The sequence below is a fragment of the Candidatus Dormiibacterota bacterium genome (assembly GCA_035532835.1).
Lineage (GTDB): Bacteria > Vulcanimicrobiota > Vulcanimicrobiia > Vulcanimicrobiales > Vulcanimicrobiaceae > DAHUXY01.
Map to the genome: position 1 here is coordinate 1 of DATKQG010000061.1, position 57,671 is coordinate 57,671.

The following is a 57,671-nucleotide window of genomic DNA, read 5'->3' on the forward strand; positions in this document are numbered from 1 at the left end:
TAAGGGGCGCGCCGTGCCGCCGTTTGGCCGTGCGTGGCTGGTCTGCAAGCTCGGGCGCTGGTACGCCCAGTTTGAGTGCGAGCGCGCGGTCGAGCCTTTGCCGGAAACCGGGCACGCGATTGGGCTCGATCGCGGCGTGAATATGTTGCTCGCCACCAGCGACGGCGAGTTAATTGCCAACCCGAAGCATGTCGCGAAGGCACGGCTGCGCGTTGAGCGGGTGCAGCGGGTGGTTGCCAAGCGTAAGCGGCGCGGGAAGAACCGGCGCAAGGCGATTGATACGCTCGCGCGCCTGCACGAGAAGGTTGCGCGGCAGCGCCGTGACTACGCGCACAAGGTCTCACGTGGGCTGATCGATGCGAACGATGTCATCGTGCTGGAAGACTTGCGCTTGCGCAATATGACGCGCAGCGCAAAGGGGAGTATCGAAGAACCAGGCCGCAACGTTGCGGCCAAGGCCGGGCTCAATCGGGCGTTGCTCGATGCGGGTTTTGGCATGATCGCGCAGTTGATTGCGGAGAAGGCTGAAAGCGCCGCCCGCAGCGTCATCTACGTCGATCCGAAGTACACCTCGCAAACGTGCGCCGCGTGCGGGCACATTGCAAAAGAGAATCGCTCGGGGCTACAGTTTGCCTGTGTCGCGTGTTCGCACGTCGATCATGCCGACGTGAATGCGGCGCGGGTGATTCTTCAGCGGGCTCAGAAGGGGCCCTTGGCGAGCCGCGCCGCAGCGGCGGACGGCACCGACCCAAGAACCGCGCTATCGTCGAGTGGACCTCGGCTCACGCTGCACGATGCAGCGTGAGGGCGCAGACTTCGAAGAACAAGAACTAGCCCCCATGGGCTCGAACGGGTGTTCGAGCCCATGGATAGCCCCTTTGTCGCCCTCCACCCCGACGTCGCCCGCTGGTGCGTCGATCGCCTAGGCGAGCCGACGCTCCCGCAACGCGATGCGTTGCCGCCGGGCATCGAGCGACGCAATCTGCTGATCTGCTCGCCGACCGGCACGGGTAAGACGCTCGCCGCGTTTCTTCCGATCGTTTCGAGGCTCGCACATCGGCGCGATGCCGACGAGTTGTACCCTAAGACGTACGCGCTGTACGTTTCACCGCTGCGGGCTCTGGGTTACGACGTGGAGCACAACGTGCGGCGACCGCTGCGCGAAATGGGGTTGCTCGAACGTCCCAATTCCGAGCGCGCGACCTTACGGCGCGGCCGCGTTCGCGAGCATTTCGTGCGCACCGGCGTGCGCACCGGCGATACGCCGGTGGAGGAACGGCGGCTCATGCTGGCTCGCCCGCCGCACCTGCTGATTACCACCCCCGAGTCGCTGGCCCTGATGCTGGCGATGAAGAGTTATCGCAGCGCGCTGCGCAGCCTCGAAACCGTCATCGTCGACGAAGTGCACGCGCTCGCCGGAAATAAACGCGGCACGCAACTCTCGCTTGCCCTGGAGTCGCTCGAAGACGTCGCGGGCGGATTCAATCGCATCGGCCTCTCGGCCACGGTCTCTCCGCTCGACCGCATGGCTGCGTTTCTCGTGGGGCCGCAGCGCGCGTGCGAGATCGTCGATCACCGCGCGTTGCGCTCGCTGCAGCTCCGAGTCGTCGCGCCGTTTACGGGCGCGATGGCGCCCATGACCACCGTTGCCGCTACGGCGAGCGCCCTGTGCGAGGATACGGGAACGTCGCTGGTCTTCACCAACGTCCGCAGCCAAGCCGAACGCCTCGCGCACGAAATGCTGCAAACGCAGACGGGGCTCGAGGAAATCGGCGAGGAGCCCGCGCCGCGGCGCTACGATTCGCGCATCGGCGTGCACCACAGCGCCCTCGAACGCAGCGTGCGCCATCGCGTCGAAGCGGCGTTACGCGCCGGCACGCTGCGCACGGTCGTCTGCAGCTCCAGCCTCGAACTCGGCGTCGATATCGGCTACATCGATCGCGTGCTGATCGTCGGCGGTGCGCGGGGAATGACTTCGACGCTGCAGCGGGTCGGCCGGGCCGGGCATCGGCCCGACGCGATCGCGCGCGGTATCGTGATCGCGCAGGATCGCGACGATATCATCGAGGCCGCCGCGACCAAACGCTGCATCGCCGACGGCGTTCTCGACGAACTACAGATTCCACACGAGCCGTTGGACGTGCTCGCGCAGTGGATGGTCGCAAATGTCTGTTACGACCGCCGGGTAACGCTCGACGCATTGCTCGCGATCGCGCGGCGCAGTTATCCGTATCGAGATCTCGAGCGCGAGGAACTCGTTCGCTGCGCGCGCTATCTCAGCGGCGGCGGTGCGGGTGGTGACGAGGCGCACGTGCGGCGCCTCGGCTTCGACGAGGAAGCCGTCTACGGCCTTGGCCGCGAGGTTTGTGCCGCATTCTTTGACAACGCCGGCACGATCCCGGACGAGCAACACGTGATGGTGCGCGCCAACGGCGGCGAGGTCGGGCGCGTCGAGGAGGGGTTCGCGAACGAATTGCGCGAGGGCGACGTGTTCGTGCTCGCGGGGCGAAGCATGCGGGTCAAGGAGATCGGGCGCAGCGGCGTCGTTGCCGAACCGCATCGCGGGCGCCCAACCGTACCGCAGTGGAGTTCGCATATGAAAGGCGTCTCGCCGGCGCTCGCGGCCGAGATCACGACCTTACGCACGACGGTTGCGCAGCATCTGCGCGCGCGGAATCCGCGGCGTGCGTTGGCCTATCTGCGCGCTCGATACGCGCTGCGGGGTGCCGAGGCGGCGCTCGCGGTACGATACGTCGCGCAACAGCTCGCGCTCTCGGACGTGCCGACGCAGCGTCGCCCGATTCTGGAAGTCTATCGAATGGATCGCAGCCAAACCGTTGCGTTTCATACCTGCGCGGGACGCCGCGTCAACGAGACCCTGGCTCGCGTCGTCGGAGCCCGCATTCACGCGAGCGCCCGTTTGAATACGACGCTGACCACCGACGACAACGGTTTTCTCGTGACGCTGCCGCCGGGGAAGACGCTTCCGGACGTGCTCTGGGCATCGCTGCTGGGGACCGGCGATTTCGAACGAGATCTGGTGCAAGGGCTGCGGAGCTCGCATCTGCTGCAGAATTATTTTCGTTACGTTGCCAACACCGGATTGCTCGTGTTGCGGCGCGCGGGCGGACGCACGCAGCGCCGCGGCACGCAGCGCTGGAATAGCACGCGCATTTTCGAGCGCTTGTGGAAGGCCGATCCACAGTTCCCGCTTTTGCGCGAAACGTTGCGCACGGTCACGCGCGATCTGCTCGACGCGCCGGCGGCGCTGGCGTACCTCGCCGCGATCGAAGGAAGCCCTCGCGTGCTGCATCCTCCCGCGGCGACGCCGTTCACGTTCGGGATTATCACGTCGTCGTTCGGCGATAGCGTGGTGCTGGACGATCGGGCCGAGATGGTCGAGGCCTTGCACGATCGCGTGTTGGCCGTCTTGGGCGAGCGAGCCAAACTCCCGGCCGGCTCGCTCGACGAGCCCACGCTCGAACTGACGTACGGATGAACGCGCCGACGCCCGCCGTTCCAACGGCAGTGTTGCAACTCGGCGCCGTCGCGCTGCCGAACGGCTTGCTCTGGCTGGAGCGTTCTCGCGCGCTTGTCGTTGCCGACGCGCACCTGGCGTATGAAGAAGCGATCGGCGGCGCGCTACCGCTCTGGAGTACGGGAGAAGCGCTGGCCACGCTCGAGCGGGCGGTCGCGCGTAGCGGCGCCCGCGAGGTTATCTTTCTCGGCGATATCATCCACGGCAGCCGGATGAGCCAGGGCGCGGCGGAGATCGTCCGCGACGCGCTTGCGGCCTTGCGCCGTGCGTGCGAGGTAACGCTGGTGGCCGGAAATCACGAGGGACGGACGCGCGGGGTTGCAGTTCTCGGCGAGACCGTCCTCTTCGCCGAGCGCGACGGATGGCTGTTGGTGCACGGCGACGATGTCGCGCAGGGAGGCACGCGCCGCATCGTGGGGCACCTTCATCCCACGATTCCGCTCGGCGGCGGCAAGAGCGCACCGGCGTTTCTCGCATCGGCGCGCTTGATCGTCGTGCCCGCCCTCACCCCGTATTCGACCGGCTTGAACGTGCTTTCGCGTGCATGCACGCAGGCGCTCCGCGCGTTCGGCTGCTCGGCCGCCGAGTTCGCGGTCGTTGCATCCGGCGATAGCCGCGTCTATCCGTTTGGTTCGTTGACAGCCCTGCGTGCTGCGACCGCGGGCGCGAGCGCCGGCGGCCGGTACGCGCGCAAGCGTCTCTCGCCGGATTAGAGCGACGCGAGTCGCTCCAGCGCGGCGTACGACGCGGCGATGCAGGCGACTGAATCGATGGCGCCCTCGCGCAGGGCGCGCGTAAACGCGGCGAGCGGCAGAACTTCGACCTCGATGTATTCGCTGGGGTCGAGATGTTGCTCGTGGGTACGCTCTGCGTCGTATGCGATGTAGGCCGTCATCGTCGACGTCGATCGCACCGGTTCCGCCGCCGCGTGAAGGAACATCTCCCAGCGCGGCGCGGTGTAGCCGGTCTCTTCCGTCAGTTCGCGCTGGGCGCACGCAAGCGGGTCCTCCCCGCGTTCGCGCGACCCGGCCGGGAGTTCGAGCGAGATGCTGTCGTTGCCGTAGCGATACTGGCGAACGAGCACGATCTCGCGCTGCTTCGTCAGCGCGAAGACCATCACGAAGCCCTCCGACTCCCGTACGTAGTACTCCGAGAGCAAGGTACCGTTCGGGAGCTCAATCGCATCGCGGCGCAGCCTCAGGTATGGGGAGTCGACCACGAGGGCGGACGAGCGCACGTGCCAGAGCGGTTTTTCCATGCGGATGGTATCGCACGAAGCGTTTGCCTCTCCTGTCGCGAACTGCAAGCCTTCGTGGAAGATTCTGTCATCGTCGTCGGCGCCGGAACCATGGGCGCCGGTATAGCCTTCGTCGCGGCGCGCGGCGGCTTTCCGGTGGAAGTCGTGGAGCCGGACGCGTCCGCGCGCGAGCGGGGCCGGGCCCGCATCGAGGCCGATGCGTTGCGAGCGGGCGATGCGTCCGCCGTATCACGCATCCGCTGGATCGAACAGATCCCGGAGCGCAGCGCGGCCACGATTGCGATCGAGGCGGTTCCCGAAGACCCTTCGCTCAAAATACGCATCTTAACGGAGCTCGAGCGCGCGTTAGCCTCGGATGCGTTGCTCGCAACCAACACGTCGTCGCTCAGCATCACCGAGCTGTTTAGCGGTTTGGATCGCCCCGAACGAGCGATCGGCCTGCATTTCTTCAATCCGCCGGCGGCGATGAAGCTGGTGGAAATCGTCCGGACTGCGAGCACGGACGATCGCGCGATCGAGCGAGCGCGAGCGTTCGTGGAACGCAGCCGCAAGAGTGCCGTGCTGGCCGCCGACACGCCCGGGTTCATCGTCAATCGCGTCGCCCGCCCGTTCTATCTTCAGGCGCTGCGTGCCCTCGATAGAGGCGCAGCGCCGATCGAGACGATCGATGCGCTGGCGCGTGCGGCCGGTTTTCGGATGGGACCGTTCGAGCTGATCGATTTGATTGGGATGGACGTCAATCTCGCGGTCAGCGAGTCGATCTACGAACGCACGGACCAAGCGCGTTTGATTCCGCTCGAGTTGCAGCGCGCGATGGTTGCGCAAGGCCGCCTCGGGAGAAAGAGCGGGCTCGGATTCTACGACTATCGTAACGGCGTGCCCGAACGTCTCGACTTGCGCGTCGATCCTCCCGGCGGGGAACCGATCGAGGACGAGGTCGTTGCGATCATCGGTTTCGGCGGAATCGCCGACGAACTCGCGGAGCTCCTCGAACAGCGGTACGTGCACGTGCAACGGATCGAAAACGACGACTTGATCGATGAGTTGCGGCTCGATACGACGATGGTGATCGATACGGGAGACGGCACCAGCGATCGCGGCGAGCTGGTGGCATCGATGGATTCTTTTCTCGGCCCCGAAACGGTGGTGTTCGTCGATGCGTATGCTACCGACACTCAAGCGGCGGCAAAGCGCATGCGTCATCCCGAGCGGCTGATCGGCTACGGCGTGCTTGGCAGTTTCGAATCGCAACGGGCCGTCGAAATCGCCGATTCGCCGGGGGCGAGCGACGATGCGTTAGCGCTGGCGCAAGAGCTTTTCGAACAGCTCGGGAAAGGCGTCGCGCTGGTTGCCGACGAGCCGGGCCTCGTGCTCGGACGCATCGTCGGCTCGATCGTCAATGAGGCCGTGATCGGCGTACACGAAGACGTTGCGACCGCCGACGACATCGATCTTGCGATGCGTCTGGGAACGAACTATCCGATCGGCCCGATTGCGTGGGGACGCGAAATCGGCGGCGCTCGGGTCGCGCGCATTCTCAACCGGCTTGCACAGGCTGAAGGCGACGCGTTCGCACCGCACCGTTCGCTGTGGGTTCTCGATGCGCTCGACGAGCCGGAAGAGGGGCTCGAACCACCCGAACCGCAGGGCATCGGCGGAGGCATCTTTTAGTGCTGGGCCGCGAAGTGTGGGTGATCGACGCGGTGCGCACGCCGATCGGGCGTTTGGGCGGAGCGCTCGCGCAGGTGCGTCCCGACGACCTTGCGGCGAGCGTCGTGCGCGCCGTCGTCGACCGCGCGGTCGTTCCGTACGACCGCATCGACGACGTGTTTTTCGGCGCCGCCAATCAAAGCGGTGAGGATAATCGGAACGTCGGACGCATGGCTGCGTTGTTGGCCGGGCTTCCCGTCGAGGTCGCGGGCGCGACGTTCAATCGCCTATGCGGTTCGAGCCTCGAAGCGATCAACGCCGCGGCGCACGCGATCGCATGCGGTGACGCCGACGTGATCGTAGCGGGAGGCGTGGAATCGATGACGCGCGCTCCGTACGTGCTGACCAAAACCGATCGCGCGTTCGGCCGCGACCAGTCGCTGGTCGATACGGTGCTCGGGTGGCGGATGGTGAACCCCGGCATGCCCGCGGAGTGGACGGTCTCGTTGGGTGAGACGGCCGAGCGCGTAGCCGACGAGTACGGCATCGGCCGCGCCGAACAAGACCGATTTGCGCTGGAATCGCAACAACGCTACGCGCGTGCGCTCGCATCCGGCGTCTTCGATGACGAAATCGTTGCCGTCGGGGAGGTGAGCCGCGACGAGCATCCGCGCCCGGCAACGACGCTCGAAGCCCTAGCCAAACTCAAGCCCGCGTTCCGCCCGGGCGGAACGGTGACGGCGGGCAACGCTTCGGGTATGAACGACGGGGCCGCGGCGGTGATCCTCGCCGGCGCGGAGATCGCGGCGGAGCTTGGCCTGCTCCCCATGGCTCGCGTGCGCGCCAGCGCATCGGTCGGCGTGCGGCCGGACATCATGGGCATCGGCCCGATCCCCGCCACGCGAAAGGCCCTTTCGCGAGCCGGCCTGACGATCGCGGATATCGACCTGATCGAGATCAACGAAGCCTTCGCCGCGCAATCGATCGCCTGCATGCGCGACCTGGAGTTGCCGCCCGAAAGGACGAACGTCAACGGCGGCGCTATCGCGCTAGGCCATCCGCTCGGGGCGAGCGGTGCGCGCATCGTCACCACCTTGCTGCACGAGTTGCGGCGACGCAAAGGACGCTATGGATTGGCCACGATGTGCATCGGGGTCGGCCAAGGTATTGCAACGATTTTCGAAAGAGTGGAGTAACGACTACATCATCATGACGACGCTTACGGTTCCGGCTACGACGCAACTCTTGATCGGTGGAGCGTGGCGTGACGCCGGCGACGGTGCCACGTACGAAGACCGCAATCCCGCGAGCGGCGCGATGCTGGCGCGGGTGGCGGAAGCGACGCGCGATGACGTCGACGCAGCGGTGGCAGCCGCTCGCGCGGCGTTCGATGCGGGAAAGTGGTCCGGTATGACGGCCGCGCGCCGCGCGAAAATCCTCTACAAAATGGCGCAGCTCATCGGCGAGCGCAGTAAAGAACTCGCGCTACTGGAAGTGCGCGATAACGGGAAGACGATCGGCACCGCCAAGGGCGAGATGGGCGCCATCGTCGATTGTTTCGAATTCTATGCCGGTGCCGTGAGCAAACACTACGGCCAAACGTTGCCGCCTCCGATGTCGACGTATCTTGCCAACACCGTTCGCGAACCCGTCGGCGTCGTCGGCGCGATCGTGCCGTGGAATTTTCCACTCTTGCTCGCATCCTGGAAAGTGGCGCCGGCGCTTGCGGCGGGTTGTACCGTCGTTCTCAAGCCGGCGCCGGCGACGCCGCTCACAGCGATAGAGCTGGGAAAGATCGCTTTGGAAGCGGGCGTGCCGGAAGGCGTCCTCAACATCGTTACGGGGTCGAGCCGCGAACTCGGACAGTGGATCGTCGAGCACCCCGCGATCGATAAGATCGCCTTTACCGGCAGCACGGCTACCGGTAAATTGGTCGCTCGAACCGCCGCGCAGACGCTCAAGCGCGTCACGCTCGAACTCGGCGGCAAATCGCCTTCCGTCGTCTTCGACGACGCCGATCTCGACGGCGCGGTCGCCGGCGCGTTGTACGGGATTTACTATAATGCCGGCCAGACGTGCGAGGCGCGCTCGCGCATCCTCCTTCAGCGCGGGATCTACGATCGCTTCATCGCCGCGTTCGCTCAGAAAGCCGCGCTCATTCGCGTCGGCGACCCGGAAGATCCGCAGACGCACGTAGGCGCGATCACGATGCGAGAGCAGTTCGACAAAATCGCCTCCTATTGCCGAATCGGGGCCGAAGAGGGTGCGCGCGCGATTGTGGGCGGCGGCGCCGCATCGCTCCCGGGCGATCTCGCCGGCGGTATGTTCTGGAACGTCACCGCGTACGAAGCCAAGGCGTCCGACCGCATCGCGCGCGAGGAGATTTTCGGCCCGGTCGTCTCGTTCGTTCCCTTCGAAACCGAAGCGCAGGCAATCGCTCTTGCGAACGACTCCGAGTATGGCCTCTCAGCCAGCGTCTGGTCGCAGAATATCGGCCGTGCCAACCGAACGGCACGCGCGATTCGCAGCGGCACGGTCGCTATCAATACGCCGTACGCGGTCTTTCCGGGAGTACCGTTCGGTGGGTACAAACAATCGGGATACGGACGCGAGCTTGGCCTGGAAACCATGAATCTGTACAGCGAGACCAAGAGTGTTCTTACCTACATCGGAGAAAAACCACTCAACCCGTTTGGGGTTTAGCGAGGACCATCCACATCGAACCGCTGAAAATCGGCCACCAGTACGATACGACCTACGGCACCCTGTGGAAGGATGGAACGTTCTTTGCGCGCGGCACGAGCGTGACCGTCGTCGGCGTCCATCTCGACCAGGGGTTCTGCGTGCGCTTTCCCGCCGACGTCGACGGGGAACCGCTGGAGACGTGGGAGGACTGGAGCGAAGTCGACTTCCTCGCTGCCCAAGGAAGCATCGAGCCGCCGGACGTGCCGATCTCGCACGCCGTGCTGGCCGAGGCCCGGGACGTCCTCTCCGACGCCGAGGACGGCTGTCATCTCCACCTACACGAAGACGACTAAAAGTTCATATTGGTGACGTAGGTCGCCTCAATATCCCTAGATAATCTTCCCCGTGCTGGGGGTAGCTCGCGGCCGCTAACGGCTCCGAGCGATCATCCATTCCTCTATCACCCGAAAGGACCGAGAATGCATTCTCGCTTCACTCTGGTGCTGGTCGCAATGCTGTTTGCGATTCCGATGGCCGCTCGTTCGGACGAGGCCGCCGCGACGCTGAACGGCACGGTGAAAAGCACGTCGGGCGCGCCTATTTCCGATGCGCGCGTTCTTATTTCAGGCCCGGCCAGCAAAAGCACCACGACCGACGCTGCCGGACACTTCACGATTTCCACGGTCGCCGGCTACTATCGGCTCGACGTCACCAAGGGCGGCTACGGCCGTGCGACCTTGAGCAACCTCGCACTCTTTGCCGGCGAAACGCTGCCGATCACGGTAACGCTACAAGAAGCGAGCCTGAGCACGCTGCGCACGATCGCTACGGTCTCCGTTAACGGAGCCAGTTCGATCAATACCGGAGCCGCCGTTTCGACGATCACCTCGCGCGAAGCGTTTACCAATCTCGCGAACCCGCAGATCAATAACGTGATCGCGCGTATCCCCGGCGCCGGTATCGAGCGCGGCTCGACATCGCCGAACACCTCGATCTCTCTGGGCGGCGCGCAGCCGTACGAAACCCAGGTCCTCATCGACGGCCATCCCGTTTCCGGCGGGCGATACGGCGTCTGGTTCTCGCAGTTCTTCAACTCGTTTTTGCTGCAGGACGTAGAGACGCAGACGGGCCCGGGGAACACCACGCCGTTCGCTTCAACGACCATCGGCGGTACGGCGAACCTCGTCACGCCGGACTTTACGGGGAAACCCACGGCCGAGTTCGTGACGGGGCTCGACAACTTCGGCGCGCAGTACTCCAGTTTTCTTGCAACCGACCGGTTCGGCAAGCTTTCGACCGTCATCGGCGGTGCGGTGAGCGGCGTCAAGGGACCGTACTATGAAACCAGCGGTTGCGTGGTCAAACTCGCCAACAATACGATCTCGCAGGTGCCCGGGCAAATCGGTATCGAGCAATTCTGCGGCGATCTCTCCGGCTCGCTGGTCAGCAAGGGAGAGATCCTCAAATTCCGCTACGATCTCTCGCCCTCAACCTCGCTATCGGCGGGCTTCGTTGGTTCGCAAGCGGGCTACGTGCCGCAAGGAACGGCCTACGGGCAGGATGCCGGCCAGACGACGATCGTGCAGTGTATCCCGACAGGATCGGTATCGTACTCCGGGCAGTGCGGAATCCCGGGCAAGGATATCGGCAAGACCGTGAACGGATACATTTTCTTCCCGGGTTCCAAGGTGTATAACAATCAGCCGATCTTCACCGGCGAATTTCGCACGTCGCTCGGTGAGAATACGCTCCTGGTTCGCCCGTACGTCGGCAACATCTCGCGTATCATCGATGGATCGGGCGAAGCCAATTATGCCGACCATTATTCGCCGACGCAAAGCGCGAGCTGCCCGACGGCAGCCGGCGGCGGCTTGTATTATTGCCCGCAGGGCGCGTTCAATCTGCTCGAATCGGACAAACTGCACGGAACCACCGTGTCGTTCATTCATCCGTTCGGAGAGAACCTCCTGAACTTTACCTACGACTATCACAGCGACGATACGTTCGCGTACTACGGCAGCCCGTCGGCCGTCAACACGCCCGACACGCTGGAGAAGTACAACATCTTTTCGCTCACCGGCGATTTTGCGCTGGCGCGTCACTTGAGCCTGCGGGGCGGTCTCTACGAGACCAATTGGAATCTCAACGGCATCCAAGAAATTCCGACGACGGTCGGCGGAAAAATCGTCCTGGTACCGGCGTCGCTGACGCGTAGCGTTAGCCGCTTCGATCCGCATATCGCGCTGACGCTTTCGCCGAAGGCGGGGCTTTCGTATCGCGCGTCGTTCGGAACGTCCGCGGTCTATCCGTACGCCTCCGAGGTCAGCGGATCGGCGTTCTTTACGCAGCCGAACGTAGTCGCTCCGAACGGTTCGATCACGCAGAAGAATCCGTTCCTGGATCCGGAAACGGCGACGGCGTTCGACATCGGCATGGACAAGCGTTTCGGTCGCGATAGCGTGCTGAGCCTCGATTTGCAAAATACCCAGATTCACAACGTCGTAGAACAGTTCACGACGGTCATTCCGGGTTCGCCCTCGATCAATCAACCGGTGAACGTCGCCGGTCTTTCGGCCCAGTTGCTCACCATGAAGTATAGTCACGAGCCCGGTATCGGGCTTGGCTACTATGCGACGGCGACGCTGAGCCGCTCGATCATCAACGGCGTCCCGGCGGCATTCTACAGTGCGAATGCCGTTTCGCAGCCGGCGAACGGCCAGCAACAGTGCAGCAACGGCGGGAGCCAGATCTGCATTCCGTATCTCAAGGCGTACGCGGCGGGAAGCTACACGCTGCGCGACAAGACGTACTTCGAACTCGGCGCCGATTTCGAAGGCAAGAACAATACCTACAATCAACCGCCCTTCACGATCTGGGATCTGGTCGTGAAACGCCCGGTAGCCAAGACGCTGACGGTCGGGCTCTCGGTGGAGAATCTGTTCAACACCAACAACTTCAACAATCTGCCGCAGCCCGGAACGGGCGTCGCACAGGTCGGCCAAAACGCGAATGGTTTGGCGTCGATCCTAGCGCCGCTCATCCCCGCGCCGCCGCGCACGATCCGGTTACAACTCGACTACCACATCAACCGCTAAAGCCCCAAGGCTGAACGAAAAGAGCCGCACTCGAATGAGTGCGGCTCTTTTATGACCGAGAGATGGCAGGTAACGGGGGCTTCCTAAAGTGGAAGATCGCGTTGGAAGCAGCTTCGATAGATCAACTGCGGATTGAGAAAGAGCGGAAGATTCGACGCATCGATTCGCTCGAAAGGTAGACCGATGAGATCCTCAAACCAGAATCGATGCGCGTTATCCCTGATGAGATAGCCGACGACTTGCCCGTGCCGACCACTGTCACTAATGGCCCAAATATTCACGACGGTTGATGCCTTCCCGCTACCCATCGTGTTCGACGTTCCCAGAGCCGAAGTCGACGATGCACAGCGAGCGCCGACACTAGGAGCGTACGGCCCGGATTCTAGGCGGAGTTGCATTCCCGGTAGAATGCCGATTACTGCTAATGCAATTGATTGGGCGATCATTAGGCGACTGTCAAGGGCTGACTGAAACAATCATGCACGACTGGGCCCTTTCCATTTGAAGCTTGGTTCTTGGCGTCTATGCTTTGCATTCTTTTGGATTTGCCGCGGTGTTCACAAGATCAGTGATCGTGCTCGTTTAGCGCCGGGCCCGCGAAGGGTGCTCCGCCCAGCCAGTTTGCTGCCGCGGAGCCGCCGACCGATGGGTTGTTCTCCACCCGTGACGCGAGAATTTCCTTCATGCGTGTTTCCTCGGAGCCGTCGCAAGGACGGAGGAAGTTACCGCATTACCGTGTCGGCTGGTACGCTTGAAGCTACCGCCAGCAACAGCGGAAGCCAGATCTGTATTCCGTATCTCAAGACGTACTTCGAACGCTTAGCCCAAGGCTGAACGAAAAGAGCCGCACTCGATGAGCGCGGCTCTTTTCTTTAGACGGAACGTCAGACGGAGTGCTAGTTGCCGAGGTAAACGATGTTTCCTTGCCAGTATTTGGTGCAATTCGAGGACTGCACCGTCGGCGAGAAGTTGTACCACCAGCAATAGACTTGGCCGGGCGTTAGGCTCGAGAACGTGACCTGCCCGTTCGGTCCGGTCGTCGCTTGTGCGATCGGCGCGGCGGTGCTGAGGTTCCCATTCGGGTCCGGCGTAGCTTCCGAAACCAGAGCGCCGGCGGCCGGCTGCGAGGAGACGGTGACTTCGACGACGGCCGAGGTAATGTTGGGGTTCGGCGAATACGTCGTCGCCGTGGGTGACGGGATCGGCGTGACCGTTCCGTAGGGATTGTAATTGCTGTTGCACGCGGCCAAGGCCAGTGCTGCGAGCGCGAGAGCGAATGCGAAGCGTTTGGGCATGGCGGGCGAGGTTCGACCGCTGTGGGCGCGATTCATGCGCTCGCCGAGCCCAGGTTCGCGGCCGAGCGGAAGAAGCGCAGCGACTTCGCGTCGATGGCGGCGTAGTATTCGCGAAAAAGGGCGGCGGCTCGCGTGCCCGCCCAATGCGCCGGCAGCAGCGCGCTGGGCAAACCGGGATCGATGTACGTGAACTTGCGGTAGTCGTGGACGAGCCACAGGCGCTCGACGAAAGCCTCGCGCTCCGAGAACCCGGCGGTCGTTCGCTCGTCCTGCAACCGGGGAGTGTACCGGTCGATGAAAGAGTCGTAGGCAGCGCCGATCGCCTTCAGGTCCCAGCATTTTTCGAGCAAGGCGCGGTCGGTGAGCGGCCCGTGGTATTCGCCTGAAAACAGGTCGATGTCGCCGAGCACGTCCGCGGCTTGGGCTACGTCGCGGGCCTGTTCGATGGTGTCGGAGGGCGAAATCCACGTCGAGGCCGAGAGCGGCGCCCAGCCCAAGACGGCCAAGTCCTTACGCAGGCGGTCCCGCCGGTCGCGCTGGGCTTCGCTCACGCCGTACGTTAGCATCCGCCACCGGCCGTCCCATTCCACGATAGGCCCGTAGATGCGGGGGCTGAGCCCTTCGATCCGCCGCCGGCCACGCTCGGTCACGGCGTAAAAGGCACGGTTTCCATGCTTGCTTGCGACGAGCCAGCCCTGGCGCGACATCCGCGAGACGGCCTGGCGTACCGCCGCGTCCGAGAGTCCGAAGGTCGCCATGAGCCGCACCAGCCCACCGATCCAGAGCGAACCGTCGGGGGTGTGGCGGTGGACCATGTCGCCGTATAAGGTAAAAATGAACGAGTTGGGGCGAGTAACCGGCCGCGTTTCCAGCTTGACACCTCTTGGTTGGATGAGTAGTATGACGGTATTCTCACGAATTAGCAAAAAACCGTCATATACCTGGTTGGACGGTTTCTCAGGAGAGCAACCATGGCGCGTATTTCCACCTTCGACGACTGGATTGACCTGCTCAAAGACTGGCAGCACGATATTGGCCTGGATCAGGATCTCATCGAGCGCTATATGCCGGGGTACGCCTTCGAGGCGAAGTACGGCGAGTTGCCCACCTCCGAAATCTATTTCGGCGATTTTCGCGGCGAGCGCCGCTGGGAGAAGATCGGCGAAATTCCCGACCAGCGTATGCGGGACGCGGTGCTGAACATGATCGTCTATCAGGGCGATACCGAGTTCGCCTCCAACGAGCAGCAGCGTTTTCTGGTGAACAACGCGCCGAGCGAGTATGACCTCGGTGCGCTGGTGCGGATTATGGTCGAAGAGACGCGCCACGGCTATCAAATGTGCCATCTCCTCGTGAACCATTTCGGCAGCGAGGGCAAGATCGAGGCGCAGAAAATGCTCGAGCGTCGCGCTTTCGGCAAAAAGAATCGCCTGCTCAACGCCTTTAACGAAGACGTGACGCATTGGCTGGATTTCTTCGCGTACACCAACTTTATGGACCGCGACGGGAAGTTTCAGCTTTCGATGCTCTCGCATTCGAGCTTCGCGCCGCTGGCGGCATCGATGGGGCCGATGCTGCGCGAGGAGGCGTTCCACATGGGCACCGGAATCACGGGCCTGCGCCGTATCGCCAAGGCCGCCGTTATTCCGGTCGAGATGCAGCAGAAGTACTACAACAAGTGGATTTCCGGCTCGCTCGATCTTTTTGGAACCGATCACTCCGGCTCGGCCCAGTGGGCGTACACGTGGGGCATCAAAGGCCGCGTCGACGAGGACAAAACCGGCGAAGCCGTCGATAAAGAGATGCTCAACGAGCGCGCGCGCGGCCAGTTTTACGACGAGATCGGGAAAACGATCGACCGCGTCAACGAAGTCAACCAGAGCGAGACGAAGTTTTACCTCCCGGACCTGCGCTTCAATCGCAAGATCGGCCAGTTCTCGGGCGAGCGCTATAGCGTGGACGGCCGCCGCCTAACGGAAGCGGAGTGGGAATCCTACGCACCAAGCGTCCTTCCTACCGGCGCCGACGACGCGGTGCTCGCATCGTATTTCAAGAATCCCGGTTGGATCGCGCCCAAGGGCAGCAACAGCATTTCTCAAAACTAGCGCCATCGCTAGTTCGCACTCTCCACACGACACGTTTGTACGAGAAAGAATCACCATGAGCGGTAACGGAAGCACAACCACGACCCAGCAGACTCCGTTCGGTCGAGAGGCGCGAGCGTTCGACGGAAAGCGCGTCATCAATTATTGGAAAGACGGACACATCGGGTTCATCGAGATGGACGATCCGCCGGCCAACACCTACACGCACGAAATGATGCGTCAGCTCGACGAAGCGATTCTCGATGCACGCTTCGACGAAGACGTTGAGGTGATCGTCCTCACCGGCAAAGGCGAGAAATTTTTCTCGGCCGGCGCGAACATCGCGATGCTCAATTCGGTCACGCCGGAATTCAAATACATGTTCTGCCTGCATGCCAACGAGACGCTCTCGCGTTTGGAGCAGACGCCCAAGCTCGTGATCGCGGCGCTCAACGGACACTGCGTCGGCGGCGGCATGGAGATCGCGATGGCGTGCGACATTCGCATCGCGCGCAAGGACGGCGGAAAGATCGGCCTGCCGGAGGTCTCGCTCGGCGTGCTCCCGGGTACCGGCGGTACGCAGCGCCTCGCGCGATTGGTCGGAAAGCCGCGCGCCATCGAATTGATGGTAACGGGCAAGACCTTCAGCTACGAACAAGCCCAGGACTGGGGCGTGATCACCGATGTCATCGAGGGCTCGGCGGACGAATTCCGCGCGCAAATCGTGCAGTATGCCCGGCAGTTCTGCACTCCGAACAAGGCCCCGATGGCGGTCGGACACATCAAGCGCGCCGTTCAGACGGGTGCGGAAATTCCGCTCCAAGATGCGCTAGCGCTCGAACGCGAATTGCAGTCGTTGCTCTTCAAGAGCGAGGACGCGAAAGAAGGCATTGCGGCGTACAACGAAAAGCGCGTCGCCAAGTTCAAAAATAAGTAGCGCGGTAGCGAGACGATGATCGTTTGGCTGAGCCGAATACCGAGCGTCGTCTCGTTTCTACTGGTCGTGGGCTTCACCGACGGGCTTGCGTTGGCGGCGATGTTTGCTGCAAGGCGTTGGGCGAATCGTCGGCGGCTCCCAATGGGGCCGCCGATCGTGAGTGCTTGGGCAACGGTAGCAGGCGGCTTATGCGGCCTGCTTTTTGCTTTTGCCATCGCGACGTTATGGTCGCAACTCCGCGCGAGCGAAACGAACCTCGATGCGGAGGCGACGGCGGTTCGCCTCGCAGCACGCGATGTCTCGAGCGCGCAAGTTCCCCTTCTACGCGCGTACGTCGAAGCGTCGGTGCGCGAATGGCCCAGTCTGTGCGGCGGCGGGTCGTTCGCCGCCTCGCGGAGCGCGCTCGTTCGCTTCGAACGCGAGGCGAGTCCGCGCAGTCCCGAATACGCTGCCGACCTGTCCGCGCAAATCGATGCGCTGGAGCGGACGCGTTTTCGCCGATTGAGATCGTCGCAGCCGACGGTTCCCGACGAAGTATGGGTCGCGCTCGTGGTGTTGGCGCTCGCCGCGATCGTCGTGTTGTCGATCGCGAACCCGGAACGTCTAGCGTTGCACGTCGCGCTCATGCTGGTCGTCGGCACCGAACTAGGTGCCCTGTTTTGGGTGTTGACGGTACTAGAACTACCGTTTTGCGGTTCGACCGGTATCGGCTTGAGCGCGCTCGCGAACGCACTTCAAGCGATCGGTCTATAGGCTGCGAATGCGCCGTTGGGAGACGCTGGCCGCGCTGCTGGCCGTGATCGTTGCGAGCCTGGCGGCACTCCACGTTCCGTATCGATTGGCGTTTGCGCTGATCGCAATCGCCCTGATCCTCGTGGTTGGGGCCTCGCGCATCCGTACCGGTATGCTCCGGCGCCCGAAGACGCGTCGTTTTGACGCGACCGAGCGCGCCGAGCGCATTCGGGAAGAGCGCGATCGCCGCTTCGGACGCTAGCGCGGCCCTTCCGGGAGTCATTCCCACCGGCGGCGCCGAAGTTGCACGCATGGTTACCGCGTTCATCCTCATGAATGTCGAGCGTCCGAGACTCAAGTCCATCGCCGACGACCTCCTCGCCATAGACGGCGTTGCCGAGGTGTACTCGGTGGCCGGCCCGTTCGATCTGGTCGTGATCGCGCGCGTCAAAGAGCACGAGCAACTGAACGATTTAGTGACCGAGCACATCGGATCGCTCGAAGGCATCGAGAGCACCGAGACGTTAATCTCGTTTCGCGCGTTTGCGAAAAAAGACTTAGGGCTGCTCTGGGACATCGGTGTGGACTAACATGAGCGTTCGATCTGCCGGCAGCCCGCTCCAGCGCCATGCCGTTTTCGGCTTAGGCGGCGTGGGCGGCCTGATCGCCACGTTGCTCTCGGCGGGAGGCCATAGCGTCACGGCGATCGTTCGCAGCGATCCGAACGAGCGCATGGACGTCTCCTTGGAGCGGCCCGACGGCGCGATCGTGCGGGGCACCATTCGGTCGGTCACCGCGCTAGACGGTGAGGTCGACGTCCTGTGGATCGCCCCGAAAGCGACCCAGCTACGCGATGCGCTCCACGCCGTCGCTTCCTTGCGGCCGAGCTTGGTGGTGCCGCTGCTCAACGGGATCGACCACATGTCGGTGCTTCGCGACGCGTTTGGCAACGACGTGCTCGTACCGGCGACGATCTCGGTCGAAACCGAGAAGCTTGCGCCCGGGCGCTTCCGTCAGAGCAGCCCCTTCATCAATCTCACGCTCGCCGAGAACGCTAAGGCGGTACTTGCCCCGGCAACGCAGACGCTCGCCGGATTCGGCGTCGACGTTCGATATATCGACGACGAACAGACGTTATTGTGGTCGAAGCTGGTGTTTTTGGCACCCTTAGCATTAGCGACGTCGGCGGCGGGAGAGCCGCTCGGCTTCGTGCGGGATACGCCCGAGTGGCGCGAGCGCTTAGAAGCCGCCGTTCGCGAGGTCGCCGCCGTTGCGCTCGCGTGCGGCGCATCGGTTGAAGCCCACGGTGCTCTCGAATTGATCGGGCGCGCCAATCCCGGTATGCGGAGTTCCATGCAGAAGGATGTCGAAGCCGGCCGCGAGCCCGAACTCGATGCCATCGGCGGAACGATACTACGCGCTGCCCAAGCGCACGGCATACCCGTCCCGACGATCGAGGATCTCATCGAACGCACGCGAGCGCGGGTTGCCGCGCGGGCGGCATCCTCGTCTTGACCGAATTGTTCCAACCCGCGGAGCGGAGCGAGCGACTCGTTCGGCCGCTGGATTACGTGCTGTCCATCGGCATCGCGCTTGCGTCGTTCGTCACGCTGTTCGTCAACTATTGGCTGCCTGCCGGGAAGATCTTCGACGAAGTCTATTTCGCGAGAGCGGCAGAAGATTACCTGACGCGGCAATACATCTACGAAAATACCCATCCGCCGATCACCAAGCTGCTGATCACGCTCTCGACGATGATGTTCGGCGGCATGCACGGCGGCGATAACGCGCACGGTTGGCGTTTTCTCGATGTCGTGTTCGGAGCGGCCTCGGTATGGCTGCTCTACATCCTCGCAAAACGCGTGACGAAATCGTCGCTGTTTGCGTCGTATGCCTCGATCCTGTTCGCCGTGGACGGCATGCACTTCGTGCAATCGCGGATCGCAACGCCGGAGAGCTTCGTCTGTTTCTTTTCGATCGCGTCGCTCTACACGTTTCTGCGCTATTGGCAAGCGGTGCAGGCGGACACGCCGTTTGCGCTGGTTGGCCGCGAGTGGCTGGTGCGCGGCATCGGCGCCCTTGCCTGCGTCGTGCTCGCCATCGCCGGGACGCTCGTACGCTTTCCGCACGAGTCGCGCCCGGCCATCGTGCTGTGCATCGTGTGGGCTTGCGCGGGGCTCTATCTCGCCTACCGATTGTTGCTCGAACCGCGCTGGCTCGCTCCGCGCGCGCCGGCTGCAACTCCCCGTGAACGGTCCGGGCTTTGGCTCGCGCTCTTCGCGACCTCGATCGCGCTGCTGGTCACGAGCAAGTGGTACGGCATCATGTCGTACGGCGTCGCGTTCGTGGTCGTACTCGGCGTGTGGTTTCAACGCAAGCGCCCGGCCCGCTGGGGGAATCCACGCGCGTTTCCGCTCGACGTGATCTTCTGCGTCGTCGTGTTCGTGACCGGGAGCATCTACGCGGCGGCTTATACGCCGCAGTTCATCGGCCTCTCCGATCAACCGACCTCGGCCCCCCGCGCGTACACGTTTACCGACGTCGTCACGATGCAATACAACGCCTTTGAATACCACGAGCACCTGAACGACGGCGGCCGCAACCAGCACCCGTACGCCTCAAAATGGTGGCAGTGGCCGCTCGATCTACGCCCGATTCTTTACGCCGCCGAATACGGCGGCAGCGGCCCCACCGCAACCGCGGCGATGGTGTACACGCTCCCCAACCCGCTCATTCTCTGGCTAGGGTTGCTCACGGTCCCCTGGATCGGATTTCTTGGGTTGCGCGAGCGCAACAAGGGATACGCGCTGATCGTTCTTGCGTACCTACTGCAGTGGCTCCCATGGATGGCCTCGCCGAGAATTGCGTTCGCGTACCACTTTTACGTCGACATTCCGCTGATCTGTCTCTGCAACGCGATTGCCGCACAACGCTTCTGGCTGATGATGCGCGAATACGGGCGCGACGGCATAGCCGCGCGCGCCGTCGTCGTGGGATATCTGTTAGCGGTCGTCATATCGTTCGTCTACTTCTACCCGATCCTCGCCGGCGTCACCATCCCCACCCACGCCTGGATGCAACGCATGTGGCTGCACTCGTGGATTTGAGATTGAACTACAGTTTTACAAGAAATGCCGCGACCGTAGGATGAAAAGCGTGCCATGCCCGCTGATGCGGCGCTTGTTTTACCTTTTCTACGATCGACGAACGCTTGGATTTGTCTTATTTCTCGCTGGAACCAGCGAAGTATTTCGGCAAGCGCGCGAAGGGGCTCTTGAGGCGTTTTGTGTATTCTTGGGTCTGACCGCTATGTATTTGCTTGATGTCGCTTTTTTCGTGGTGCGCCGTAAGGGAGCGCTCTCCGCGCGCACCATCGCGGTGGCGACGGCAACAGCCGTTACCTACGAAGTCACACTTACCATGCCAACATTTCGCCTTGAAGAACAAATCGTCGGTTTGATCGTCTTGGTTCCTACGTTTGCGTATCTCTATGGTGTTTTTGTTTGGGGTGATGGGAAGCCGAGCGGATAGAAGGCGCTGCTGTAGGCTCTCCTCGATGTGATGGCCCCTCACATCTTAGCTCGGGGGCTCATCGCAGGGGATCCAGAAAGCAACGGTGGCCTTTTTTGATGCGCTGATTATTTTACGGCCTCTACGATCGGCGATCCGCCGGGTTCGCATTATTTCTTGGTGCGACGTACGACGTATTTCTTCAGGCACGCGGAAACAATCTTGAGGCTATGTTGCTTTTTGTTGGTTTGTCTGCCGTGTTCTTGTTGGACGTTGCGTTTTTCGTAGTGCTTCGTAAGGGGGCATTTAACGCCCGAGTACTTGCTGTAATAGCAGGGGCTGGTATTACTTACGAGTTCATGCTCGTGACGCAAAGGGTATCTTTGGAGGGCCAAATTATCGGTGTAGCGATGTTGGTGCCGATGTTCGCATACCTCTACGGTATGTTTATCTGGGGCGACGCAAAGCCAAGCGCGTAGTCTCAGCTAGGTGCCATCTACGGGAGATCGATGCGGTAGAGGTCGCCGCCGTCGATCCAGAGACGTTGCATTTGCCCGGCGGCCGGCGTATCAAAGCGAACGCGCGAGGTGCCGGAGAGAAACGAGCCGTCCTTCTGCGGACGAAGCGGGCTTATGCCGTCGAAGGTGAGCCGGTCTCCAACGATGATCGTACGCACGATAATGGGCTGCCCCCAGATAACCGCTTCGTAGCGCCCGACGAGCGCATTCCACGATGCCGGGTGAGAGAAGCTGCGCGGACCCGCGTATCCCGCCTTGTAATAGAGTTTCGAACCGTTGTTAAATCCGTACACCTGCCGCTGTTTGTCGCGATGGAAAGCGGTGTAGAACATGCGCAGGCGCGGATCGTGCGTGGCGAACGTATCGTCGCTTTGCGGGAAGACCGGATACGTGGCACCGTGCAGGCTCGTCGTCAACTCGCGGCCGTCGGCTGCAAACGCGATCGTGGATCCGTCGGTCGCGGTATAGGTTCCGGCGTACTGCGCGGGGTCGGGCACGATGTTCGGGGATGGCGGCGGCGCTGGCGCCGCGGGTAGCGCCTGCCCGAGTTGTTGCGCGCGCAATACGGCCATCGCGTACTTCACGATCGCGCACGGATGCAATGGCGATTCGACGAGGTTCGCCATCGCGATCGCCCCGAAACCGCGGGTGAGGTTGGCTTGCATGCAGGCGGTGTAGCCGGAGACCCCGCCGGTGTGCCCGATGAGATGGTCGCCGTCTTTGTGAAAGATCGAGAGCCCGTAGCCGTACTGCTTGTAAAAGCTCGGCCACTCCGCCATCTCGATGCCCGCGGCACCGGCCGGCTTGCCGTTGGCAAGATGGTCGGCGTTCGTCATCGCCAAGAACGATGCGTGTGAGATCAACGTATGGCCGTCGGCGGTTTTACCGCCGTTTAAATACAACCGCATGTACGCCGCCATGTCGGCGGGAGTGGAGATCACCGAGCCGGCCGGGTCGACGAAATCGTAGTTCTGCGCGGCGATCAGCGCCGGATGGTCGAGTTGCGGGCGGTCGATGTCGCGAACCTCATACCCCGTTGCGGTATCTTCCATATCGCGGGGCGTGAAGTATGCCGACGAGTGCGCCATGCCGATCGGCGCGAAGACGCCGGAGGCAAGCTGCTCCTGCCACGGCGCCTTGCCGACGGCTGCGACGACCGCGCCGATCGTCGCGAAGCCGTCGTTCGAATACGCCCATGCCGTTCCGGGTTGGAAGATCTCATGCGCGTCGCGTAACGCGGCGACCGCGAACCCGTACGACGAGACGAACGTGTAATCGTCGGGAATACCGGCCGTATGCGAAAGTAATTGATGGATCAGAATCGGTTTGCGGGCGCCTTGGATGCGCCACCACGGCAGATAGGTCGTGACCGGCGCCTGCAAATCGATCAACCCTCGATCGTGCATCTGCAGCAGCAGCAGCGTCGTCATCGATTTTGAGATCGAGCCGATCGGAAAGCGCGTGTCGGGCGTAACCGGCGCCTTCGTATCGAGGTTCGCGTATCCGGCGGTGATGATGCGCAGCGTATGCGTGCGGTCGGTGATCGCCACCGACATGCCCGGTGCCCCTTGCTCGGCTAGCGCGCGCGGAGCGTAGGCCGCGATGGCTGCGAGCGCTTCATCCATCGTCGGCGCCGCGCTCTGGGCCCGCGACGAGATCGGCGCGAGCGTCGTGAGAACGAAAGCCGCCGCGAGGAGACCGCTAGAAAAGCGAGAGTTGCGCATGGTCCTCCAAATACTCCGCATCGATGCCGAGCCTACGCAAACGATGCACGAAATCGCGCCAGCCATGATTGAGCAGCACCTTACGCGGTGCCGCTAGCTCGATGTAGCGCAGGAGCGACGGATAATCCGCATGGTCCGAAAGCGCGAATGCCCGTTCGACCCCGTAGCGGTAGTGTGCGCCGCGATCGAGCGCCCATCCCGTCAAGACCGCACTGCGCAACGGCTTTTTGTGGATGCGAGCCGGAAGCTCTTTGCCGGACGGCGGCCACACCAGCACGCGATCGCCCGCAAACGTCGCCTCGTCGTACGCCTCATAGGCGGGAAGCTGGATGCCGCGCTCGCGATAGACGCGCGACATCGCGTCGATGCTGTGATGCACCGTGAGCGCGAGCCCGGCCTCGCCGAGAATCGCCATCGCCTCCTGCGCCTTACCGAGGGAGTATGCGTAGAAAACCGGGACCGTGCCGGCCTCCAGCGCGGCACGAGCAAACGCCGCCATCTCGCCCGCAATCTCTTCGCGCGGCGGAAAGACGTACTGCGGCCGCCCGAACGTGCACTCCATCAGCACCACGTCGCACGGCTTGACTTCGGTCGGCTCCGTCGTGAGCGAGGGCGCGAGCTTGAAGTCGCCGGTATAGACGAAGCGCCCCGTCTCGCCTTCAACCAAGAGCTGCGCGCTGCCCAGGACGTGCCCGGCCGAGAAGAGCGTGAAGCGGTGCCCGCCTTCCTCCCAGGGCTCGTTGAAAGCGTGCTCCTCGAAGACCACGGGTGCGCGATCGGGGCGCTTGGCCCGGCGCGGAAAGCGCACGCGGCAGATGGCCGCCGTATTGGGCGAGGTGACCACGGTGCGGTGCTCGCGAGCGTGGTCGGCGTGCCCGTGCGAGACGTAGCAGCGCTCGCGCGAGCGCATGCTATCGACCCACAGATCGGGGCCCTCGAGGTAGAGCGATTTTTCACGGAGGCGGAACACGGTACGAACGAGTGTTCGCCGCGGCCGCCCCGAAAACTTCGCCGTACGCGTGCGGTCTAAAGAAACACTATGGCACGCATTTACGACAATCTTGCCGATACGTTCGGCAATACTCCGCTCGTGAAACTCCCGAGGCTCGGGAAAGGCCTTCCCGGCACAGTGCTGGTCAAGATGGAGTCGTTCAACCCGGCCGGCTCGGTGAAGGATCGCATCGGCGTCGCGATGATCGAAGCCGCCGAGCGCGACGGCCGCCTGCTTCCAGGCATGACGATTCTCGAGCCGACCAGCGGCAACACCGGCATCGCGCTCGCCTTCGTGGCGGCCGCCAAAGGCTACTCGTGCATCTTAGTGATGCCCGACACGATGACGATCGAACGGCGCAGCCTTCTCAAAGCCTACGGCGCGCAAGTCGTCCTAACGCCCGGCGCAGACGGCATGAAAGGCGCGATTGCCAAAGCCGAAAGCATCCGCGCGACCGCGCCGGCCCGCTACTTCGTCCCGCAGCAATTCGAGAACCCCGCAAACCCGGAGATCCATCGCCGCACGACAGCCGAGGAAATCTGGCGCGATACCGACGGAGCCGTCGACGTCTTCGTCGCCATGGTCGGCACCGGCGGCACGATCACCGGCGTCGGCGAACTGCTCAAAGAGCGCAAACCCGGCGTGCGCATCGTCGCGGGCGAACCCGACGCATCGCCGGTCCTTTCAGGCGGAGCGGCGGCCCCGCACAAGATCCAAGGCACCGGTACCGGCTTCGTTCCAAAGGTTCTGGATACGAAAGTATACGACGAAATCATCCGCGTCACCGATGCCGATGCGATCGCGATGGCGCGCCGCGCCGCGCGAGAAGAAGGCATGCTCGTCGGTATCTCCGCCGGTGCCAACATCTGGGCGGCACTGCAGATTGCCGCGCGTCCCGAGATGAAGGGCAAAACGATCGTCACCATCGCCTGCGATACCGGCGAACGCTATTTGAGCAATCCGGTCTTCACCGAACAAGAAGCCGTCATCGTCGAACCCGCGCTGGCTTGATGGGGTGTGCCGAGGCCCGGTTGCGGGGCGGGACACACCGTTGGGACGGGGACGCGCGCGTTTTTCACATCCATGTGAAAAACGCTACTCCGTTCGTCGTCGCTCCCGCCCTCCGGGCTCCGCTCCTCCCTCACAGGCCCCGTGCCAACGGTGTAACCCGCCCCACAACCGGGTCCTAGCAGCCTGCGGGCGGGGCGAGCCGTTTCGTCGCGAATAGGCCCAGGTCACACTTAACGAAGGAAGTTAGAACGCTTTGCAAGCTCCATCCGGAGAGCCTTTCGTCGACGTAACGCGCGGCGATATCGTTGAATCCGTCCACAATGTCGCGGCTTGCGCCGGCGACGCGAAGGGGACGCTCCACCTCCAACTCGGCGACATCGATACGCCGATTTTTTTGCGCTCGACCGCAAAGCCGTTCATTGCGGCGGCGGCGATTGAAGCCGGCGTGCGCGATGCGTTCGGGTTGACGATGGAAGAGATCGCCGTGATGTCGGCATCGCATTCCGGCGAGTCGTTCCACGTAAACGCGGTGCAGTCGATCTTGCAGAAGATCGGGCTCGATGCGTCGGCGTTGCAGTGCGGCGCGCATGCGCCGTATAACGAGGCTGCGGCGGAAGCGCTGCGCGCGCAAGGCATCGTGCCGAGTGCGCTGCACAACAATTGCTCCGGGAAGCACGCTGGAATTCTCGCGCTCTCTCGCGTGATGGGGGCGGATCCGGCGTCGTATTTGGAACTGGAGCATCCGGCGCAGCGGGCCATCTTGGCGTTTTGCGCGCGAATGTCGGATGACGATCCGCACGCGTGGCCGCTGGGGGTGGACGGTTGCGGGATTCCGGTCTATGCCACAAGTTTGCGTAAAGGGGCGCTGGCGTTCGCGCGATTCGCTTCGCTCGAGGGGATCGAAGCGCGCGATGCGATGGCGCTCTTGGTGGTGCGGGATGCGATGGTTTCGCACCCGGAGTTCGTCGGCGGCACCCATACGCTCGACACCGATTTGATGCGGGTGGCGGGCGGGGCCATCGCTTGTAAGGCGGGTGCGGAGGGCGTTCACGGGGTGGCCGCAATTCCGCAGGGCCTTGGATTCGTCAGCAAAGTGATCGACGGAAGCAGCCGAGCGCGAGGGCCTTCGACGCTGGCGCTGCTCTCTCGCTTAGGCGTGCTGGATGCCGAACGTGCCGCAAAACTCGATGGGTATGCTCGGCCGGTCGTGTATAATCGAGCGGGGCGCGTGGCCGGAGAGGTCCGCGCGCGATAGTTTTACAGCAACTCCGTCGCCATCGAACAAGCGGGGAGAGGTAGAGACATGCACGAGTACTTACGCCTGCTCGGGGAGCGGGTACTTCTTTTTGACGGCGCCATGGGCACGCAGCTCATGGATCTCGAGCTGACCGCGCAGGATTTCGGCGGAGAGCGCTACGCGGGCTGTAACGAAGCCTTGGTGCTGACCCGGCCCGATCTGGTGCGCGATATTCATCGCTCGTATCTGCTTGCCGGCGCCGATGTGGTCGAAACGGATTCGTTTACGGCCTCGCGCTTGAAGCTGGACGAATATGGCTTAGGCGAGAAAACACTGGAGATCAACATCCGGGCGGCGCAGCTCGCGCGTGAAGCCTGCGATGAGATTGCCACGCCGGATCGTCCGCGGTTCGTTGCCGGCTCGATGGGGCCGACGGGGATGCTGGTTTCGTCGTCCGATCCCTCGCTCTCGAAGATTACCTATGCGGAGCTCGCCGATATCTATGGCGAGCAGGCGCGCGCGCTGGTGGACGGCGGCGTCGATCTGCTCTTGCTCGAGACGATGCAGGACATGCTCGAACTCAAGGCCGCGATCGCCGGCATCACGCGCGAATTCGCCAAGGGTCTGCGGCGCGTGCCGATTCAAGCGCAGCCGACGCTCATCACCGAAGGGCGGATGTTGCTTGGGACCGACGTGCGCGCGATGTGCGCGACGCTCGACGCGCTGCCGATCGACGTGATCGGTTTGAACTGCTCGACGGGGCCCGCGCAAATGCGCGATTCGATCCGCTATCTTGCCGAAAACTCGCGCTGTTTCGTGAGCGTGATTCCGAACGCGGGATTGCCGTTGATGGGGCCTAAAGGCGAAACGATCTATCCCGAGTCGCCGAGCGAGCTCGCGCACGAGTTGGCGGAGTTCGTCTCGGAATTCGGCGTCAACGTCGTGGGCGGCTGTTGCGGCTCGACGCCGGAACACATTCGTGCGCTTCGTGCCGCGATCGACGCGACCGGCATCTCGCCGGCCCTGCGAACGCGGCTGGAATGGCTGCGCGCTCCGCGCGAAGTGATCGCGAGCGACGTCTCGCGCCCGCAGTACGCTGCAAGCGCGATGACCGCGATAGCGCTGGAGCAGGAGCCGCGCCCGCTCTTGGTCGGCGAACGAATCAACGCGCAGGGCTCGCGCAAGCTCAAGCGCCTGTTGCTGGAAGAGAACTACGACGAAATCGCCATGGTCGGGCGCGAACAGGTCGAAGGCGGCGCCCACGTGCTCGACGTCTGCTGCGCGCTCACCGAGCGTGTCGATGAAGACGAGCAGATGCGCCAGGTCGTTCGCAGGCTCGCGCAATCGGTTGAGGCTCCGCTCATGATCGATTCCACCGAGCCGCGCGTCATGCAGGTCGCGCTGGAAAACTATCCGGGGCGCGCCATCATCAATTCGGTGAATTTAGAAGCCGGACGCGGGAAGATCGATATCGTCGCGCCGCTCGCCGTCGAACACGGCGCGGCGCTCGTCGCGCTGACGATCGATGAGACCGGCATGGCGAAGACCGCCGCGCGTAAGCTCGAGGTGGCGCGGCGACTCTACGACATCATCGTAGGCGAATACGGCATCCCGCCGGGCGCGCTCATTTTCGATGCGCTCACGTTCACGCTGGCTACCGGTGACCCGGAATTCGCCGATTCGGCCGTGGCGACGATCGAGGGCATTCGCGAGATCAAACGCGAGCTGCCGGGAGTTCTCACCTCGCTCGGCGTCTCGAACGTATCGTTCGGTCTCAAGCCGGCGGCCAGAGCGGCCATCAATTCGGTCTTTCTGCACCATTGCGTGCAGGCGGGCCTAGACGCGGCGCTCGTCAATCCGAAGGAAATTACGCCCTACGCCGAGGTCGACGCAACCGTGCGCGAACTCTGCGACGACCTCGTGTTCAACCGTCGCGCCGACGCGCTGGCGCGCGTGATCGAGCACTTCGAAAGCAGCGGTACGGCCGGAGCGATACAGCAAAGCACCGCCGACGAAGACGAAGCGCTGCCGATCGCGCAGCGCATCCACCAGGCGATTCTGCGACGCCGCAAGGACGGCATCGAACTGAAGATCGATGAAGCCCTGCAAGAGCGTTCGCCCGTTGCGGTGCTCAACGAGATTTTGCTGCCCGCAATGAAAGACGTCGGCGATAAATTCGGAGCCGGCGAACTGATCCTTCCGTTCGTTTTACAGTCGGCCGAGGTGATGAAAAAGGCGGTCGCCCACCTCGAGCAATTCCTCGAGAAAAAAGAAGGCTCGACGAAAGGCACCGTGGTGCTTGCGACGGTCTTCGGCGACGTTCACGACATCGGCAAGAATCTCGTGAACACGATTCTCACCAACAACGGGTACACCGTGCACGATTTGGGCAAGCAAGTGCCGATGAATACGATCCTTGAGAAAGCCGTGGAAGTCGGTGCCGATGCGATCGGCCTCTCGGCACTCTTGGTATCGACGAGCAAACAGATGCCGATTTGCGTGCACGAGCAGGATACGCGCGGGCTTTCGTTCCCGGTGATCGTCGGCGGCGCCGCGATCAATCGCGATTTCGGGCGGCGTATCTCGCTGCTCGATGAAGGCGAGCGCTATTTCGCACCGGGGCTGTTCTATGCGAAGGATGCCTTCGAAGGTTTGGAACTGATGGACGCGCTTACGTCAGACCCGTCGGCGCGGATCGCGTTACTCGACCGAGCGAAATCGGAGGCGTTCGCGCAGCGGGATCGGGCGCGGTCGGCTGCGGTCGCCACGCCGGCGGTGCGCCGCATATCCGCGGTGAAACGGGAGCCCGCCGACGTTCCGACCCCGCCGTTCTGGGGAGCCCGAACCATCGAAGGCATCGACGTGCGCGAGTTGTGGCCGGCATTCGATTTGCGCTCGCTCTATCGGCTGTCGTGGGGCGCGAGTAACGCCAAAGGCGAGGCGTTCGACGCGCTGGTACGCGACGAATTCGAACCGCGTTTGCGACGCTACGAGCGCGAGTCGGAAAAGGGCGGGTTGCTCGAACCGCGGGTCGCGTACGGATATTTCCCGGCTGCGGGCCTCGGCGACGACGTGATCGTGTACGATCCGACCGATACGCAACGTGAGATCGCCCGCTTCCCGTTTGCTCGGCAAGCCGGCGGCGAGCATCTGTGTTTGGCCGATTATCTGCGCGAACCCGATCGTGGGGGCGCCTCGGACCTCATCGCGCTGCAGGTCGTCACGGTCGGCCGGCCGTCGTCCGAGCGGACCGATGCGCTGCAGCATGCCGGCGAATACAGCGAAGCGTACTTTCTCCACGGGTTTTCCGTGCAATCGGCGGAAGCGCTGGCGGAGTACGCGCACGCGCGCATTCGTGCCGAACTGGGCTTACCGGCCGGGCGCGGCAAGCGGTACTCGTGGGGCTACGGCGCCTGCCCGGATCTTTCGCAGCATGAAATCGCGTTCGCGCTGCTCGATGCGACCGACCGGATCGGCGTCGCGCTGACCGAGGCGTTCCAGATGGTGCCGGAGCAATCCACGGCGGCGATCGTGATGCATCACCCCAAGGCCTCGTATTTCAATGCTGCGGCCGTGCGAGAGTTGGCTTCGTAACCCAAGGTCCCGCGGTCGCAGGTAGGGATGGCGTGCGGCGCGGGCCAATCCCGGATGGCTATGCACCTCTCTCGCTCGTTCCGCGCGCTCGCAGCGCTTCTATGTGCCGCGTCCGTGGCCGCCTGCTCCCATTCCACCTCGTCGTCGGGCGCAGGCGCAAGCCCGGCACCCGCCGCCATCAAAATCGGCATCGACCTGCCGCTCTCCGGAGCCGATGCCTCGGTCGGGCGCAGCACCCTCAACGGGATGCTGCTGGCGATCTCCCAGGCGAACGCCAAGGGTCTGCCGGGCAAGTTCAAGCTCGAAACCATGCAGCTCGACGATGCCGTCCAAGGCGTCCACAGCCCGGAGCAGGGTGTCTCGAACGTGAAAACGATGATCGCCGATCCGAGCGTGCTCGCTATGCTCGGCCCCTATAACTCGAACGTGGCCTCGGCGGAAATTCCGGTAACGAACGGGGCGGGCCTCGCGCAGATTAGTCCGTCCGCCGTCAGCGACGGCTTGACGCTTGGAGCGGATGCCGCAACGCTGCGCCGTAATAACCCGGCCCAGAACGCCTTTTTCCGCGTCTGCACGACCGATTCGCGGCAGGGCTCGGCGGCGGCGGCATTCGCGCTGAAGTTCGGGTGGAAGAAGGCCTACATCATCGATGACGACGAGACCTACGGGCTCGATCTGGCGAACGTTTTCGAGCACGATTTCGCCGCTAAAGGCGGTACGATTCTCGGGCACGATCACATTGCGAAGAATACGCAAGATTTCAAATCGTTGCTCACTAAAATCGCGGCGACCAAGCCCGACCTCATCTTTTTCGGCGGAACCACCTCGACCGGAGCCGGCTTGATCCGGCAGCAAATGTTCGATACGGGTCTGGGTAAAGTGGCGTTCATGGGCGGCGACGGCATTCCGGATATCGCTACGGTCGCCGGTCCGCGCGCTGACGGCACCTATTATACGCTAGCCGCTCCCAACGCGCAGAAGCTTCCGTCCGCGCAGGCCTTCATCAAGGCCTACGAAGCCGCGTACCATAAGCCGATCGGCCCCTACAGCGCGAACGCCTATGCCGCCGCGCAGGTGGCGATCGTGGCGATCGAGCATGCGATCGTCGCCGCCGGAAACGCCATGCCGACGCGGGCGCAAGTGCTCGCGCAGGTCGCGAAAACCACCGACGTTCGCACGCCGATCGGCCCGATCAGCTTCGATGCGAACGGCGATGTGAAACAGCCCGTGCTCTCGCTGTATACGATCAAGAATGGGAAACCCGTTTTTCTCGATCAGATCAATCTGAAATAGCGTGCACGAGTTTCTCGCGCAACTCGTCAACGGTATCTCGCTGGGCGGAATCTACGCGCTGATCGCGATCGGGTACACCATGGTGTACGGAATCGTCGAACTGATCAATTTCGCGCACGGCGACGTCTACACGCTCGGCTCGTTCTTCTCGCTCGCCATCCTCACCGCGCTGGGCGCTACCGGGGAACTACACGGAAGCGTGCTGGTGATCGACGTCGCGCTTTCGCTCGTGGGCGCGGCCGTATGTTGCGGCTTGATCGGCGTGTTGATCGAACGGCTCGCCTATCGTCGCTTGCGCAACGCCCCGCGATTGGCTCCGCTCATAACCGCGATCGGCGTTTCTTTTATTCTTGAGAACGTGATGCAAGCGTGGAAGGGCTCGGCCCCGCTACCGTTCCCGGACGTGCTCCCTAATCCGACGTTCGCGCTCGGTCCGGTCAGCGTCTCGATGCAGCAACTCGTCGTCGTCGCGCTCGCGCTGGTCGCGATGATCTCCCTGCAGATCTTCGTCTCTCGCTCGAAGACGGGTAAAGCGATGCGGGCGGTCGCGCAGGATCGGCAGGCGGCGCTCCTGATGGGCATCGACGTCAACCGCACGATTGCGATCACGTTCTTGATCGCCGGAGTGCTGGCGGGAATCGGCGGCTTCGTCTCGGGCGTGTACTATCAATCGACGTGGTTTCTCAACGGCTTCGGCGCCGGGCTCAAAGCATTCACGGCAGCGGTTCTGGGTGGGATCGGTAACCTGCCGGGGGCGATGCTCGGCGGCTTTTCCATCGGCATCATCGAGTCGTTCGCAACCTGGAAACTCGGTGGCCAATGGAGTAACGTAACGGTTTTTGCGATTTTGGTGATCGTCTTGATCGTGCGCCCCTCCGGTCTGCTCGGCCGTCGTACGCAGGAGAAGGTATGATCTACGCGGTCGCTGCCGCGATCGTCCTCTTTGCCGTCGCCATCGGCCGCATGCGCGGCGCGCGGGTGCGCGGCTTCGCTCTGGCGGCCTTTGCGATCGTCCTCGCACTGGTTCCGTTGGTGGTGCGTAACGATGCGTCGATCAACACGCTTGCCGATGTCGGAATCTACGTGATGCTCGCGCTGGGCCTGAACATCACCGTCGGCTATGCCGGGCTCCTGGATTTAGGCTATGCGGCGTTTTTCTCGATTGGCGCGTATGCGTACGGCATGTTGGCCAGCCCCCAATTCGGCCTGCACTGGCCTTTTTGGGCGCTGTTGTTCGTCGGCGCCGGGCTCGCGGCGTTGTTCGGATTTTTACTCGGTGCGCCGACGTTGCGTCTGCACGGCGATTATCTCGCCATCGTCACGTTGGGCTTCGGATTGATCGTTCCGCAGATCTTTCAGAACCTTACCCGATACACCGGCGGCCCCAACGGGATTAGCGGCCTCGATACGCCGGCCTTCTTCGGGCATTCGTTCGGTCAGAGCGCCGTGCCGTTTTACTACGTGGTGCTCGCGATCGTGGCGATCGTGATTCTCTTGGTCAACAATTTGCGAGAGAGCCGCCTAGGCCGCGCGTGGATGGCGATGCGTGAAGATCCGCTCGCAGCCAAGCACGTCGGCATCAATACGACCGGCGTGCAAATCGCCGCATTCGCCTTCGGCGCGGCGATCGCGGGCTTGGCGGGCGTCATCTTTGCGGCAAAATTAAGCCTGGTCTCCCCCGATCTCTTCACGTATCAGACGAGCATCTTGGTGCTTTCGATGGTCGTTCTGGGCGGCATGGGCAATATTCCGGGCGTCATTATCGGCGCCGTGCTACTCGCTCTGGTTAATGGCTTCGTGTTGCCGCAAATTAACGGCTTGGTCAACGGTGCGCTGCACACGCACCTCGATCTCACCAACTACAATTTCTTTATCTACGGCGCGATCTTGGTTGCGTTGATGCTCTTTCGTCCCGAAGGTCTGCTCCCGAATCGCGAACGCCAACAAGAATTACATGCCGCAACCCCGACGGAGTCGGTCTGAGTGGCTTTGCTGGAGATCGCGCGGGTAGAGAAACGCTTCGGCAATCTTACCGCGGTGAAGAGCCTCGATTTGAACGTAGCGGCCGGCACGATCGCCGGAGTGATCGGCCCGAACGGCGCCGGGAAATCGACCGTCTTCAACCTCATCACGGGGGTCTATCGGCCCGATGCCGGCGAGGTGCGTTTTGAGGGGAGCCGCATCGACGGCCGCCCGACCTATCGGGTCGCCCGGCGCGGGATTGCGCGAACGTTTCAAAACTTGCGACTCTTCGGTCATCTCGACGCGGTCGAAAACGTCTTGATCGGCGAGCACGGAAAATTGCGTGCCAATGCTTTCGATTCGCTGCTGCACGTTCCGCGCGAGCGACGCGAGGAACTCGCGGCTCGCGAACGAGCGATCGATTTGCTGGCGTTCGTCGGCTTACGCGACGTCGGGTCGCAGTTCGCACGGAACCTTTCGTACGGCTCGCAGCGACGTTTGGAAATCGCGCGCGCGCTCGCGGGCGATCCGCGGCTCTTGCTGCTCGACGAGCCTGCCGCCGGTATGAATCCAACCGAAAAAGGTTCGCTGGTAGATTTGATCCATGCGATCCGCGACCGCGGGGTGACGGTGATCTTGATCGAACACGACATGGGTTTGGTCATGCAACTCTGCGAAACGATCGCGGTGCTGGATTACGGCGAAAAAATCGCGGAGGGCGATCCGGCGAGCATCCGCTCGAACGCGCGCGTGATCGAAGCGTATCTCGGCGTCGAGGCGCCGGCGTGAGCGCGCTCCTCGACATTGCCGATCTCGACGTGCGGTACGGCGGCATCCGCGCGCTGCATGGGATCTCGTTACACGTCGAAGAGGGTGAGATCGTGGCGTTGCTCGGTGCGAACGGTGCCGGAAAGACGACCACGCTGCGTGCCGTGAGCGGCCTGATCCGCGCGCATAGCGGGCGGATAGCTTTCGCGGGGAGCGATACGTCGCGACGGCCCGCGAACGAGATCGCCCGCATCGGCCTCGGCCACGTACCGGAGGGACGGCGCGTCTTCGCGCGGATGAACGTACGCGAAAATCTCGAGTTGGGTGCGTACGCGGTCGCATCCGCCAAGATCGTGCGCGAGCGATTCGAGGAAGTCTTGGCCATATTCCCGCGTCTGCACGAGCGGCTGGATCAGTTCGCCGGAACGCTGTCGGGTGGAGAGCAGCAAATGCTCGCCATCGGTCGCGCGCTCATGAGCGCTCCGCGTCTGTTGCTCTTGGACGAACCCTCGCTCGGCCTATCGCCGTTGCTCGTGCAGACGATTTTTTCGGTGATACGGAATATCCACGCGCGCGGCACGACGGTACTGCTGGTGGAACAGAACGCTCGCCAAGCGCTCGGGATCGCGAGCCGCGGTTACGTGTTGGAGAACGGCCGCATCGCGCGCGAGGACCGAGCGTCGAATCTTCTGGGCGATCCCGCGGTCGTGGCCGCCTACCTCGGCGGGTAGAGGTCCGCGCGCGTCGGCGGCAGGTCGACGCGTCCGTGCTCGTCCGGTCGCGCCAACAGCGCTTGGAAGAGCCCGATGTTTCCAGCCGCGAAGTTCGCCGCGCTCCCGGCCATATAGAGCCGCCACGTGCGATACGCGCGCGCACCCGCAGCCTCGATCGCCGCATCGCGATGGCGTTCGATGTTCTCGACCCACGCTCGCAGCGTGCGGACGTAATGCTCGCGCAGATTCTCGACGTCGCGTACCTCGAATCCGCAGCGCTCCGCGATCTCCAGGCTCTTCCCGATCGCTACGAGTTCGCCGTCCGGAAACACGTAGCGGTCGACGAAACCGCGAGCCTTTCCGCCGCGCCGTCCGGGACTCTGTTCGGCGATACCGTGATTGAGAAAGAGCCCGCCGGGGCGCAGCGCGCCCAGTACCGTTTCGAAATAGGCGGGTAATTGGGCCAGCCCCACGTGCTCGACCATGCCGATGCTCGCAATGCGATCGAACGTCATGCCCTGCAAATCGCGATAGTCGCGCAGTTCCACGCGCGCCGTTTCGGTCAATCCCGCCAGCTCTATGCGCCGTTGCGTTTCGTCGCGTTGCCGCGCACTCAGGGTGATACCCAGGACGTTCGCTCCATACGAGCGGGCGGCATGGATGAGGAGCGCTCCCCATCCGCAACCGATGTCCAGCAACGTCATGCCGCGGCGTAGCCTTAACTTGCGCGCGATATAGTCGAGCTTGGCTAGCTGGGCCGCTTCAAGATCCATTGCCGGCGATTCGTAGTACGCGCACGAGTAGGCCATCGATCGATCCAGAAAGCTTTCGTAGAATTGCACGGGATGATCGTAATGGTAGGTGATGGCGGCCCGATCGCGCTCGCGCGAATGCATCTCGCCGCGTAGGCGCGCGGGGCTCGAGCCGTTGCCGTTGCCGGCTCGCGGTAACCGCGATAACAAGTATCCGGCGTGGAGCGTCCTGGCCAGCGAACGGTCCACATCGGCGGCGTTGAAAGCGGAGACGGCGCTAGGCAAATCTCCCTCGACGTCGAGCTGCCCTTCGACGAAGGCTCTGCCCGCGTTGAGATCGACCGGGGGCGCAAACGCGGTGCGCAGCGCGTCGGGCGAATTGACGAGCAGGGTAAACGTGCGGGTGACGTCGCGGCTGGGCAGTATGCTGCCGTCCCAGAGACGCACGTCGAAGCCCCGTAAGAAGCGTTGGCCAAAGATCGTCTCGAGCAGGGCAACGTTGCGTGCGATTAAACGATCTTGCTGCATCGAGTTCTCCCTCCGATGAATCAGGCCGCGGTTGGTCGCCCCACGTGTACGCCGTAGACGCCTTGCCCCGCGACCATCGTACCAACGATTGCGTAGTCTTCATCCCAAATCGAGAGATCGGCGCGCATGCCCGGAGCGATGCGCCCCATCTCGTGTTCGTGCTTGATCAATTTCGCCGGTGCGTGCGTCGCCGCGACGATCGCTTGAGCGAAGGAAATTTCGGCGTACGACATGTAGTTGCGCACCGCTTGATCGATGCGTAACGCGCTGCCGGCAATGGTGCCGTCGTCCGAGCGCATGACGCCGCCCTCGATGTGGTATCCGGAATCGGCGGGCGGCATGTTGTCGGTCGCGAGCACGATGCGGTCGCCGAGCGTGCGGTACAGAATATCGACCATAACCGGAGAGACGTGATATCCGTCGCCGATCACTTGCACCAACGTCCGGCGGTCTTGGATGAACGCAGCCAATATCGACGGATCGCGGTGGTCCAGCGGCGGCATACCGTTAAAGGCATGCGTCAACGAACGAAAGCCCAAACCGATCGCGAGCAGTCCATCGCCGTAGCGCGCCGATGTGTGCCCGGCGGAGCATACGACACCGTGTTCCAGAAAGACCCGCATCGCTTGCGCGGCTCCCTCGACTTCGGGCGCCATCGTGACGAGCAGGCACGCTCCCTTGCATGCGTCGACCATCTCTTTCGCGCGCTCGGCGGACGCCGGCAAGAGCCAATCGCTGCGGTGGACGCGCCGGAATTTCGGATTGAGAAACGGTCCTTCAAAATGGATGCCTAGGCACCGCGCGCCGCGGGGCGTGTCTTCTTCGAGGTCGTGTGCGGCATCGACGATGTCCGACGCGGCGTGCAGCATCGATTCGAAAGGCGCCGTCATCACGCTGGCTACGAATCCCGTCGCGCCCATGCGCGCGTACTCCGCCGCCGCTACGGCCACCGCGTTGCCCTGGTCGCGGTTGAAGAGAAACTCGCCCGCTCCGTTGGTGTGCACGTCGATCAGGCCGGGAGCGATGCTGCTCCCCGCCGGCAGGGCGTAATCCGATGGACCGTCGGCCGGAAGAATTGCCGCGATGCGTCCGTTTTCGATGGATAGCCGCCCGTACATCGACGAGCCGTCACCGATCGCAATGAACGCCGGGCCGAGGGTAACTCCTGTTGACGTAATCGGCCTCCTTAGCGAGCGATTTTAAGGCTTCGACGCCCCATGTATCACCGCCCCTTGCGCAGGAACCGCGCAAAGAATCCGGCCTTTTGCGGTGGGGGCTCGGGCATCGGGGCAGCGAGGGCCGCATGCTCGGAAGCCGAGCGAGCGAGGCGTTCCAGGCGCGCCATATGTGCCTGAGCGTGCCCTTCCAGGGTCGATCGCAGCGCTTCGAGCTGGTTCCAGCCGGCCGGCGCGCGCCCGGCTGCGACCGCGCGCTCGTACTCTAACGACGACACGACAAAAATGCGTTCGCTCGCGATGTTACGTTCGCGTAGATACTGGCTAGCAAGTTCCACGACGCCGCGCCGCTCGGACGACGCTTCGTTGTCGGCGATCGTGTGCGCGAAAGTCATCGGCTTGCCGAATTCGGCTACGCGTTCGTAGACGGCAAGTTCTCGATCCGAAAGCTGGCGCGAGAAGAGACACAGCACCTCGCTTGCGTGGCTGGCCGCGACCACCGTGATATCCTCGGCGGCACTGTCTCCCGAATCGAATGCGGGCGCGTGCACAAGCACCAGTTCGCGCGGCAGGCCCCACGGAACGAGCACGAGCACGGGTGCGTCGGCGGCGGCGGCGGATGCGCGTTCGAACGGCAGTTCCTCCCAGCGCCCCCGCGCATCCAGCGTGAACGCCTGTTCGCTCGGCCCGTACCGGACGTGGATGGGAAAGCGCACGCTGCCGGCGACGTCGTCCGTCAACACCACCCTGCCCGCGATTGCGTTGATAAGGCTCGACTTACCGCGCCGGAGCGCACCTAGCACCGCAACCCTCCATCGTGTGGGCTGCAGCCCCGCGTCGTATACCTGCGCGTCGAACGCCGCCGCGTCGGCATGCGCGATGCGCACCGCCTCGGAGCCCGCATCGGCCGGCGCGATTTCCTCGTCGCGTTCGATAAAGTGTTCGACCGTCGCAGCGACGCGCGCGCGGCCTTCGGCGAGCTCGGTTCGGCGTGCGAGCAATGCGGCGCGTACGCCTTCTTGCGTCCCTTCCCGGCCGGCTTGCAGCGCGCGATCTATCGATCCCAGTTCGATATCGCGTTTGTCGACGACCGCGCGGGCAAGCGCCTGCGCGAGATCGTCGTACACTCGTTGCATCCGTGAGCCGATGCGGTCCGCAAACGCCTGCGTCTGCGTTCGCAACCGCGGGAAAATCTCGGAGCGAAGATCGGCGAGGAGTTCGCGCTTCATGTAACTGCCCGGTTGACGGGTCGCGAACCGGCTCGCGATGTCGTGCACGAGCGCGATGGCCGGCCCGCCGATCGCCTCCAGGACGATCGTTGCGGCGACGGCGGCGCGGACGTTCCCGCTCCAAAGACTCGTGCTCGGTTCGGCACCGAACGCGCGCGCGGCCGCATCGTTTGCGCTCCAGCGCACCGATGCGATCGTTTCGATGCGTTCCAGGGACGACTCGATATCGTCGCACACGGCCTGCGCCGCATCGCGGGCGAAATCCGCGACGACCGCGGCCAGGACGCGATCGACGATAATATGGAGCCGAGCGCGATCGCGTAACCGCGCGATGTCGGCGGAATCGAATCCCTGCGAGAGCGCTCGTTCCAACTCTTGCGCGAGGTCGAGGCCGCGTTCGTCGATCCGTTTGCGTTCTTGCATCCCGCCGCGCAGTATACGTTCGTGCTCCGTTCTCGCGCGTTCGTCAACGTTTCGCAATGCCGGGACGAGCATCGCGCGCTGTTCGCTCAGCGACGTCGCATCCAATGCCAGCATGTCGAGGTCGCGCCCGATGTCGTCGAGCGTATCGGCCACGGCTCCATCTACCTGCGATGCGACTCGACGTAACCGCGCGCGCCCGGTTCGCCTGATGAGCGAGGCGTCCAGCGCCGCTAAAAACTTTGGAAAGCGGCTGGCTTCGACGGCCCCGGGATCGCCGGTCAGTACGCCGTCCACGTATTCTCGAGCCGAAAGCGCGTAGACGTACGTCCCGGGCGCGTGAATCGCCGCCATATTGGCAATGCGCTCGTAGGCGTGCTCCCATCCGGGACGGCCGTCGGCTTGCGGCTGCTGCCAAAGATCGATCTTGGTCTGCACGATGAAAATCGAGTCGATGTGCTGCCGGACAATGCCTAAGAACGCGGCATCCCCCTCGGTGAACGGCTGTTGCGAATCGATCAGGTAGAGCACCGCATCGGCGGTCGGCAGAAACTGCAGCGTGGCCCGGCGGTGCGCCGGGTTAATCGAGGCGAGGCCGGGCGTATCGGCAAGCACGAAGCCGCGTTCTAAAAACGGAGAATCCGTCGCGACGACGACGCGCGAGGGCGCATCGGCTTCACCTTTGGTCGCATCGTGGATCGTTCCCACGTCCCCGTTCCCGACTGCGATAAAACGATTGAGCCGATCGAGGGGGATCCGCTCGGTACGCCCGTCTTCGTACACCGCGGTGGCCAGCGTCTCTTTGCCGTAATTAAGCTCGGTGATCGTCGCCGTCGACGGGTTGATGTCGGTGGCGAGCAAACCGGCGAGTTGCGTGCCCGCGCTCGTCTGCTCGTAACGAAACTTCCCCAGCAGGGCGTTGAGCAGAAAGGACTTTCCGCTGGAAAATTCTCCCACGACCGCCAGGACGAACGTGTCGCCCTGCAGTCTCTTGCGGGCGGACCGAACCTCGCTAAGATCGCGCTCGACGAGCAGCGGTTCGAGTACGAGCAATTGCGCGACCAAATCGTCGCGCGTTTGCTCGTACTGCCGCATAGCATCGGTATCGACTCGACTCATTCGAAGGAAATTCGTCCTTGGGTTGCTGCTATTGCCGAATCAGCGCTAGCGCTTCGTCCCGGTGGCGCTCCATCAATGCGAGCGAATCCCCTTCGACGTTGAGCCGAAGGAGCGGCTCGGTATTCGACGGACGCACGTTCATCCACCAATCGGGGTAACCGATCGTAACGCCGTCGAGATGATCGATCTGCGCGTCCGCATAGTGGGCTTGCAACTGCGCGAGCTTCGCGGGGATGTCGTGAACGGTGCTGTTGATTTCCCCGGAGCGAAAGCGCGTATCGATCGGACGGATCACGTCGCTGACCGGAGCGTCGGCCTCGCCGAAGACCTCGAGGCATTGTAGGAATGCGATCATCCCCGAGTCGGCATACCAGTTGTCCTTGAAGTAGAAGTGGCCGGAGTGCTCTCCGCCAAACATCACGTCGCGCTCGCGCATGATTTTTTTGATGATCGAGTGGCCCACTTGCGAACGAATCGGTACGCCGCCGGCGCGCTCGATTTGCTCGGGGACGCTGCGGCTACAGATCAAGTTGTAGAGAATGCGCGACCCGGGATATTTTTTGAGCGTGTTCAGGGCGACTAGGGCCGTGACGGTGCTGCCATCGATCAGAGCGCCGCGTTCGTCGACGATGAACATACGATCCGCGTCGCCGTCGAAGGCCACGCCGACGTCGCAGCCGTGTTTCTTCACCGCGGCCTGGAGATCGGCCATATTCTCGGGTTCGATCGGGCTCGCGGGATGATTCGGAAAGCTGCCGTCGAGTTCGAAGTAGAGCGGCACGATTTCGCACGGCAGATGTTTGAAAACGTACGGCACGGTCTCGCCGGCCATACCGTTTCCGGCATCGACCGCAATTTTGAACGGCTTGATCGCCGAGCGATCGACGAACGAGAGGCAATGCTCGGCAAACGCGTCCAGAACGTTCCGCCGTTCGATATGGCCGGGACTAGCGGCCGGCTCGGGGAGGCGTCCGGCCAGGATGTTATCGCGGATGGTCGATAGCCCGGTGTCGAGCGAAATCGCCTCCGCGCGCGCGCGCGTGAACTTCATCCCGTTGTACTGTGCGGGGTTATGCGAGGCCGTGATCATAACGCCGCCGTCGAAGCCATATTTTCCGACTGCGAAGTAGAGCGCGTCGGTGGATACCTTGCCGATGTCCAGGACGTCCGCACCGGCCTCGGTCGCACCCCGAGCGAATGCCTCGAAGAGATTCTCGCCGCTAGGACGCATGTCGCGTCCCACTACGACTTTCTTGGCACCGAGTAGCGAAACAAAGCATCGTCCGATCCGATATGCGACCTCGTCGTCGATCTCGGACGGATAAATTCCGCGGACGTCGTAGGACTTGAAAATACTCGGATCGATCTGCGTTGGCATGACGGTTTCTCGTTCGGAAGGGTTGGCGGTGCGACCTCTGTTGGGTTCGTGAAGGCGAGGCAATCGCCGTTTTCCCGCGTTACCGGAACACTTGTGTTTACGGTCTTTCTCGTTATCGTCCTTGCGGTCGCCGTGCAGGGAGCGTTCCAGACGCGGGCCAGCATCGCGCAAACCTTCGATCGGCAGTCGCGCATCGAGCAGGCGCAGGTGGCACTTGAAGAGCTGCTGCGTTTGCAAATCGACGAAGAGAATTCCGTCCGCGGCTATATCCTCAACCGCGATCTCTTCTATCTGCAACAGTATGCCGGCGCGGTGGCGTCGTTCGATCGCAAGGAACAGACCGTTCGCTTGGCTTTGGAGGCCGAGCAGCTCAACGGCGCCCTGACGATGCTCGAGCAGTATGCCACGCTGCAACAACAATGGCGTACCCAGGTTGCGCGGCCGATGCTCGCGCGGCCCGATCGTTCGATGGAAGAGATCGATAAGCAGAACAAGGCGTTCTCCGATTACGAAAACCGAACCGCCGACGCCATCCGCTTGGTCCTCGCGAATACCAATGCGGCGCTGGCCCTGAGCACGCAGACGCAAATCAATCAAACGCTGTACGTCCGCGCGTTTTGGTTGCTGGTGTTCGGCCTCATGACCATCCTCTTCAACGCTTACGGCTCGCGTGTGAGCAAAGAGTTGGAAGAAGAGCGCACGACCACCGAGATTCTGCAACGGGCGTTTCGCAGCCAGCACGTCCCGTTGCCCAATTGCGAGGTTGGGAGCGCGTATCTCGCGGCGAGCAGCCACCTAGCGGTCGGCGGCGACGTCTTCGACGTGTATCGTCTGTCGGGAAATCTCGCGCTCGTCTTGATCGCCGACGTTAGCGGTAAGGGCGTCGACGCGGCGGTCATCACCGCGTTCATCAAGTTTACGATCCGCGGCATCGCGCTGCGGCGCCGCGATCCCGGCGCGATGCTTGCGGAATTTAATACCGCGTTCGCCCAGACCGTCGAGAATCCGTACCTGTTCGTTTCGATGTTCGTGGGCGTGCTCGATACGCAGACGCTCCAGCTGCGATATGCCAGCGCGGGGCACGATTCGGCATTCGTTCGACGTTCTACCGGAGTGCAACAACTCGCGGTGACCGGGCCGGTGCTGGGCGTCATGGAGGAGCCGTTCGAGACCAAGACGCTCTTCCTGGAAGACGGCGACATGCTGGTGCTGGCGACCGATGGCCTGACCGAGGCTCGGGACCGCTCGGGCGAGCAATTGCACGAAGAGGGCGCGATGCGGCTGATCGAGCAGAGCAGCGTGCACCCGCAACCGCTGGCGGACGAATTGATCGCTCGGGTCAAAGCGCTGGGCGGAAACACGATGCGAGACGATCTCGCCATCCTGGCGATTCGCGTGCGGGATCCGCAGGTGAGCGATGCGTAAGGCGTTGTATGCGTTTGCTATCGTGCTGGCGTGCGTCGCGATGACGCAGGGTGCGCTCAGGGCACAGTGCACGCTCCCCATCGGCGCGCGCGTCGTCTTGTACGGTACCAGCGACGATCCCGACGTATTCGTATGGGATTCGCGTTTTCGCATGCGTTCGTACGCGCAGGGGTCGTTCGACCAAGCCCGAGCGCTGCTTCCGCACGCGTTGCTCGTCGAGCCGGGGACGCGCGCGCGCATCGTCACTTGCGTTGCCGGATTCGTCGAATCGAAATACAGCGATCGCGCGGACGACGCGATCGGCATCGTCATCGTCAGCGGGCGCTATCGCGGCCGTGGCGGCTGGGTTCTCGAGACCGACGTGCGCAGCATGTTACGACATCCAAGGCGTTAGAGTTAGAGTACGGCGTCGCGAGCGAAAACCCGGAGCCGGCCGTCCGGGAGCCGGACGCGTTCCATCTCGATTCCGTATGCTTCCTCGATCGCGTCCCCGGCGAGGACCGCGTTTGGGCGATCGAAGGCGAGGAGACGATCGCAGCCCAGCAGCATCAGGCGATCGGCATAGGCTGCGGCCTCGTTGAGATCGTGCAGCACGCACAAAACGGTGTGGCCGCGCCGCGCGACCTCGCGCAACAATGCGAGAATCTTGTGCGCTACCCGTACGTCGAGATGGCTGGTCGGTTCGTCGAGGATCAACACCGGCGTCTCCTGCGCTAATCCCATCGCGATCCACACCCGTTGGCGTTCCCCGCTTGAAAGCGTCGAAAACAATCGCTCGCGATACGCTTCCATGCGAACCGCTCGTAACGCACGTTCGATCGCGGCCTCGTCGTCCGGAGTGCTCGACCACTCCCACCAACGGTGGTGAGCGAAGCGTGCGATGCCGACGACGTCGGCGACTTTGAGCGCGTCGGTGAGCGCGTCGTCGCTGGTTACGAACGCCATGCGTCGCGCGCGCTGAGCGGGCCGCAAACGATCGACGGCCTCGCCGCCAACGACGATGCTTCCGGTTGCGTGCGGACGAACGCCGGCGATCGCTCGTAGCAGCGTGGTCTTTCCGACTCCGTTCGGGCCGAGAACGGCGACGAACTCTCCGGGCTCGACGCTCGCGTTCACGTCGCGCAGCAGCATCCGTCCGTCGATTGAGACGCCGAGATCGCGAAGTTCGATCACGTGCGTGCCTCCGAGCGCAGATACAGATAGAGAAAGGTGGGAACGCCGATGAATGCCAGGAGCACGCCGATCGGGAGTTCGGACGGTGCGACGATGGTGCGGCCGATCGCATCCGCGACCAGGCAGAGCGCGGCGCCGCAGAACGCGCACGCCGGAAGCAAGACGCGCGCATCGGAGCCCACGACGCGACGTGCCAAATGCGGAACGATCAGGCCGATGAAGCCGACGATCCCCGCGAGTGCGACGCTGCTTGCCGCTAGGAGTGACGATGCGATCAGGATGAGCCACTGCGAACGGCCGACGTCGAGCCCGACGGCGCGTGCGCGGACGTCGCCGACGCGCAACGCGTTCAGCGCGGGGATGGCAAAAAGCGCGAGCGCCATGCCGAGCGTCGCATACGGGAGAGCGACCGCGAGCGAGTGCCAGCCGCGGCCCGCCAGCGATCCCGCCAACCACGCGATGATCTGTTGCTCGTAGTCGATCGATTGGGCGCGCGTGAGGACCAGGGCGACGACGGCCGAAAAAAGGGCCGAGAGCGAGATGCCGGCGAGGATGAGCCGATTGGGATCGACGCCGCCGCCGCGTCGCGCAAGGGCTGCGACGAGGATCGCGGTGCCGAGGCCAGCGACGAATCCGATCCCGGGCGTCAGCGGCGGCGCCACGCCGGCGAGAATGGCGATGGAAATGGCAGCCGCCGCGCCCGCACTCACGCCGGTGAGATAGGGGTCGGCAAGGGGATTGCGCAGCATCCCCTGCAAGAGCGCCCCGGCCACCGCGAGCGAGGATCCTACTACGATCGCGATGCAGATGCGCGGCATCCGGAGTTGCCACACGATCGTCGTTACCGCGCTCGCATGCGCCGGATGCAAGAGCGCTTGCATCACGTCGGTCGTAGCGAGCGGGCTGCCTCCGACGAGCAGACCGCCGCAGGCTGCAAGCAGCGCAAGCGCCGCTAGGCCGGCAAGTCGGAGGAGCATGCGGCTCGCGTTCCTATCTGGTCGTTAACTCGAGCGCGAACGAGCGCCCGGGCATGGGATAACCGGACACCTGCGCGTAGCGCTCGTTCCCAAGGTTGTATCCGCGAAGCGACAGCAGCGCATGGCGACCGGCACGAAAACGCGCGAACGCGTCCACACTCGTAAATGCCGCCGCTTGGTCGAAGAGCGGTTGGGTTGGATCGACCGCCGCGTTCGCGCCGACCGAACGGAGGGCTATCCCGGCGTCGTGCAAGAGTGTGGATCTCCCGCCGCTGATATCGAGGTGCAAGTTGAGGCTGATCACCGGGTCGTGAGGGAGGCGCGATTGCGCGACGAGATCCTGCGCTCTATAGAGATCGGTCACGTTGAGTCCCGTGACCACGCCATGGTATGGACGCGTGCGCACGTCCAGCGTGAATCCTTGGAGCAGCGCGCGATCGATATTCTCAGGCTGATAGATGAAGTTCACCGGATCGACTTCAACCGGAACGATTAAATCGTTGGTGCGATTCGTGAACCACCCGAACGAAACGCCGCCCATGAGGTGGTCGTCGACTAGCGTGAGATCGCCGACTCGCGCGCGCTCCGGATGCAGCGCTGGGTTACCGTAGCCGGGAAAGTAGAGTTCGACGGCGTTCGGTGCGCGAAACGCATTGGCATAGTTGGCCTTGAGCGACAATCCCGCACCGAGCGAAACGCGCGCGCCGATCGACGGGGAAAATTCGCCGCCGAGCGCGCCGTCACGCTCGCCGCGAATGCCGACGTACGCCGAGGAGTCGCCACCGAGCTGGACGTTTTCCTGCGCGTACGCCGCGGACTGTGCGATTGCGGCGAAGGTGACGCCCGGCGTTGCGGTTCCACCGCTGTCGCTGCGCACGACGCCGCGCGAGAGATCGATGCCGTAGATGAGCCGTTCCGAAGCTCCGCTCACGACGTTGCGCAAGCCGAAGTCGGTACGCGACTCCGTGCTTACCGCGGTCGCCGGCTGATAGCAGTTTGCGTCGTTGACCGAATCGCACCCGAAAGCTATCTGTTGGCGCGTACCGCCGAGTTGGAGCGTCGCGATGGATTGCGCTCTGCGCTGCGTGAGGGTGAGATCGGCGTTTGCATTCACGTCGTCCTCACGGCTAGAGGAGGAGAAGAATCCGGTCGGCCCCGGCGCACCGATGTGGTCGGACGTCAACCCGGCTCGGAGCGAAGCCTCGATGCCGCCGAGTTTTCGATCGAACGCGGCGTGTACGGAGGTCGCTTCGTAATCGGCGTTCGCGCGCGTCGTCGGCGTCGTGCCGTCGGAGGGTAACGCATAGCCGTTCTTTGAAACGATGCGCTGGAACGTGAAGCCGTCGGCATTCGCGGTAATTTCGCGATCGCCGAAGCTACCGACGCGCAGATCGGCTTTCGCCGGCGTACGTCCGGCCGTGATGATATTGATGATGCCGCCGATCGCGCCGGTCCCGTACAGCGTCGAACCGCCGCCTTCGACGACTTCTATGCGCCGAACGCCGGCGGTCGGTAGAACCCCGAGATTGACGCCGTTGCCGAGCGATCCCGGTGCCGGAAGCCCGTCGATGAGGACCAAAACTTGCGCCGAGTTGCTGCCGCGAATGCCATACGAAACCGAGGCTCCGATCGCACCGTAGGATGCGAGCTCGACGCCCGGAACCGCCGCGATGGCCTCGCCCACGGTGCGATAACCGTTGCGTGCGATTTGCTCTGCGGTGACGACGTACACGGTGCGCACGCTGTTGCGCAACGTGGTCTCGGAGCGATCGGCGGTCTGCACGTGCGCGATCTGAGGAATCGGGGACGGGGTGGGAGCCGGCGTTGTCGCAGCCCCCGCTGGAGCGCGAAGAACGAGCAAGAGTGCTACGGCGCAGAGCGCGCGCAGCATGAAAACGCGGAACATGGCGATCCCTTCCTTCATGCGAGGAACGACGATACGTTGTGACGTCTGCCCGGTATCCTGACTTGCGGATCGTAGCCGTCGTGCCCGCGTCTTCCCATCTCGTACGAGATAGTGACGGTGGGCGGCTCCCCGCGTACAGTGGCGCGACCGTGCCGGATTTCAACCGGCTTCCCGCGCAAACGTTTAGGCGCGCTCTATTAGCAGAGACATGCCGCCGAACCTCCCGAAGACGGGCGGAACCGAGCCGGAACAGCAGGAAAGCGCAGCCAACATGTTTCGCATCACGTCCCGCCACGTTTTTGCCCTAGCGTTCCTCGCGATCTTCGCGGCTTGCGCGCCGGTTGCTCGGCCGTCGCGCCCCGCCCACGCGCCGCGCATCGTCTCGCTGCTCCCCGCCTTCACCGAGGATCTCTTCGCGGTCGGTGCGGGGAGCCAGGTGGTAGCCGTCTCGCGATTCTCCGATTTCCCGCCGGCCGCGCGGGCTCTGCCCAGGGTCGCCGACGTCTCGAGCATCGACGTCGAGCGGATCGTCGCTCTCCATCCTGACGCGATCGTCGGCATTCCCTCGCAGCAGCGCTTGCTCGAGCCTCTGGTTCGCGCCGGCTTCGACGTCCGGATCGTTCCGAACGACTCCTACGCCGATGTTTTTAGCGCCATTCGCACCTTGGGTCGTCTGAGCGGACATTCGGCGCGGGCAAACGCCGAAATCGAACGATTGCGCCGAACTACCGCTGCCTTGCATGCGCGGACGCGTGCGTTCAAACGCCATCCCAGCGTCTTCGTGGCGCTCGGTACGGGGCCGATTTGGACGGCCGGCGACGGCTCCTACATCGCCGAAATGATTGCGATTGCCGGCGGACGCAACGCTGCGGCAGATGTACGCCTCCCCTATGCCGAATATAATGAGGAAGCGCTGTTGCGGGATCAGCCGGATGCGATCGTGTACGGCTCGGATACCAAACTTGCAAGCGTGCTAAACCGTGAGCCGTGGCGCGATCTGCGCGCGGTTCGCGAGGGGCACGTCTATCAACTCCCCGATGCCGATTGGCTTTATCGGCCGGGACCACGTTATATAAAGGGACTCCACTGGCTCATCGAACGTTTGACACCGCTGGCGAGGTAAACTCGGCCCGCGCGCTCGTCGTCGCCGTCGATCTCGACGACCCGGCACGACCGATCGACCCCGAACTGCTCGAATTCGAAGCCCTTGCAATCGCGGCCGGGGCCCAACCGATCGCCCGCATCGTGCAGAAACGCGCCGCGTACGATCCCGCGACCTTGGTCGGCAGTGGAAAAGCGCACGAAATCGCGGCGCTGGCGAAAGAATGCGACGCCGGTTTGATTTTGGTACTCAACGATTTGCGCCCGCGTCAGCGTAAGAACCTCGAAGCGATCATCTCCGTGCCGATCGTCGATCGCACGATGTTGATTTTAGACGTCTTCGCCGCGCACGCTCGCAGCCGCGAGGGAAAGCTCCAAGTCGAGCTCGCGCAATTACGCTACCGGCAATCAAACCTCATCGGCGTCGGTGCAGACCTTTCGCGGCTCGGCGGCGGCATCGGCACGCGCGGACCCGGCGAGAGCAAGCTGGAAGTCGATCGCCGGCGCATCCAACATCGCGTGACCGTGTTGCGCGGCGCTCTGGAAGACGTGCGCCGCCAACGGGGAACGCGCCGCGCGGCGCCGCATCGCGAGCCGCTGGTCGCGCTGGTCGGCTACACCAACGTCGGCAAGTCCTCGTTGCTCAACGCGCTTGCAAAATCGGATGCGCTGGTTGCCGATCAACCCTTTGCCACGCTCGATCCGACGGTGCGCCGCGTCTATCTGGCTCCCGATCGCTACGTGCGGCTGGCGGATACGGTGGGCTTCATCACCGATCTCCCCAAGGATTTGATCAACGCCTTTCGCGCGACGCTCGAAGAATTGCGCGAGGCTCAACTCTTGATTCACGTTTTGGACGCCAGCAACCCCGATTGGCCGCGTCAACGCGTCGCCGTCGACGCCATCGTGCACGATTTGGAGCTCGACGCCACGCCCCGCATCATCGTCTTCAATAAATGCGACGCAGCTCCAAACATTCCGCATGAAGCGGACTCGATCGCGGTCAGCGCGACCACCGGCCAGGGGCTCGACGCCCTCCGAGAAGCGATCGCGACACGATTGCAAGCCGAAGGCGTATCCTAAATGATCCGAAAGCGAATGCTTTGCGGCCTGGCATGCGCTGCGGCGCTCCTCTGCGCCTGCGCGCCGCGCTATCCCGACGATCGTCTCGTTTCGATCGTGCAAAAGCTAAAGCCGTCGGTCGTGATGTTGGCGATGCGTCTGCCCCCCGAGCATGCGAGCGATGCGTACGACGTTTCTTTTGCATCGGGCTCGGTGGTGGCTAGCGGCGCGTGGGGAAGCGACATCCTCACGGTGCGACACGCGGTACGCGGCGCATGGCATATGTTCGTGACGGTCGGCAATACCCATAAAGTCCCGGGCAAAGTGATCGCGCTCGATCCCGTCAACGATATCGCACTCGTGCGTATCGCCCGGCCGAATCTTCCCGTCGTCGCACTCGGTTCGTCGGGCGAATTGGCAACGCAAACCGGTCGCGAGGTCGCGCTGATGGGCTATCCGATCCCCGACGAAATCGACGGCGGCCTGCGGACGTCACTCGTGACCGGCACGCTCTCGGCCGTGCGCAAGAATGCGCTCGAGATGTCGCTTGCCGTCGTGCCGGGCGAGAGCGGCGGCCCCGTGTTTCTTGCCGATACCGGCGAGATCGTCGGCGTCGTTGAAGCCCGCATCGGCGAGGAACCCAGTATCGGCTTCGCGCTACCGATCGACGATGCGAAACGTTTCCTGCATCGCTACGACGCACAACACGGCTTCTAGGTGAGGCTCACTCGTTAGGGACCGTGGCGGGAGTGGTGCTTGGGGAAGCTGCGATTTTTTTGGCCCAAACAGGATGTTTGCTTCAAAGCTTCGCTTTGCCAAAAAAACGTAGCAGCGTTGGATTTTACAGGATGTAAAATCCAACAGCGGTTCCCCAAGCACCACTCCCGCCACGGTCTCTAACGAGTGACGGCTTACGGCACCGGCGTCCGTATTGGATGAACGGTCGCCGGCGCGATGAGGGTGCGGTCGCCGACCCACTGTAACGGCGGGATTTGGAACGCGCGTGCGAGCGCGTTGAGATCGTGCGCGTAGGTGGAACGCAGTTTCGAAAAGCGCTCCCAGGCTTGGTCGCGGTCGTGAAGCGTAAAGCCGGCGTCGATCAATCGTTCGCAAGCGCGGTCGAACTCGCTACGATCGATGCCCGGAGTGTTCTCCGCGTTATCTTGCAGGAAATATTTGGCGAGATCGTGCGCGGCGTGTCGTCCCAGCGTGTAGGTGATTCGCGCTTCGCCGGTTGCGTCGCGGACGGTTGTCGTCAACAGCACCGAAGCATCCAACAGCGTTCCCAGGGTGCCGATCCAAGATTCGTAATCGTGGCTCGAGCGAAAATAAGCCAGCGCCGGATACGCGAGGTGGCTCTCGATAACGCTTGCGATCCAGCGTTGCCCGTCGCGCAACGTGCTTGCCAAATCGTCGCGATTGTTGGCGAAGCCGGCGATCGTGACCATGCCGACGCCGCTCGGTGGGGAGCCGGCGCGCGCTCCGACCATAACGACGAATTGCTCCCGTGCCTGAAACGTGCCGAACAGCGCAAAGAGATAGGCCGTCGTGATGGAGACCACGCCCAAACCGGATGCGCCGGCGCAGAGCGAGACCGCGCGCGCGAGCCCGGAACGCGCGACGATGTCGCCGTAGCCGATGGTCGTGAATGAGACGCCAGCGTAGTACACCGCCGCCCAGTACGTGTGCAGCGAAGGCCGCATCTGCTCACGCATCGCCCAGAACAAGCCGCCGTAGGCGAAAATCAGGAGCAAAATCCAAAAGGCCAGCATCAGGACCAGCGTTGCGGGCGCGAAGATGGCGAGCAGATCTTCGCGGTGCTCCTCATCGTTGGGATAGAGTTTCCATGCCAGGCGAGGCCAGAGCCACCACATCGTTTTCCAAAAGTACGAGCTCAGACGAAAGCGGCGTCCCACGGCGCGCGGCACGATCACCGACTGAAAGACGTCGCTCAACGTCGCGGCGATCAGAAGGATCGCGGCAAGCGCGATAGCGCCGTTGCTCATCGCTACGAACATGGTCGAGCAGACTTGCGTGCGGGAGCGCTCGCACCTGCCCGGCCGCCGAGGGAGCTACGGTTGCGGGGTGAGGATCGGGCTGACGCTTGGCGGAGGCGTGCCGCGCAAGGCCGGGCCGATCGTCGGTGTGGCTGTGGCATTCGGCGCCGGGGTGCTGGAGAGTGCCGGCCCGATCGTCGGCGTCGCCGTAGGCGCCGGCCCGACGCTGGGCGGGGGGGTTGGGGTCGCCGGAGGCGGCAGCGTCGACTGGTCGGAGGGCATGGCGACGGGCGTGAGCCGCAGATAGCCGACCTGGGTCGTCTGATCCTTGCTGATTTCGACGTTGGCGCTATCGGTCGTGAAGCCGGGCGAGCGTGCGGTCACGGTTTGGTTGCCGATGGGGATGCGTACTAAGGTGAACGCCCCTTGCGTGTCGGCCGTGGCCGTATAGATGGAGCCCACCGAGATGATCGCGTTGGCGATGGGGCGATTCGTCGTCGAATCCAGCACGCGGCCGGTGACCGTGCCATAATCTTGGACACCGACGACGGCGTTGTTGCAGCCGCCGCCGTTGGCTCCCAGCAAGAGGAGAAGGGCGACGCCGACGATCGCATTGCGCATGGGGTGAGAGTACCATTCCCATCGAGACGAAGCCTCCGGCACGCTGCGTGTTTTGCAGCAGCGGGGCAAATTGGCCCACTCGAACCGATATTTTCCCAGGTAAACGGACGACGGAGTGAAAAAAAACAGGAGCCATGAATCCGTACGGTCCGGTTGCGATCTATCTTTGCGTCGCGCTTGCTGCGGCGCTGCTCTTTACCTTTCTGCCCGGTTTGGTCGGCCGCAGTAAACCCAACCCCCAAAAGGACGAAGCGTACGAGTGCGGTGTCGAACCGACCTCGGCCGTGGCCGGGCGCTTCCCGGTGCGCTTCTATCTGATCGCGATGCTCTTCGTCATCTTCGATGTCGAGGCTGCGTCGTTCTATCCGTGGGCGGTGCGCATGCATTCGCTCCGAGTCTTTGGGCTGGTTGAAATGGTCGTATTCGTGATCGTTCTGGGCATCGGTTACGCCTATGTGTGGAAGAAGGGGGGCTTTCAATGGAGATAAGCCCCGGCCAATTCTTGCTCGCGAGGGTGGATGACGTCGCGCGATGGGCGCAGAGCTCGAGCGTTTGGCCGCTCACCATGGGCCTTGCGTGCTGCGCGATCGAGATGATGACCGCTACCGCGCCCGAGTACGATATCGCGCGCTTGGGCTCGGAGGTCTTTCGGAGCTCGCCGCGCCAAGCGGATCTGATGATCGTTTCCGGCCGCGTCGCTCAGAAGATGGCCCCCGTCGTCAAGCGCATCTTCGACCAAATGGCCGACCCCAAATGGGTGATATCGATGGGTGCCTGCGCAAGCTCGGGAGGCGTATTCGACAACTACGCGATCGTGCAGGGCGTCGATACGATCATTCCGGTCGACGTCTACGTCCCCGGCTGTCCGCCGACGCCCGATGGGCTGCTGTATGCCATCAATTTGATCCAGCAGCAGATCCGCGAGGGTGGTCGCGGCGGTATTCTGGCGCGCTCCTAGCTTTGCTTCAGTAAGAGGTTCTCATGCCCAGTACGCAATCGCCGCCGATCGCCGGTGCGGCGATCGACCCGCCGAGCTTGCGCCCCGCCATCGACGATGCCGTCATCGAACGCGTCGATGCGCGCGGCGTGCGCGCGCGATTGGAAGCGCTCAAAGGCGAAGGCTTCACGATGCTGCTCGATCTCGGTGCGGTCGATTACCCGCAGCGAGCACCGCGCTTCGACGTCGTCTATCATCTGCTGAAGATTCCGAATGCGGCGGCCTCGGTGGCAACCGTCGGAACCCCGGCGCGCGTGCGCGTGCTGTGCGGTGTGGACGGAGCGGACCCGCATCTGCCCAGCGTCGTCGATCTGTGGAGATCCGCCGATTGGGCCGAGCGCGAGGTTTGGGACCTGTTCGGCATCGTCTTCGACGGCCACCCGGACCTCCGACGCATTCAAATGCCGCAGGAGTGGGAGGGCCATCCGCTGCGCAAAGACTATCCGTTGCGCGGCCCCGAGCGCGATCGCTCGCCGCGCCCCAGCTTCGCGTTGAAATCGAACGTTCAGGCCGGGACGCCCCCGTCGGGGCGCACGCTCGAAGCCTTGCAGGAACAGATCAAGCGAGCGGCCGCACAGGATGGAGCGGCGCATGAGTAGTTTGTCGGCAACGCCCCTCACCCCCGAGATCGTCACGCAAGACGGTAACTCGATGGTGCTCTCGATGGGCCCGCAGCATCCGTCCACGCACGGCGTGCTGCAAGTGATGTTGGAGATCGAAGGCGAGACGGTCGTGAAGGCCGAGCCCGAGATCGGTTATTTGCATACCGGCATCGAGAAATCGGCCGAGAATCTGTTTTGGTCGCAAGCGCAGACGGTGATCGAGCGCATGGATTACCTCGCGCCCGAATCGAACGCGCTCTGTTACGCCCTCGCGGTCGAGAAGTTGCTCGGCGTTACCGACGCGATTCCAAAGCGCGCTCAAGCGATCCGCGTGCTCTTCGCCGAGTTGACGCGTATCGCATCGCATTGCGTCTGGCTTGGGACCGGCGGTATCGATCTCGGCGCGCTTTCGGTGTTCTTCTACACGTTCGACCTGCGCGAGAACATTCTCGATCTGCAAGAGGCGGCCGGCGGAGCGCGCATGCATCCGAACTACGTGCGGATCGGCGGCCTCAACGGCGATCTGCCGGATGGATTCCTCGCCAAGCTCGATGCGCTGATCGAAAAGTTTCCCGGGCGCATGCGCGATCTGCGCGGGCTGCTGCAGGCCAATCCCATTCTGCAGGACCGCATGATCGACGTCGGCGTACTCTCGCTCGACGAAGCGCTGCAGTGGAACTGCACCGGGCCGACGCTGCGTGCCTGTGGCGTGGCGTACGACGTGCGGCGCGCGTTTCCGTATTCGAGTTACGAAGAGTATGAATTCGATATTCCCACCCGTACGGAAGGCGACGCGTACGCGCGTTTCCTCGTCCGCTTGGATGAGATGGAAGAATCGCACCGCATCATCAAACAGGTGCGAGCCAAACTCGATACACCCGGGCCCGTCTTGGTCGACGATCCCAAAATCGCCGCCCCACCCAAGGAAACGATCGCGCTTTCGATGGAGGCGCTGATCCATCACTTCAAAATCGTGAGCGAGGGCTTTCGCGTGCCGCCGGGCGACGTCTATCACGCGGTCGAGGGGCCGCGCGGCGAACTCGGCTTCTACATCGTGAGCGATGGCGGAAATCGCCCGTATCGCGTGCGGACGCGCCCGCCCAGCATGTACAATCTGCAGGCGCTAAAGAGCATCGCGCCGGGTAACCTCATCGCCGATTTGGTCGTCTCGATCGGATCGCTCGATCCGGTCTTCGGTGAGGTCGACCGCTGATGCAGAGTTTCGAAACGTTGTACGAACGTCTGCGCCCGGAGTGCGAGCGCCTGATCGCGCAGTACGAACACCCGCGCTCGGCCTTGCTGCCGATCGTGCATCTCTTTCAACAACACGAAGGCTACGCCAGCCGCGAGGCGATGCGCGCGACGGCGGAAATGCTGGAGCTCACGCCTGCGGTTGTCGAGTCTACGGTGTCGTTCTACTCGTTGTTTTTTCGCAAGCCGGTCGGCCGATACGTGCTGCAGGTCTGTCGCGGACTCTCGTGCACGATCAACGGCGCCGAAGAGATCATGGCCTACTTCCGCGAGAAGCTCGGCATCGGCCATCTGCAGACGACGGCCGACGGGCTCTTCTCGTACGAGGAAGTCGAGTGTTTGGCCGCATGCGATCGGCCCACGTGCATGCAGGTTAACCTCGAATTTTTCTACGATCTGACGCCGGCCGCGATCGACGAGATGATCGAAGCGATGCGCGGCGGGGCGTTCTCGGTGGCGCCGATTGCGCAGACGCGGCCACCGGAGTCGACCTGGGCGATCAAGCAGGACGACCAGGTGGCGACCGGGCGTAAATCACCCGGTGCGACCGATGTGGCCCGTCCCAATAACGCGGGTGGGCTCGGCGACGCGAGCGGCGTGATCATGCTCGATCGATTCGTCAACAAAGAGATCGCGTTTAGCGAACGTTCGAACGAACGGCTCGTTCGCGATTCGCGCGCGGTATACGACGTCCTAGAGGACGGGGAGCAGCATGCCGGTCACTAAAGTGTTGACCGCCGGTATCGGCGAGGTCGATCTGCGCGATTTCAAGGTGTATCGCGATCGCGGCGGTTACAAGCAATGGGAACGCGCGGTACGCGAGTTGCAGCCGGCGCAAGTCTTGGAGCTGGCGGATCGCTCCGGCCTGCGGGGCCGCGGCGGCGCGGGCTTCCCCACCGGAAAGAAATGGTCGTTTCTGCCGAACGACAGCAAGCCGCGTTATCTCGTCTGTAATTGCGACGAAGCCGAACCCGGAACGTTCAAGGACCACATGTTGCTCGAGCAGGCTCCGCACTTAGTGCTGGAGGGCATTCTGCTGGGCGCTTACGGCATCGCCTCGCACCACGCGTTCATCTACATTCGCGGCGAATTCAAGCGCGGTTTCGAGATTTTCTCGAAGGCGCTCGATGAGGCGCGAGCCGCCGGCCTGCTGGGAAAGAATATCTTCGGGACCGGATACGATCTCGAAGTGACCGTGCATCGCGGTGCGGGCGCATACATCTGTGGCGAAGAGACCGGCCTGCTGAACTCGCTGGAGGGCAAACGCGGCGAGCCGCGCCTCAAGCCGCCGTTCCCCGCCATCGCCGGACTCTACGGCATGCCCACCGTCGTGAACAACGTCGAGACGCTCGCGTATCTCGTGCCGATTCTCGAAAAAGGTGCGGAGTGGTTCGCCGCGGTTGGGACCGAGCGCAGCAAGGGCTACAAGATCATCTCGATCTCCGGCCACGTGCGCAAGCCGGGCAACTATGAAGTGGCACTAGGAACGACGGTGCGCGAGTTGATCGAGATCGCCGGCGGCCTGCGCGAGGGGCGCACGTTGATGGCGGTACAGCCCGGCGGCGGCTCGTCGGCGTGCATCTTTGAAGAACATCTCGACTGGCCGTACGATTACGAGAGCATGGCAAAGGCCGGTTCGATGCTCGGATCGGGCGCGTTCGTCGTGTTCGACGATACGACCGACTTTGTGAAGTGCGCGTTCAACCTGGTGCGCTTTTTCGCGCACGAATCTTGCGGGCAGTGTACCCCGTGCCGCGAGGGCGGCCATTGGCTCGAAACGGTGCTGCATCGCTTTGTCGAAGGGCGCGGGTTGCGCAGCGACCTCGAGATGATCCGGCGAGTGAGCAGTACGATTACGGGATTGAATCTCTGCGCGCTCGGCGACTCCATCGAGCCGTTCCTCAAATCGGTCATCAATCGATTCCCCGAACAGTTCGAAGCGCGCATCGATGCGCGGTCACTCCACCAGAATGGATCAACTGCCATGGCGGCCTCCGCACAATGAGTTCTACTCCAACGCAGCCGGATCTCGTACGTCTCACGATCGACGGCGTCGCGGTTGAGGTGCCCAAAGGCACCCTCATCGTCGAAGCGGCCAAGACGATCAAGCAAGAGATCCCCGTCTATTGTTACCACCCCAAGCTCGGGCCCGCCGGACTCTGCCGCGTCTGTTTGGTGGAAGTCGAAGGCATGCCCAAACTGCAGATCGGCTGCAATACGCCGGTGAGCGACGGCATGGTGGTGCACACGCAGAACGCCAAAGTCGATACCGGACGTTCGATGATTTTGGAGCTGTTGCTCGTGAATCACCCGCTCGATTGCCCGATCTGCGACAAGGGCGGCGAATGCGATCTCCAGGATTACGCCATGGCGTACGGGCGTGGAAGCTCGGACGTTGCGGATGCGAAGACCAGCAAACCCAAGGGCGTCGATCTCGGGCCGACGATCGTGCTGGACGAAGAACGCTGCGTAGTCTGTCAGCGCTGCGTGCGCTTCGACGATATCATCGCGCAAGAGAATCAACTGGTTCTGAAGGATCGCGGAGCACGCGACATTATCGCGACCGCCACGGGCGAGCCCTACCGGCATAATTTCACCGGCAACGTGACCGAGATATGTCCGGTCGGTGCGTTGACGTCCAAAACGTATCGCTTCAAATCGCGCCCCTGGGATCTGCAACGCACGCAGACCAGTTGTACCCAGTGCGCCGTCGGTTGCCAGCAGATGGTCGACGTCCGTTTCGGGATCCCGTTGCGGACGATGTCGGTTGAAAGCGACGATGCGATCTCCGACGGATGGCTCTGCGATCGGGGACGCTACAACATCGGCTTCTACGCCTCCGCGGAGCGCATCACGCAGCCGTTATATCGCAAGGACGGCGAGTTTCACCAGATCGGCTGGGACGATGCATTCAGTCTCTGGGCGAAGGCCATCAAGTCCTCGATCGCGGCCAACGGCGCCGCGAGCGTGGGCGCGATCGGCGGCGGACGCCTCACTAACGAAGAAGCGTTCTTCTTGCAGTACCTGTTCCGCGCGCTCGGCGTGGAGAATTTGGATTGGCGCGCGGGCACGCAACGCCAAGCCGGCCCCGGCCCCTCCGGCGGAACCTATGCCGAACTCGAACGCGCGGATGCGATCGTGATTGCCGGCGAATCTCCGGCCGAACGCGCACCGGTGATGGACCTGCGGATCCGCAAAGCGGTTGCGCGTAACGGAGCGACCTTGATCCGCATCGCGCCGACAGAAGGTAAGCCGAACGTCGCGTGCACCGACGTCGCGACGGTCGCGCAAGCGATCGAGGCGATGCCGAGCGGTGCCAAAAACATCGCGCTCGTCTGGGACGGCGTCGACCTGCAGCTCGGC

General features: G+C 63.2%; 51 protein-coding genes and 1 riboswitch (1 of these 52 running past the window's edge). Of the genes, 36 read left to right on the forward strand and 15 right to left on the reverse strand.

The genetic code is table 11. From position 1 onward, the window contains the following. The 3 genes from VMW12_08075 to VMW12_08085 form a co-directional block, all read left to right on the forward strand. Window positions 1–805, forward strand: an 805-nt coding sequence (locus tag VMW12_08075) for a transposase (GenBank protein ID HUZ49678.1), incomplete at its 5' end; no start/stop codon positions are given. Between the two features lie 60 nt (window positions 806–865). Continuing rightward, window positions 866–3,499: a DEAD/DEAH box helicase gene (locus VMW12_08080; protein HUZ49679.1), complete on the forward strand. Its 2,634-nt coding sequence runs from the start codon at window positions 866–868 to the stop codon at window positions 3,497–3,499. Continuing rightward, window positions 3,496–4,251, forward strand: a complete 756-nt coding sequence (locus VMW12_08085; GenBank protein ID HUZ49680.1) for a metallophosphoesterase — start codon at window positions 3,496–3,498, stop codon at window positions 4,249–4,251. Before VMW12_08080 ends, VMW12_08085 begins: the two co-directional genes overlap by 4 nt. On the opposite strand, the gene VMW12_08090 is transcribed toward VMW12_08085, so the two are convergent. Beyond that, entirely contained in the window at window positions 4,248–4,796 is a 549-nt protein-coding gene (locus VMW12_08090) for an NUDIX hydrolase (protein HUZ49681.1), read from the reverse strand. The genes VMW12_08085 and VMW12_08090 overlap by 4 nt on opposite strands. A gap of 54 nt (window positions 4,797–4,850) precedes the next feature. On the opposite strand from VMW12_08090, the gene VMW12_08095 reads away from it, so the two are divergent. From VMW12_08095 to VMW12_08115, 5 genes are all read left to right on the forward strand, one after another. Next, the gene (locus VMW12_08095) at window positions 4,851–6,467 is read left to right on the forward strand and encodes a 3-hydroxyacyl-CoA dehydrogenase NAD-binding domain-containing protein (GenBank protein HUZ49682.1); all 1,617 of its coding nucleotides are present in this window, start codon (window positions 4,851–4,853) and stop codon (window positions 6,465–6,467) included. Window positions 6,468–6,469: 2 nt separating this feature from the next. Continuing rightward, window positions 6,470–7,642 (forward strand): acetyl-CoA C-acyltransferase, encoded by a 1,173-nt coding sequence (locus tag VMW12_08100; protein ID HUZ49683.1) that lies wholly within the window; start codon window positions 6,470–6,472, stop codon window positions 7,640–7,642. After that, window positions 7,614–9,149 carry an aldehyde dehydrogenase family protein gene (locus tag VMW12_08105; protein HUZ49684.1) on the forward strand — a complete coding sequence of 512 codons (1,536 nt, stop codon included), beginning with the start codon at window positions 7,614–7,616 and terminating at the stop codon, window positions 9,147–9,149. The genes VMW12_08100 and VMW12_08105 overlap by 29 nt, the downstream gene beginning before the upstream one ends. 101 nt (window positions 9,150–9,250) lie before the next feature. Next, window positions 9,251–9,484, forward strand: a complete 234-nt coding sequence (locus VMW12_08110) for a hypothetical protein (GenBank protein HUZ49685.1) — start codon at window positions 9,251–9,253, stop codon at window positions 9,482–9,484. Window positions 9,485–9,610: 126 nt separating this feature from the next. Next, window positions 9,611–12,226, forward strand: coding sequence for a TonB-dependent receptor (locus tag VMW12_08115; GenBank protein ID HUZ49686.1), 2,616 nt, complete (start codon window positions 9,611–9,613; stop codon window positions 12,224–12,226). An 83-nt stretch (window positions 12,227–12,309) separates the two neighbouring features. Here VMW12_08115 and VMW12_08120 read toward each other — a convergent pair whose 3' ends face one another. The 3 genes from VMW12_08120 to VMW12_08130 all read right to left on the reverse strand — a co-directional run bounded on the left by VMW12_08120 (window position 12,310) and on the right by VMW12_08130 (window position 14,549). Next, complete coding sequence (locus VMW12_08120) at window positions 12,310–12,534, reverse strand: hypothetical protein (GenBank protein ID HUZ49687.1); 225 nt, start codon at window positions 12,532–12,534, stop codon at window positions 12,310–12,312. A gap of 588 nt (window positions 12,535–13,122) precedes the next feature. Further along, on the reverse strand, window positions 13,123–13,521 hold the full coding sequence (locus VMW12_08125) for a hypothetical protein (GenBank protein ID HUZ49688.1): 399 nt from the start codon (window positions 13,519–13,521) through the stop codon (window positions 13,123–13,125). Between the two features lie 32 nt (window positions 13,522–13,553). Then, complete coding sequence (locus tag VMW12_08130; GenBank protein ID HUZ49689.1) at window positions 13,554–14,549, reverse strand: PaaX family transcriptional regulator C-terminal domain-containing protein; 996 nt, start codon at window positions 14,547–14,549, stop codon at window positions 13,554–13,556. On the opposite strand from VMW12_08130, the gene VMW12_08135 reads away from it, so the two are divergent. From VMW12_08135 to VMW12_08170, 8 genes are read left to right on the forward strand one after another with little or no spacing between them, the layout of a single operon-like run. Then, entirely contained in the window at window positions 14,493–15,626 is a 1,134-nt protein-coding gene (locus VMW12_08135; GenBank protein HUZ49690.1) for a Phenylacetic acid catabolic protein, read from the forward strand. The two genes, VMW12_08130 and VMW12_08135, sit on opposite strands and share 57 nt — an antisense overlap. 55 nt (window positions 15,627–15,681) lie before the next feature. Then, window positions 15,682–16,542, forward strand: a complete 861-nt coding sequence (locus VMW12_08140; GenBank protein ID HUZ49691.1) for an enoyl-CoA hydratase/isomerase family protein — start codon at window positions 15,682–15,684, stop codon at window positions 16,540–16,542. Between the two features lie 15 nt (window positions 16,543–16,557). Continuing rightward, window positions 16,558–17,295 (forward strand): hypothetical protein, encoded by a 738-nt coding sequence (locus tag VMW12_08145; protein ID HUZ49692.1) that lies wholly within the window; start codon window positions 16,558–16,560, stop codon window positions 17,293–17,295. 7 nt (window positions 17,296–17,302) lie between these two features. After that, complete coding sequence (locus tag VMW12_08150; GenBank protein ID HUZ49693.1) at window positions 17,303–17,536, forward strand: hypothetical protein; 234 nt, start codon at window positions 17,303–17,305, stop codon at window positions 17,534–17,536. After that, complete coding sequence (locus VMW12_08155) at window positions 17,475–17,864, forward strand: Lrp/AsnC ligand binding domain-containing protein (GenBank protein ID HUZ49694.1); 390 nt, start codon at window positions 17,475–17,477, stop codon at window positions 17,862–17,864. The genes VMW12_08150 and VMW12_08155 overlap by 62 nt, the downstream gene beginning before the upstream one ends. 1 nt (window position 17,865) lies before the next feature. Next, window positions 17,866–18,789 (forward strand): 2-dehydropantoate 2-reductase, encoded by a 924-nt coding sequence (locus VMW12_08160; GenBank protein HUZ49695.1) that lies wholly within the window; start codon window positions 17,866–17,868, stop codon window positions 18,787–18,789. Then, the gene (locus tag VMW12_08165) at window positions 18,786–20,381 is read left to right on the forward strand and encodes a phospholipid carrier-dependent glycosyltransferase (protein ID HUZ49696.1); all 1,596 of its coding nucleotides are present in this window, start codon (window positions 18,786–18,788) and stop codon (window positions 20,379–20,381) included. Before VMW12_08160 ends, VMW12_08165 begins: the two co-directional genes overlap by 4 nt. A 40-nt stretch (window positions 20,382–20,421) precedes the next feature. Further along, window positions 20,422–20,805: a hypothetical protein gene (locus tag VMW12_08170; GenBank protein ID HUZ49697.1), complete on the forward strand. Its 384-nt coding sequence runs from the start codon at window positions 20,422–20,424 to the stop codon at window positions 20,803–20,805. Between the two features lie 475 nt (window positions 20,806–21,280). Here VMW12_08170 and VMW12_08175 read toward each other — a convergent pair whose 3' ends face one another. Together VMW12_08175 and VMW12_08180 are read right to left on the reverse strand one after the other, a co-directional pair. Further along, a complete protein-coding gene (locus tag VMW12_08175; GenBank protein ID HUZ49698.1) occupies window positions 21,281–23,026 on the reverse strand; it encodes a serine hydrolase domain-containing protein in 1,746 nt (581 codons plus the stop codon). Next, the gene (locus tag VMW12_08180; GenBank protein ID HUZ49699.1) at window positions 23,004–23,996 is read right to left on the reverse strand and encodes an MBL fold metallo-hydrolase RNA specificity domain-containing protein; all 993 of its coding nucleotides are present in this window, start codon (window positions 23,994–23,996) and stop codon (window positions 23,004–23,006) included. Before VMW12_08180 ends, VMW12_08175 begins: the two co-directional genes overlap by 23 nt. A 69-nt stretch (window positions 23,997–24,065) precedes the next feature. Here VMW12_08180 and cysK point away from each other — a divergent pair, with 69 nt between their 5' ends. The 8 genes from cysK to VMW12_08220 all read left to right on the forward strand — a co-directional run bounded on the left by cysK (window position 24,066) and on the right by VMW12_08220 (window position 34,613). Further along, window positions 24,066–25,028 (forward strand): cysteine synthase A, encoded by a 963-nt coding sequence (gene cysK, locus VMW12_08185; protein HUZ49700.1) that lies wholly within the window; start codon window positions 24,066–24,068, stop codon window positions 25,026–25,028. A gap of 253 nt (window positions 25,029–25,281) precedes the next feature. Continuing rightward, the gene (locus tag VMW12_08190; protein ID HUZ49701.1) at window positions 25,282–26,283 is read left to right on the forward strand and encodes an asparaginase; all 1,002 of its coding nucleotides are present in this window, start codon (window positions 25,282–25,284) and stop codon (window positions 26,281–26,283) included. Window positions 26,284–26,331: 48 nt separating this feature from the next. Continuing rightward, the gene (metH, locus tag VMW12_08195) at window positions 26,332–29,859 is read left to right on the forward strand and encodes a methionine synthase (GenBank protein HUZ49702.1); all 3,528 of its coding nucleotides are present in this window, start codon (window positions 26,332–26,334) and stop codon (window positions 29,857–29,859) included. A gap of 60 nt (window positions 29,860–29,919) precedes the next feature. Then, window positions 29,920–31,152 (forward strand): branched-chain amino acid ABC transporter substrate-binding protein, encoded by a 1,233-nt coding sequence (locus VMW12_08200; protein ID HUZ49703.1) that lies wholly within the window; start codon window positions 29,920–29,922, stop codon window positions 31,150–31,152. A gap of 1 nt (window position 31,153) precedes the next feature. Further along, window positions 31,154–32,065: a branched-chain amino acid ABC transporter permease gene (locus tag VMW12_08205; GenBank protein HUZ49704.1), complete on the forward strand. Its 912-nt coding sequence runs from the start codon at window positions 31,154–31,156 to the stop codon at window positions 32,063–32,065. Then, a complete protein-coding gene (locus VMW12_08210) occupies window positions 32,062–33,135 on the forward strand; it encodes an ABC transporter ATP-binding protein (GenBank protein ID HUZ49705.1) in 1,074 nt (357 codons plus the stop codon). The genes VMW12_08205 and VMW12_08210 overlap by 4 nt, the downstream gene beginning before the upstream one ends. Next, window positions 33,136–33,903, forward strand: a complete 768-nt coding sequence (locus VMW12_08215) for an ABC transporter ATP-binding protein (GenBank protein ID HUZ49706.1) — start codon at window positions 33,136–33,138, stop codon at window positions 33,901–33,903. It begins immediately after the preceding gene. After that, window positions 33,900–34,613 (forward strand): ABC transporter ATP-binding protein, encoded by a 714-nt coding sequence (locus VMW12_08220; protein ID HUZ49707.1) that lies wholly within the window; start codon window positions 33,900–33,902, stop codon window positions 34,611–34,613. The genes VMW12_08215 and VMW12_08220 overlap by 4 nt, the downstream gene beginning before the upstream one ends. Here the strand turns inward: VMW12_08220 and VMW12_08225 are convergent. The 4 genes from VMW12_08225 to manB all read right to left on the reverse strand — a co-directional run bounded on the left by VMW12_08225 (window position 34,598) and on the right by manB (window position 41,196). Next, window positions 34,598–35,875 carry a cyclopropane-fatty-acyl-phospholipid synthase family protein gene (locus VMW12_08225; GenBank protein HUZ49708.1) on the reverse strand — a complete coding sequence of 426 codons (1,278 nt, stop codon included), beginning with the start codon at window positions 35,873–35,875 and terminating at the stop codon, window positions 34,598–34,600. The two genes, VMW12_08220 and VMW12_08225, sit on opposite strands and share 16 nt — an antisense overlap. Before the next feature lie 20 nt (window positions 35,876–35,895). Beyond that, window positions 35,896–36,993 carry an amidohydrolase family protein gene (locus VMW12_08230; GenBank protein ID HUZ49709.1) on the reverse strand — a complete coding sequence of 366 codons (1,098 nt, stop codon included), beginning with the start codon at window positions 36,991–36,993 and terminating at the stop codon, window positions 35,896–35,898. 104 nt (window positions 36,994–37,097) lie between these two features. Further along, window positions 37,098–39,818 (reverse strand): dynamin family protein, encoded by a 2,721-nt coding sequence (locus VMW12_08235; protein HUZ49710.1) that lies wholly within the window; start codon window positions 39,816–39,818, stop codon window positions 37,098–37,100. 28 nt (window positions 39,819–39,846) lie between these two features. Then, entirely contained in the window at window positions 39,847–41,196 is a 1,350-nt protein-coding gene (gene manB, locus VMW12_08240; GenBank protein ID HUZ49711.1) for a phosphomannomutase/phosphoglucomutase, read from the reverse strand. A gap of 93 nt (window positions 41,197–41,289) precedes the next feature. Here manB and VMW12_08245 point away from each other — a divergent pair, with 93 nt between their 5' ends. Further along, on the forward strand, window positions 41,290–42,621 hold the full coding sequence (locus tag VMW12_08245) for a SpoIIE family protein phosphatase (GenBank protein HUZ49712.1): 1,332 nt from the start codon (window positions 41,290–41,292) through the stop codon (window positions 42,619–42,621). Next, a complete protein-coding gene (locus VMW12_08250) occupies window positions 42,614–43,015 on the forward strand; it encodes a hypothetical protein (protein ID HUZ49713.1) in 402 nt (133 codons plus the stop codon). Before VMW12_08245 ends, VMW12_08250 begins: the two co-directional genes overlap by 8 nt. A 2-nt stretch (window positions 43,016–43,017) precedes the next feature. Here VMW12_08250 and VMW12_08255 read toward each other — a convergent pair whose 3' ends face one another. Genes VMW12_08255 through VMW12_08265 form a run of 3 tightly spaced genes read right to left on the reverse strand, consistent with a single transcriptional unit; the run spans window position 43,018 to window position 46,695 of the window. After that, entirely contained in the window at window positions 43,018–43,794 is a 777-nt protein-coding gene (locus VMW12_08255; protein ID HUZ49714.1) for an ABC transporter ATP-binding protein, read from the reverse strand. Next, the gene (locus VMW12_08260; protein ID HUZ49715.1) at window positions 43,791–44,771 is read right to left on the reverse strand and encodes an iron ABC transporter permease; all 981 of its coding nucleotides are present in this window, start codon (window positions 44,769–44,771) and stop codon (window positions 43,791–43,793) included. Before VMW12_08260 ends, VMW12_08255 begins: the two co-directional genes overlap by 4 nt. Before the next feature lie 13 nt (window positions 44,772–44,784). Continuing rightward, on the reverse strand, window positions 44,785–46,695 hold the full coding sequence (locus VMW12_08265; protein ID HUZ49716.1) for a TonB-dependent receptor: 1,911 nt from the start codon (window positions 46,693–46,695) through the stop codon (window positions 44,785–44,787). Between the two features lie 11 nt (window positions 46,696–46,706). Continuing rightward, a riboswitch (cobalamin riboswitch) is annotated at window positions 46,707–46,897 on the reverse strand. A 51-nt stretch (window positions 46,898–46,948) separates the two neighbouring features. Here VMW12_08265 and VMW12_08270 point away from each other — a divergent pair. The 3 genes from VMW12_08270 to VMW12_08280 are packed head-to-tail and all read left to right on the forward strand — an operon-like array spanning window position 46,949 to window position 49,557. Then, window positions 46,949–47,800 carry a helical backbone metal receptor gene (locus VMW12_08270; protein HUZ49717.1) on the forward strand — a complete coding sequence of 284 codons (852 nt, stop codon included), beginning with the start codon at window positions 46,949–46,951 and terminating at the stop codon, window positions 47,798–47,800. Further along, a complete protein-coding gene (hflX, locus tag VMW12_08275; GenBank protein HUZ49718.1) occupies window positions 47,722–48,861 on the forward strand; it encodes a GTPase HflX in 1,140 nt (379 codons plus the stop codon). Before VMW12_08270 ends, hflX begins: the two co-directional genes overlap by 79 nt. Then, window positions 48,862–49,557, forward strand: a complete 696-nt coding sequence (locus VMW12_08280; protein ID HUZ49719.1) for a serine protease — start codon at window positions 48,862–48,864, stop codon at window positions 49,555–49,557. A gap of 194 nt (window positions 49,558–49,751) precedes the next feature. Here the strand turns inward: VMW12_08280 and VMW12_08285 are convergent, their stop codons facing one another. Continuing rightward, window positions 49,752–50,846, reverse strand: coding sequence for a potassium channel family protein (locus tag VMW12_08285; GenBank protein ID HUZ49720.1), 1,095 nt, complete (start codon window positions 50,844–50,846; stop codon window positions 49,752–49,754). 66 nt (window positions 50,847–50,912) lie between these two features. After that, on the reverse strand, window positions 50,913–51,458 hold the full coding sequence (locus VMW12_08290; protein ID HUZ49721.1) for a carboxypeptidase regulatory-like domain-containing protein: 546 nt from the start codon (window positions 51,456–51,458) through the stop codon (window positions 50,913–50,915). A 134-nt stretch (window positions 51,459–51,592) separates the two neighbouring features. On the opposite strand from VMW12_08290, the gene VMW12_08295 reads away from it, so the two are divergent. The 7 genes in view from VMW12_08295 to VMW12_08325 are tightly spaced (at most 52 nt apart) and all read left to right on the forward strand, a layout consistent with a single transcriptional unit that may run on beyond the window. Beyond that, complete coding sequence (locus VMW12_08295; GenBank protein ID HUZ49722.1) at window positions 51,593–51,946, forward strand: NADH-quinone oxidoreductase subunit A; 354 nt, start codon at window positions 51,593–51,595, stop codon at window positions 51,944–51,946. Further along, window positions 51,937–52,416 (forward strand): NADH-quinone oxidoreductase subunit B family protein, encoded by a 480-nt coding sequence (locus VMW12_08300; protein ID HUZ49723.1) that lies wholly within the window; start codon window positions 51,937–51,939, stop codon window positions 52,414–52,416. Before VMW12_08295 ends, VMW12_08300 begins: the two co-directional genes overlap by 10 nt. Window positions 52,417–52,439: 23 nt before the next feature. Further along, window positions 52,440–53,054, forward strand: a complete 615-nt coding sequence (locus VMW12_08305; protein HUZ49724.1) for an NADH-quinone oxidoreductase subunit C — start codon at window positions 52,440–52,442, stop codon at window positions 53,052–53,054. Window positions 53,055–53,106: 52 nt separating this feature from the next. Then, window positions 53,107–54,270 carry an NADH dehydrogenase (quinone) subunit D gene (gene nuoD / locus VMW12_08310; GenBank protein ID HUZ49725.1) on the forward strand — a complete coding sequence of 388 codons (1,164 nt, stop codon included), beginning with the start codon at window positions 53,107–53,109 and terminating at the stop codon, window positions 54,268–54,270. Beyond that, the gene (locus VMW12_08315) at window positions 54,270–55,034 is read left to right on the forward strand and encodes an NAD(P)H-dependent oxidoreductase subunit E (protein HUZ49726.1); all 765 of its coding nucleotides are present in this window, start codon (window positions 54,270–54,272) and stop codon (window positions 55,032–55,034) included. Before nuoD ends, VMW12_08315 begins: the two co-directional genes overlap by 1 nt. Then, window positions 55,021–56,313 carry an NADH-quinone oxidoreductase subunit NuoF gene (gene nuoF / locus VMW12_08320; protein ID HUZ49727.1) on the forward strand — a complete coding sequence of 431 codons (1,293 nt, stop codon included), beginning with the start codon at window positions 55,021–55,023 and terminating at the stop codon, window positions 56,311–56,313. Before VMW12_08315 ends, nuoF begins: the two co-directional genes overlap by 14 nt. Next, a protein-coding gene (locus VMW12_08325; GenBank protein ID HUZ49728.1) for a molybdopterin-dependent oxidoreductase crosses the window boundary here: on the forward strand, window positions 56,310–57,671 show its 5' portion. The gene runs 912 nt beyond the window's last position; 1,362 of the gene's 2,274 nt are visible here — the first part of the coding sequence; it begins with the start codon at window positions 56,310–56,312; the stop codon falls past the right edge of the window. Before nuoF ends, VMW12_08325 begins: the two co-directional genes overlap by 4 nt.

Coding starts and splice junctions, on each gene's coding strand:
- VMW12_08210 (HUZ49705.1), top strand. CDS start 32,062: ATGATCTACGCGGTCGCTGCCGCGATCGTCCTCTTTGCCGTCGCCATC.
- cysK (HUZ49700.1), top strand. CDS start 24,066: ATGGCACGCATTTACGACAATCTTGCCGATACGTTCGGCAATACTCCG.
- manB (HUZ49711.1), bottom strand. CDS start 41,196: ATGCCAACGCAGATCGATCCGAGTATTTTCAAGTCCTACGACGTCCGC.
- VMW12_08280 (HUZ49719.1), top strand. CDS start 48,862: ATGATCCGAAAGCGAATGCTTTGCGGCCTGGCATGCGCTGCGGCGCTC.
- VMW12_08085 (HUZ49680.1), top strand. CDS start 3,496: ATGAACGCGCCGACGCCCGCCGTTCCAACGGCAGTGTTGCAACTCGGC.
- VMW12_08295 (HUZ49722.1), top strand. CDS start 51,593: ATGAATCCGTACGGTCCGGTTGCGATCTATCTTTGCGTCGCGCTTGCT.
- VMW12_08115 (HUZ49686.1), top strand. CDS start 9,611: ATGCATTCTCGCTTCACTCTGGTGCTGGTCGCAATGCTGTTTGCGATT.
- VMW12_08270 (HUZ49717.1), top strand. CDS start 46,949: ATGTTTCGCATCACGTCCCGCCACGTTTTTGCCCTAGCGTTCCTCGCG.
- VMW12_08225 (HUZ49708.1), bottom strand. CDS start 35,875: ATGCAGCAAGATCGTTTAATCGCACGCAACGTTGCCCTGCTCGAGACG.
- metH (HUZ49702.1), top strand. CDS start 26,332: ATGCACGAGTACTTACGCCTGCTCGGGGAGCGGGTACTTCTTTTTGAC.
- nuoF (HUZ49727.1), top strand. CDS start 55,021: ATGCCGGTCACTAAAGTGTTGACCGCCGGTATCGGCGAGGTCGATCTG.
- VMW12_08285 (HUZ49720.1), bottom strand. CDS start 50,846: ATGAGCAACGGCGCTATCGCGCTTGCCGCGATCCTTCTGATCGCCGCG.
- VMW12_08120 (HUZ49687.1), bottom strand. CDS start 12,534: ATGGGTAGCGGGAAGGCATCAACCGTCGTGAATATTTGGGCCATTAGT.
- VMW12_08145 (HUZ49692.1), top strand. CDS start 16,558: ATGATCGTTTGGCTGAGCCGAATACCGAGCGTCGTCTCGTTTCTACTG.
- VMW12_08305 (HUZ49724.1), top strand. CDS start 52,440: ATGCCCAGTACGCAATCGCCGCCGATCGCCGGTGCGGCGATCGACCCG.
- VMW12_08315 (HUZ49726.1), top strand. CDS start 54,270: ATGCAGAGTTTCGAAACGTTGTACGAACGTCTGCGCCCGGAGTGCGAG.
- VMW12_08090 (HUZ49681.1), bottom strand. CDS start 4,796: ATGGAAAAACCGCTCTGGCACGTGCGCTCGTCCGCCCTCGTGGTCGAC.
- VMW12_08300 (HUZ49723.1), top strand. CDS start 51,937: ATGGAGATAAGCCCCGGCCAATTCTTGCTCGCGAGGGTGGATGACGTC.
- VMW12_08140 (HUZ49691.1), top strand. CDS start 15,682: ATGAGCGGTAACGGAAGCACAACCACGACCCAGCAGACTCCGTTCGGT.
- VMW12_08175 (HUZ49698.1), bottom strand. CDS start 23,026: ATGCGCAACTCTCGCTTTTCTAGCGGTCTCCTCGCGGCGGCTTTCGTT.
- VMW12_08170 (HUZ49697.1), top strand. CDS start 20,422: ATGAAAAGCGTGCCATGCCCGCTGATGCGGCGCTTGTTTTACCTTTTC.
- VMW12_08135 (HUZ49690.1), top strand. CDS start 14,493: ATGGCGCGTATTTCCACCTTCGACGACTGGATTGACCTGCTCAAAGAC.
- VMW12_08290 (HUZ49721.1), bottom strand. CDS start 51,458: ATGCGCAATGCGATCGTCGGCGTCGCCCTTCTCCTCTTGCTGGGAGCC.
- nuoD (HUZ49725.1), top strand. CDS start 53,107: ATGGTGCTCTCGATGGGCCCGCAGCATCCGTCCACGCACGGCGTGCTG.
- VMW12_08230 (HUZ49709.1), bottom strand. CDS start 36,993: ATGTACGGGCGGCTATCCATCGAAAACGGACGCATCGCGGCAATTCTT.
- VMW12_08250 (HUZ49713.1), top strand. CDS start 42,614: ATGCGTAAGGCGTTGTATGCGTTTGCTATCGTGCTGGCGTGCGTCGCG.
- VMW12_08160 (HUZ49695.1), top strand. CDS start 17,866: ATGAGCGTTCGATCTGCCGGCAGCCCGCTCCAGCGCCATGCCGTTTTC.
- VMW12_08200 (HUZ49703.1), top strand. CDS start 29,920: ATGCACCTCTCTCGCTCGTTCCGCGCGCTCGCAGCGCTTCTATGTGCC.
- VMW12_08235 (HUZ49710.1), bottom strand. CDS start 39,818: ATGAGTCGAGTCGATACCGATGCTATGCGGCAGTACGAGCAAACGCGC.
- VMW12_08080 (HUZ49679.1), top strand. CDS start 866: ATGGATAGCCCCTTTGTCGCCCTCCACCCCGACGTCGCCCGCTGGTGC.
- VMW12_08150 (HUZ49693.1), top strand. CDS start 17,303: ATGCGCCGTTGGGAGACGCTGGCCGCGCTGCTGGCCGTGATCGTTGCG.
- VMW12_08125 (HUZ49688.1), bottom strand. CDS start 13,521: ATGCCCAAACGCTTCGCATTCGCTCTCGCGCTCGCAGCACTGGCCTTG.
- VMW12_08265 (HUZ49716.1), bottom strand. CDS start 46,695: ATGAAGGAAGGGATCGCCATGTTCCGCGTTTTCATGCTGCGCGCGCTC.
- VMW12_08260 (HUZ49715.1), bottom strand. CDS start 44,771: ATGCTCCTCCGACTTGCCGGCCTAGCGGCGCTTGCGCTGCTTGCAGCC.